This window comes from Microbacterium sp. Y832 (assembly GCF_057669765.1).
In genome coordinates this window covers 1-57,671 of record NZ_JBYHFM010000005.1, presented here as the reverse complement: position 1 = coordinate 57,671, position 57,671 = coordinate 1, and the positions used below count along the sequence as shown (strand labels likewise).

49 protein-coding genes (1 of these 49 running past the window's edge) are annotated in these 57,671 nt (G+C 70.0%); 20 read left to right on the top strand and 29 right to left on the bottom strand.

Features of this window, described 5'->3' with window-relative positions; genetic code table 11:
• On the top strand, positions 1-583 hold the final stretch of the coding sequence (locus AC25YV_RS10860) for an MFS transporter (RefSeq protein ID WP_488123864.1). 689 nt of this gene lie to the left of the window's left edge; the window shows 583 of its 1,272 coding nt (coding positions 690-1,272); its start codon lies beyond the left edge, outside the window; its stop codon occupies positions 581-583.
• Here the strand turns inward: AC25YV_RS10860 and AC25YV_RS10855 are convergent.
• From AC25YV_RS10855 to rsmI, 3 genes are read right to left on the bottom strand one after another with little or no spacing between them, the layout of a single operon-like run.
• On the bottom strand, positions 562-1,452 hold the full coding sequence (locus AC25YV_RS10855) for a TatD family hydrolase (RefSeq protein WP_488123863.1): 891 nt from the start codon (positions 1,450-1,452) through the stop codon (positions 562-564). The two genes, AC25YV_RS10860 and AC25YV_RS10855, sit on opposite strands and share 22 nt — an antisense overlap.
• Before the next feature lie 22 nt (positions 1,453-1,474).
• The gene (metG, locus tag AC25YV_RS10850; RefSeq protein ID WP_488123862.1) at positions 1,475-3,070 is read right to left on the bottom strand and encodes a methionine--tRNA ligase; all 1,596 of its coding nucleotides are present in this window, start codon (positions 3,068-3,070) and stop codon (positions 1,475-1,477) included.
• 38 nt (positions 3,071-3,108) lie between these two features.
• Entirely contained in the window at positions 3,109-3,936 is an 828-nt protein-coding gene (gene rsmI / locus AC25YV_RS10845; RefSeq protein WP_488123861.1) for a 16S rRNA (cytidine(1402)-2'-O)-methyltransferase, read from the bottom strand.
• 26 nt (positions 3,937-3,962) lie between these two features.
• Here rsmI and AC25YV_RS10840 point away from each other — a divergent pair, with 26 nt between their 5' ends.
• The gene (locus AC25YV_RS10840; protein WP_488124037.1) at positions 3,963-5,510 is read left to right on the top strand and encodes a dolichyl-phosphate-mannose--protein mannosyltransferase; all 1,548 of its coding nucleotides are present in this window, start codon (positions 3,963-3,965) and stop codon (positions 5,508-5,510) included.
• 25 nt (positions 5,511-5,535) lie between these two features.
• Here the strand turns inward: AC25YV_RS10840 and hemL are convergent, their stop codons facing one another.
• Genes hemL through hemE form a run of 6 tightly spaced genes read right to left on the bottom strand, consistent with a single transcriptional unit; the run spans position 5,536 to position 11,767 of the window.
• The gene (hemL, locus tag AC25YV_RS10835) at positions 5,536-6,858 is read right to left on the bottom strand and encodes a glutamate-1-semialdehyde 2,1-aminomutase (protein WP_488123860.1); all 1,323 of its coding nucleotides are present in this window, start codon (positions 6,856-6,858) and stop codon (positions 5,536-5,538) included.
• The gene (hemB, locus tag AC25YV_RS10830; protein ID WP_488123859.1) at positions 6,855-7,835 is read right to left on the bottom strand and encodes a porphobilinogen synthase; all 981 of its coding nucleotides are present in this window, start codon (positions 7,833-7,835) and stop codon (positions 6,855-6,857) included. The genes hemL and hemB overlap by 4 nt, the downstream gene beginning before the upstream one ends.
• The gene (gene hemC / locus AC25YV_RS10825; protein WP_488124036.1) at positions 7,832-8,740 is read right to left on the bottom strand and encodes a hydroxymethylbilane synthase; all 909 of its coding nucleotides are present in this window, start codon (positions 8,738-8,740) and stop codon (positions 7,832-7,834) included. The genes hemB and hemC overlap by 4 nt, the downstream gene beginning before the upstream one ends.
• A 16-nt stretch (positions 8,741-8,756) precedes the next feature.
• Positions 8,757-9,443: a hydrogen peroxide-dependent heme synthase gene (gene hemQ / locus AC25YV_RS10820; RefSeq protein ID WP_488123858.1), complete on the bottom strand. Its 687-nt coding sequence runs from the start codon at positions 9,441-9,443 to the stop codon at positions 8,757-8,759.
• Positions 9,444-9,480: 37 nt separating this feature from the next.
• Positions 9,481-10,707: a protoporphyrinogen/coproporphyrinogen oxidase gene (locus AC25YV_RS10815; protein WP_488123857.1), complete on the bottom strand. Its 1,227-nt coding sequence runs from the start codon at positions 10,705-10,707 to the stop codon at positions 9,481-9,483.
• Complete coding sequence (gene hemE, locus AC25YV_RS10810) at positions 10,697-11,767, bottom strand: uroporphyrinogen decarboxylase (RefSeq protein WP_488123856.1); 1,071 nt, start codon at positions 11,765-11,767, stop codon at positions 10,697-10,699. The genes AC25YV_RS10815 and hemE overlap by 11 nt, the downstream gene beginning before the upstream one ends.
• A gap of 38 nt (positions 11,768-11,805) precedes the next feature.
• Here hemE and AC25YV_RS10805 point away from each other — a divergent pair, with 38 nt between their 5' ends.
• The gene (locus AC25YV_RS10805) at positions 11,806-13,038 is read left to right on the top strand and encodes a glutamyl-tRNA reductase (protein ID WP_488123855.1); all 1,233 of its coding nucleotides are present in this window, start codon (positions 11,806-11,808) and stop codon (positions 13,036-13,038) included.
• A 99-nt stretch (positions 13,039-13,137) separates the two neighbouring features.
• Here the strand turns inward: AC25YV_RS10805 and AC25YV_RS10800 are convergent, their stop codons facing one another.
• The 3 genes from AC25YV_RS10800 to AC25YV_RS10790 all read right to left on the bottom strand — a co-directional run bounded on the left by AC25YV_RS10800 (position 13,138) and on the right by AC25YV_RS10790 (position 18,598).
• Entirely contained in the window at positions 13,138-15,720 is a 2,583-nt protein-coding gene (locus AC25YV_RS10800) for an LPXTG cell wall anchor domain-containing protein (protein WP_488123854.1), read from the bottom strand.
• Between the two features lie 150 nt (positions 15,721-15,870).
• Positions 15,871-17,706, bottom strand: a complete 1,836-nt coding sequence (locus tag AC25YV_RS10795; RefSeq protein WP_488123853.1) for a thioredoxin domain-containing protein — start codon at positions 17,704-17,706, stop codon at positions 15,871-15,873.
• A gap of 4 nt (positions 17,707-17,710) precedes the next feature.
• Entirely contained in the window at positions 17,711-18,598 is an 888-nt protein-coding gene (locus AC25YV_RS10790; protein WP_488123852.1) for an aldo/keto reductase, read from the bottom strand.
• Positions 18,599-18,748: 150 nt separating this feature from the next.
• On the opposite strand from AC25YV_RS10790, the gene hrpA reads away from it, so the two are divergent.
• The 12 genes from hrpA (at position 18,749) to AC25YV_RS10730 (ending at position 35,135) form a co-directional block, all read left to right on the top strand.
• Complete coding sequence (gene hrpA, locus AC25YV_RS10785) at positions 18,749-22,690, top strand: ATP-dependent RNA helicase HrpA (RefSeq protein ID WP_488124035.1); 3,942 nt, start codon at positions 18,749-18,751, stop codon at positions 22,688-22,690.
• 29 nt (positions 22,691-22,719) lie between these two features.
• Positions 22,720-23,667 carry a quinone oxidoreductase family protein gene (locus AC25YV_RS10780; protein WP_488123851.1) on the top strand — a complete coding sequence of 316 codons (948 nt, stop codon included), beginning with the start codon at positions 22,720-22,722 and terminating at the stop codon, positions 23,665-23,667.
• A gap of 47 nt (positions 23,668-23,714) precedes the next feature.
• Positions 23,715-24,698, top strand: coding sequence for a Gfo/Idh/MocA family protein (locus AC25YV_RS10775; RefSeq protein WP_488123850.1), 984 nt, complete (start codon positions 23,715-23,717; stop codon positions 24,696-24,698).
• Between the two features lie 2 nt (positions 24,699-24,700).
• Positions 24,701-25,558 carry an NYN domain-containing protein gene (locus AC25YV_RS10770; RefSeq protein ID WP_488123849.1) on the top strand — a complete coding sequence of 286 codons (858 nt, stop codon included), beginning with the start codon at positions 24,701-24,703 and terminating at the stop codon, positions 25,556-25,558.
• 33 nt (positions 25,559-25,591) lie between these two features.
• Positions 25,592-26,779, top strand: coding sequence for an ROK family transcriptional regulator (locus AC25YV_RS10765; RefSeq protein ID WP_488123848.1), 1,188 nt, complete (start codon positions 25,592-25,594; stop codon positions 26,777-26,779).
• 19 nt (positions 26,780-26,798) lie between these two features.
• Positions 26,799-27,848 (top strand): sugar ABC transporter substrate-binding protein, encoded by a 1,050-nt coding sequence (locus tag AC25YV_RS10760; RefSeq protein WP_488123847.1) that lies wholly within the window; start codon positions 26,799-26,801, stop codon positions 27,846-27,848.
• A gap of 53 nt (positions 27,849-27,901) precedes the next feature.
• On the top strand, positions 27,902-28,786 hold the full coding sequence (locus tag AC25YV_RS10755; protein WP_488123846.1) for an ATP-binding cassette domain-containing protein: 885 nt from the start codon (positions 27,902-27,904) through the stop codon (positions 28,784-28,786).
• Positions 28,783-30,021 carry a sugar ABC transporter permease gene (locus tag AC25YV_RS10750; RefSeq protein ID WP_488123845.1) on the top strand — a complete coding sequence of 413 codons (1,239 nt, stop codon included), beginning with the start codon at positions 28,783-28,785 and terminating at the stop codon, positions 30,019-30,021. The genes AC25YV_RS10755 and AC25YV_RS10750 overlap by 4 nt, the downstream gene beginning before the upstream one ends.
• Positions 30,022-30,166: 145 nt before the next feature.
• Entirely contained in the window at positions 30,167-31,258 is a 1,092-nt protein-coding gene (locus tag AC25YV_RS10745; RefSeq protein WP_488123844.1) for a sugar ABC transporter substrate-binding protein, read from the top strand.
• A gap of 69 nt (positions 31,259-31,327) precedes the next feature.
• The gene (locus AC25YV_RS10740; RefSeq protein WP_488123843.1) at positions 31,328-32,131 is read left to right on the top strand and encodes an ATP-binding cassette domain-containing protein; all 804 of its coding nucleotides are present in this window, start codon (positions 31,328-31,330) and stop codon (positions 32,129-32,131) included.
• The gene (locus AC25YV_RS10735; protein ID WP_488123842.1) at positions 32,128-33,402 is read left to right on the top strand and encodes a sugar ABC transporter permease; all 1,275 of its coding nucleotides are present in this window, start codon (positions 32,128-32,130) and stop codon (positions 33,400-33,402) included. Before AC25YV_RS10740 ends, AC25YV_RS10735 begins: the two co-directional genes overlap by 4 nt.
• Positions 33,403-33,551: 149 nt before the next feature.
• Complete coding sequence (locus AC25YV_RS10730) at positions 33,552-35,135, top strand: aspartate:alanine exchanger family transporter (RefSeq protein ID WP_488123841.1); 1,584 nt, start codon at positions 33,552-33,554, stop codon at positions 35,133-35,135.
• Between the two features lie 94 nt (positions 35,136-35,229).
• Here AC25YV_RS10730 and AC25YV_RS10725 read toward each other — a convergent pair whose 3' ends face one another.
• The 3 genes from AC25YV_RS10725 to AC25YV_RS10715 all read right to left on the bottom strand — a co-directional run bounded on the left by AC25YV_RS10725 (position 35,230) and on the right by AC25YV_RS10715 (position 39,503).
• Positions 35,230-35,994: an LLM class flavin-dependent oxidoreductase gene (locus AC25YV_RS10725; RefSeq protein WP_488123840.1), complete on the bottom strand. Its 765-nt coding sequence runs from the start codon at positions 35,992-35,994 to the stop codon at positions 35,230-35,232.
• On the bottom strand, positions 35,991-36,863 hold the full coding sequence (locus AC25YV_RS10720) for an LLM class flavin-dependent oxidoreductase (protein WP_488123839.1): 873 nt from the start codon (positions 36,861-36,863) through the stop codon (positions 35,991-35,993). The genes AC25YV_RS10725 and AC25YV_RS10720 overlap by 4 nt, the downstream gene beginning before the upstream one ends.
• Positions 36,864-36,935: 72 nt before the next feature.
• Positions 36,936-39,503, bottom strand: coding sequence for an ATP-dependent Clp protease ATP-binding subunit (locus tag AC25YV_RS10715; RefSeq protein ID WP_488123838.1), 2,568 nt, complete (start codon positions 39,501-39,503; stop codon positions 36,936-36,938).
• A gap of 207 nt (positions 39,504-39,710) precedes the next feature.
• Between AC25YV_RS10715 and AC25YV_RS10710 the strand changes: the two genes are divergently transcribed.
• Both AC25YV_RS10710 and AC25YV_RS10705 read left to right on the top strand, forming a co-directional pair.
• On the top strand, positions 39,711-40,547 hold the full coding sequence (locus AC25YV_RS10710; RefSeq protein WP_488123837.1) for a class I SAM-dependent methyltransferase: 837 nt from the start codon (positions 39,711-39,713) through the stop codon (positions 40,545-40,547).
• A 47-nt stretch (positions 40,548-40,594) separates the two neighbouring features.
• Entirely contained in the window at positions 40,595-42,895 is a 2,301-nt protein-coding gene (locus tag AC25YV_RS10705) for an ATP-binding protein (protein WP_488123836.1), read from the top strand.
• Here AC25YV_RS10705 and AC25YV_RS10700 read toward each other — a convergent pair.
• Entirely contained in the window at positions 42,867-43,331 is a 465-nt protein-coding gene (locus AC25YV_RS10700) for a DUF3817 domain-containing protein (RefSeq protein WP_488123835.1), read from the bottom strand. The genes AC25YV_RS10705 and AC25YV_RS10700 overlap by 29 nt on opposite strands.
• Before the next feature lie 91 nt (positions 43,332-43,422).
• Here AC25YV_RS10700 and AC25YV_RS10695 point away from each other — a divergent pair, with 91 nt between their 5' ends.
• Together AC25YV_RS10695 and AC25YV_RS10690 are read left to right on the top strand one after the other, a co-directional pair.
• On the top strand, positions 43,423-44,523 hold the full coding sequence (locus tag AC25YV_RS10695) for a class I SAM-dependent methyltransferase (protein ID WP_488124034.1): 1,101 nt from the start codon (positions 43,423-43,425) through the stop codon (positions 44,521-44,523).
• A 92-nt stretch (positions 44,524-44,615) separates the two neighbouring features.
• A complete protein-coding gene (locus AC25YV_RS10690) occupies positions 44,616-45,470 on the top strand; it encodes an oxygenase MpaB family protein (RefSeq protein ID WP_488123834.1) in 855 nt (284 codons plus the stop codon).
• Positions 45,471-45,473: 3 nt separating this feature from the next.
• Here the strand turns inward: AC25YV_RS10690 and AC25YV_RS10685 are convergent, their stop codons facing one another.
• Both AC25YV_RS10685 and AC25YV_RS10680 read right to left on the bottom strand, forming a co-directional pair.
• Positions 45,474-45,839, bottom strand: a complete 366-nt coding sequence (locus AC25YV_RS10685; protein WP_488123833.1) for a PLDc N-terminal domain-containing protein — start codon at positions 45,837-45,839, stop codon at positions 45,474-45,476.
• A 13-nt stretch (positions 45,840-45,852) separates the two neighbouring features.
• Positions 45,853-46,872: a hypothetical protein gene (locus AC25YV_RS10680; protein ID WP_488123832.1), complete on the bottom strand. Its 1,020-nt coding sequence runs from the start codon at positions 46,870-46,872 to the stop codon at positions 45,853-45,855.
• Between the two features lie 155 nt (positions 46,873-47,027).
• Here AC25YV_RS10680 and AC25YV_RS10675 point away from each other — a divergent pair, with 155 nt between their 5' ends.
• Positions 47,028-48,179 carry a polysaccharide deacetylase family protein gene (locus AC25YV_RS10675; RefSeq protein ID WP_488123831.1) on the top strand — a complete coding sequence of 384 codons (1,152 nt, stop codon included), beginning with the start codon at positions 47,028-47,030 and terminating at the stop codon, positions 48,177-48,179.
• Here AC25YV_RS10675 and AC25YV_RS10670 read toward each other — a convergent pair.
• The 11 genes from AC25YV_RS10670 to AC25YV_RS10620 all read right to left on the bottom strand — a co-directional run bounded on the left by AC25YV_RS10670 (position 48,169) and on the right by AC25YV_RS10620 (position 57,281).
• Positions 48,169-48,555 carry a DoxX family protein gene (locus tag AC25YV_RS10670; RefSeq protein ID WP_488123830.1) on the bottom strand — a complete coding sequence of 129 codons (387 nt, stop codon included), beginning with the start codon at positions 48,553-48,555 and terminating at the stop codon, positions 48,169-48,171. The two genes, AC25YV_RS10675 and AC25YV_RS10670, sit on opposite strands and share 11 nt — an antisense overlap.
• A 47-nt stretch (positions 48,556-48,602) precedes the next feature.
• Positions 48,603-49,076, bottom strand: a complete 474-nt coding sequence (locus AC25YV_RS10665) for a hypothetical protein (protein WP_488123829.1) — start codon at positions 49,074-49,076, stop codon at positions 48,603-48,605.
• The gene (locus tag AC25YV_RS10660; protein WP_488123828.1) at positions 49,073-50,194 is read right to left on the bottom strand and encodes an acyltransferase family protein; all 1,122 of its coding nucleotides are present in this window, start codon (positions 50,192-50,194) and stop codon (positions 49,073-49,075) included. The genes AC25YV_RS10665 and AC25YV_RS10660 overlap by 4 nt, the downstream gene beginning before the upstream one ends.
• A gap of 134 nt (positions 50,195-50,328) precedes the next feature.
• Complete coding sequence (locus AC25YV_RS10655; protein WP_488123827.1) at positions 50,329-51,558, bottom strand: Dyp-type peroxidase; 1,230 nt, start codon at positions 51,556-51,558, stop codon at positions 50,329-50,331.
• Positions 51,555-52,100: a copper chaperone PCu(A)C gene (locus AC25YV_RS10650; protein ID WP_488123826.1), complete on the bottom strand. Its 546-nt coding sequence runs from the start codon at positions 52,098-52,100 to the stop codon at positions 51,555-51,557. The genes AC25YV_RS10655 and AC25YV_RS10650 overlap by 4 nt, the downstream gene beginning before the upstream one ends.
• A gap of 32 nt (positions 52,101-52,132) precedes the next feature.
• Positions 52,133-52,741 (bottom strand): copper resistance CopC family protein, encoded by a 609-nt coding sequence (locus AC25YV_RS10645; protein ID WP_488123825.1) that lies wholly within the window; start codon positions 52,739-52,741, stop codon positions 52,133-52,135.
• Positions 52,742-52,847: 106 nt separating this feature from the next.
• Positions 52,848-53,516, bottom strand: coding sequence for a hypothetical protein (locus AC25YV_RS10640; protein ID WP_488123824.1), 669 nt, complete (start codon positions 53,514-53,516; stop codon positions 52,848-52,850).
• Positions 53,517-54,143: 627 nt separating this feature from the next.
• On the bottom strand, positions 54,144-55,121 hold the full coding sequence (locus AC25YV_RS10635; protein WP_488123823.1) for an acetylxylan esterase: 978 nt from the start codon (positions 55,119-55,121) through the stop codon (positions 54,144-54,146).
• A gap of 211 nt (positions 55,122-55,332) precedes the next feature.
• Positions 55,333-55,458, bottom strand: coding sequence for a hypothetical protein (locus tag AC25YV_RS10630; protein ID WP_488124054.1), 126 nt, complete (start codon positions 55,456-55,458; stop codon positions 55,333-55,335).
• 114 nt (positions 55,459-55,572) lie between these two features.
• Positions 55,573-56,487 carry a L,D-transpeptidase gene (locus tag AC25YV_RS10625; protein WP_488123822.1) on the bottom strand — a complete coding sequence of 305 codons (915 nt, stop codon included), beginning with the start codon at positions 56,485-56,487 and terminating at the stop codon, positions 55,573-55,575.
• An 8-nt stretch (positions 56,488-56,495) separates the two neighbouring features.
• Entirely contained in the window at positions 56,496-57,281 is a 786-nt protein-coding gene (locus AC25YV_RS10620) for a DUF6801 domain-containing protein (protein ID WP_488123821.1), read from the bottom strand.
• Between the last annotated feature and the right edge of the window lie 390 nt (positions 57,282-57,671).

The following is a 57,671-nucleotide window of genomic DNA, read 5'->3' as shown; positions in this document are numbered from 1 at the left end:
CGTCCTCATCATCCTCGTCTTCAACGTGACGTGGGCAGCCCCGTGGGGCGTCCTCGTGCTCTATGCGACCGAGTATCTCGACATGGGCGCGGTCGGCTACGGCGCCCTCACGACGGCGTCGGCGCTCGGCGGACTCATCGCCACCGTGTGCTTCGGGTGGCTGGAGCGGCATGTCTCGTTCGCGACGCTCATGCGCGTGTGCCTCACGCTCGAAGTGCTCATGCACCTCGCTTTCGCGCTCACGACATCGCCGATCGTCGCGTTCGCCCTCATGTTCGGATTCGGCGCGTACGCGTTCGTGTGGGGAACGATCTCGACGACCGTGCGCCAGCGGCTCGTGCCGATGCACCTGCAGGGCCGCATCGCATCGGTCAACATGGTCGGCGTCTTCGGAGGGCTCGTCATCGGGCAGCTGATCGGCGGCCTGCTCGCTCAGGGCTGGGGGCTCACCGCGCCGTGGTGGTTCGCGTTCGTCGGCTCGGCGATCACGCTGCTCGTCGTGTGGCGGTCGATCTCGCACATCGCGGCGTCACGCCCCGTGCTGGGCGACGACGCGACGGATCAGTCCTCGAACGCCCCGTAGACCTCGAGCGTGTTGGCCGCCAGCTGCGCGCACAGTTCGTCGAGCTCGACGCCCAGCTCGACGGCGAGGAAACGCACCGTCACGGGGATCAGGTACGGCGCGTTGGGGCGACCGCGGTGCGGCACGGGGGTGAGGAACGGCGCATCCGTTTCGACGAGGATCCGCTCGCGCGGGGTCACCTTGAGGGCATCCCGCAGGTTCTGGGCGTTCTTGAACGTGACGTTGCCCGCGAACGACAGGTAGTAGCCCCGTTCGGCGGCGATCTCGGCCATCGCCGCGTCGCCCGAGAAGCAGTGGAAGACCGTGCGCTCGGGGGCTCCGACCCGCTCGAGGGTCTCAAGGACGGCGTCGTGGGCCTCGCGGTCGTGGATCTGCATCGCGATGCCGTGCTTCTTCGCGAGGGCGATGTGCGCCTCGAAGCTCTCGAACTGCGCGGGCAGGCCCTCTTCGCCCGTACGGAAGAAGTCGAGCCCCGTCTCACCGATCGCGCGCACGCGCGGCTGGGCGGCGAGCTCATCGATGACGCCGATCGCTTCGTCCAGCCGCCCGGCGCTCTGGTACGCGGGCGCCTCGTTGGGGTGGATCGCGACGGCCGCGAGCACGCGGGGATGCGATGCCGCCGCCCACGCCGACCAACGGCTCGAGTCGATGTCGCCACCGGCCTGCACGACCCCCACGACGCCGACCGCCGCAGCGCGCTCGAGCTGCTCGTCGAGGCTCAGCGACGCATCGCCGTCGTCGATCTCGAGGTGCGCATGGTTGTCGTACACCGGCACGGGCAGGGGCTCGGGAGCTTCGGGCCACCGCACGTCGCCGCGGCCCTCCTGCGAACGGGTACGGACGTACTGCGACGGGTCGCTGTCTGTCACGAGGAGCGCCGTTCCCGCACGCTCACGCGCCCTGCTCGACGCGCGGGAACAGCGGCGCGAGGCCGTTGACGCTCGTGCCGGGACGCAGGACACCCCACTGCCCCGCCTCGCGGATGGGCTGATCGACCAGTCGACCGAGCGACTCGGCCGCGCCGAGCGCGACCCACAGCTTCTCGGTCGCCTCGGGCATGACGGGAGACAGCAGCACGGCCAGGGCGCGCAGCCCTTCGGCGGCGGTGTAGAGCACGGTGCCCAGTCGCACGCGCTGCGTCTCGTCCTTCGCGAGCGCCCAGGGCTCGTTCTCGGTGATGTACAGGTTGAGGTCGTCGACGATCGTCCAGATGGCGTGGATCGCCTCGTCGATGCGGAATCGCTCGATCGCGGCATCGGCGCTGGCGGCGGCATCGGCCACGATCTGCTGCACGCGCAGGTCACGCTCGGTGTATTCGCCGGGGGGCGGCACGATGCCCTCGAAGTAGCGCTCGACCATCGCCGTCGTGCGCGAGGCGAGGTTGCCGAAGCCGTTGGCGAGCTCGGCCTGGTAGCGCGCGGCGAGGTCCTCCCACGAGAACGAGCCGTCCTGTCCGAATGCGATCGCCGAAAGGAAGTAGAACCGGTACGCATCCGACCCGAAGACGTCGGTGATCTCGGTCGGAGCGATGCCGGTGAGCTTGGACTTCGACATCTTCTCGCCGCCGACGAGCAGCCAGCCGTGCGCGAAGACACCCGCGGGCACATCGACGCCGGCGGCCATCAGCATGGCGGGCCAGATGACGGCGTGGAAGCGCAGGATGTCCTTGCCCACGACGTGGTACGCCGGCCAGCGGCGCGCGAATTCGCTTTCCTCGCCGGAGCCCGGCGCAGGGTCGTCGCCGTATCCCACGGCCGTGACGTAATTGAGCAGGGCATCGACCCACACGTAGATGACGTGGGATTCGTCCCAGGGCACCGTGATGCCCCAGTCGAACGTCGAGCGTGAGATCGACAGGTCTTTGAGCCCGCTCTTGACGAACGAGACGACCTCGTTGCGCGCGGACTCGGGTCGGATGAAGTCACTGCTCGCGTAGAGCTCGAGAAGCTTGTCCTGGAACTCGCTGAGCTTGAAGAAGTAGTTCTTCTCCTGCAGCAGCTCGAGCGGCTTCGAGTGGATCGCGCAGACCTTGAGCCCCTCGAACGCCCCCTCGCCCTGGACGATCTCGGCCTCGGTCTTGAACTCTTCGCAGCCGACGCAGTAGAGCGCCTCGAACTCGCCGGCGTAGATGTACCCACGGTCGTAGATGGCCTGCACGAACCGCTTGACCCGCTCCTCGTGGCGCGGCTGGGTCGTGCGGATGAAGTCGTCGTTGGCGACATCGAGGGTCTCCAGCAGCGGGAACCACGACTCGCTCACGAGCTTGTCGACCCATTCCTGCGGCGTCGACCCGTTCGCGGCGGCGGCGCGCATCATCTTCTGGCCGTGCTCGTCGGTGCCCGTCAGCATCCACGTGTCATCGCCGGCCTGGCGATGCCAGCGGGCGAGCGCGTCGACGGCCACGGTCGTGTAGCCGTGGCCGATGTGGGGCACGTCGCTCGGGTAGTAGATCGGCGTCGTGATGTAGAAGCTGCGGCCAGAAGTCACCCTTGAGATTCTAGGCCGGATGGATGCCGCTTCTGGCGCTATGACGGCCGCGCTCGCCGCGCGAGTGCTTCCTGGTAGAGATCCCGCGACGAGTGACCCGTGTGCGAGGCGACCTCGGTGGCGGCAACTTTGAGGCGCGTCCCCGCCGCGACGAGGTCGAGCACATGCGTCACGGCATCGGTGAAGGGAAGTTCACGCGCCGCGGCCCCGGCCACGACGATGACGAGCTCGCCCCGCACGCCCTGCTCGGCCCAGGCGACCAGTTCGGCCAGGGTGCCCCGCGCGACCTCTTCGTGCAGCTTCGTCAGCTCGCGGCAGACGGCTGCGCGCCGATCGGCGCCGAACGCCGCGGCCATGTCCGCCAGCGTCGCGGCGGCGCGCGAGGGGGCGTCGAAGAACACCATGGTGCGCTGCTCGCCCGCCAGCGCGGTGAACTCGGCCATCCGCTCGCCGTGCTTGCGCGCGACGAAGCCCTCGAACGTGAAGCGGTCGGTCGGCAAGCCCGCAACGGCGAGCGCCGTCACGACAGCGCTCGGACCGGGGATCGCCGTGACCGCGACGCCGGCCTCGGCGGCGGCCGCGACGAGCCCGTAGCCGGGGTCGGAGACCGTGGGCATGCCGGCATCGGACAGCACGAGCACGTCATTGTCGCGAGCGAGCTCGACGATCTCGGGCGCACGCTCCTTCTCGTTGTGGTCGTGCAGCGCGATGAGCCTCGGCCGGTTGGCGATGCCGAGCCCCGCGAGCAGCCGCTGCGTCGTGCGGGTGTCTTCGGCGGCGACGATCCTGGCCTCCTCGAGTGCTTCGACGAGGCGGCGCGACGCGTCGCCCAGATTGCCGATGGGGGTCGCCGCGAGGATGATCACGCCGCCAGCATAGGCTGGTCGCCGTGATGCCGATCGCCGAGCCGCTGCTGCCGCCCGCGCGACCGACCCTGTACGACCGGTGGATGCTGCGCCTGGCCGGCGAGCCGCGTCTGGCCCGGCTGTGGCGCTGGCTCGCCCCGACCCTCGTCACCGTCGTCGCCGCCGTCCTGCGGCTGTGGAACCTGGGGCATCCGAGCACCCTGGCGTTCGACGAGACCTACTACGTCAAAGATGCCTGGACGCAGTGGAACCTCGGCTATGCCGCGAGCTGGCCCGATGACGCCGATGCGAGCTTCATCGCGGGCGACACCGACATCTTCCTCACGTCCGGCAGCTTCGTGGTGCATCCGCCCCTCGGCAAGTTCTTCATCGGCCTCGGCATGGCGCTGTTCGGGCCGGATTCGGCCTGGGGCTGGCGCATCGCGGTGGCTGTGTTCGGCATCGCGACCGTGCTCGTGCTGTACCTCGTGGCGAAGTCGCTCACGGGTTCGATCGCCTTCGCCACCGTGGCATCCGGTCTGCTGGCCGTCGACGGTCTCGCGATCGCGATGAGTCGCGTGGCACTGCTGGACGGCATCCTCACGTTCTTCGTGCTGCTCGCGTTCTGGTTCGTGGTGCTGGATCATCGCCGCACGGCGACCCGGTTCGCCGCGGCGCTCGCCGCGCGCGACCACGGCGATGATCCGCCCGCGTGGGGACCCGTGCTGTGGAACCGCCCGTGGGTGATCGCGGCAGGTGCCGCGGTCGGAGCCGCGACCGCGGTCAAATGGTCGGGGCTGTACGTGGCTGCGGGCCTGGGGATCTACCTCGTCGTGGTCGATGCTCTCGCGCGACGCCGCGCGGGCGTCATCTTCTGGCCGACCGACGCCGCCTTCCGCCAGGGCGTCGTGACGTTCGTCCTGTTCATCCCGGTCGCCGCCGCGGTCTATGTGGCGTCGTGGGCGAGCTGGCTCCTGACAGACGGCGGCTACGGGCGCCGCGCACTCGAGGGCTCGGACGGCGGTGGCATCGGCTCGGCCCTGGCGAATCTGTGGGCGTACCACGAGCAGATCTACGGCTTCCACGTCGGACTCGTGAGCGCCCACGGCTACGCGAGCCCCGCCTGGCAGTGGCCCCTGCTCATGCGCCCGACGTCGATGTACTTCCAGAACGACGACGGCATCGTGCAGAACATCTACAGCATGCCGAATCCGCTTGTCTGGTACGCCGCCGTCGCCGCTGCGGTCTACCTCGTGTGGCGCTTCGTCGTGTCGCGGGATTGGCGTATCGCGCTCGTGCTGACCGGCATCGCGGTGACGTACGTCCCGTGGCTGCTCTACCCCGAGCGCACGATCTTCCAGTTCTACACCGTCGCGATCCTCCCGTTCCTGATCCTCGCGCTCACGTTCGCGCTGCGCGACGTCGCCGGCGCGGCGAGCACCGACGGCTACCGGCGCCAGTCAGGGCAGCGGGTCGTCTGGGTCTTCCTCGCCGTCGTGCTCGTGCTGGCGGCGTTCTGGTACCCGATCGTCACCGCGACCGGTGTGCCGTACGACTTCTGGCGCATGCACAACTGGCTGCCCAGCTGGATCTGACGGGCTGCGCGGGGTCTGTCCGCTCTCAGCCGCGCGAAGCCGCTGCCGCGGCGCGCGCCGCGATCGGAAGCGCGTCCAGGATCTGCTCGATCGCGGCATCGTCGTGCGCCGCCGTGAGGAACCACGCCTCGAAGACGCTCGGCGGCAGCGATACACCGGCATCGAGCATGGCGTGGAAGAACGGCGGGTAGCGCCAGGCCTCTTGCGCGCGGGCGTCGTCGTAGTCGCGCACGGGCTCTGGGCGGAACGCGAGCGAGAAGAGGTTGCCCGCGTGCGAGACGACGTGGGAGACGCCCTGGGCGGAGAGCGCCTCGCCGAGCGCCGTCGAGACCGCGCGGGCGGCGCGGTCGACGCGGTCGTAGACGTCGGCATCCGCCAGCCGCAGCGTCGCGATGCCCGCCGCGACGGCGAGCGGGTTGCCGCTCAGGGTGCCCGCCTGATAGACGGGGCCGAGGGGTGCGAGCAGCTCCATGAGGTCGGTGCGACCGCCGATCGCCGCCAGCGGCATCCCCCCGCCGATGACCTTGCCGAACGTCACGAGGTCGGGGCGCCATCGCCCGCCTGCGGCTTGTTCGAGACCCCACCAGCCGGCCGGTCCGACGCGGAAGCCCGTGAGGACTTCATCGAGGATGAGCAGCGCACCGTTCGCGTGCGCCGTCTCGGCGAGGAACGCGTTGAACCCCGGATCGGGCACGAGGATGCCGGCATTCGCACCGGCGGCCTCGGTGATGACGGCCGCGATGCGCCCGGGGTGCGCGGCGAAGGCCGCGCGCACGGCATCGCGGTCGTTGTAGGGCAGCACGAGGGTGAGCGCCGCGACGTCGGCGGGCACCCCCGCCGAGCCCGGCAGTCCGAGGGTGGCGATTCCCGAACCGGCTTCGGCGAGCAGACCGTCGGAGTGCCCGTGGTAGTGCCCGGCGAACTTGACGACGATGTCGCGCCCCGTCGCTCCTCGTGCGATGCGGATCGCGGTCATGGTCGCCTCGGTGCCCGTCGACACCAGCCGCAGGCGGTCGATTCCCCGCACGTCGTCGATGCGCAGCCGGTCGATGACGAGTTCGGCCAGCTCGGTCTCGCCCGGCGTCGATGCGCCGAACGACAGGCCGCGGGAGGCGGCCTCCTGCACGGCCGCGACGACCTCGGGGTGAGCGTGGCCGAGGAGCGCGGGGCCCCACGAAGCGACGAGGTCGATGTAGTCGCGGCCGGCGACGTCGCGCACGGTCGCTCCCGTCGCCGAGACGATCGAGAGGGGCGTGCCGCCCACCGATCCGAAGGCGCGCACGGGAGAGTTCACGCCACCGGGGATCACGGCGCGTGCGCGGACAGCGGCGTCGTCGTTCGTCGTCATGCGCTCAGCCTTTCGGCGGCCTCGATGGCCCAGTAGGTCAAGACGGCGTCGGCACCGGCGCGCACGATCCCGACGAGCGATTCGTCGATCGCGCGGGTGCGGTCGATCCAGCCCTGCGCGGCGGCGGCCTCGATCATGGCGTGCTCCCCCGACACCTGATACGCCCAGACGGGCACGGGTGAGGATGCCGCTGTGTCGGCGAGCACGTCGAGGTAGCTCATAGCGGGTTTGACCATGACGATGTCGGCCCCCTCGGCGATGTCGAGGTCGACTTCGCGCAGCCCCTCGCGACGGTTCGCGGGGTCGAGCTGATACGTGCGGCGGTCGCCCACGAGCGAGGACTGCACGGCTTCGCGGAAGGGTCCGTAGAGGGCCGAAGCGTACTTCGCGGCGTACGCGAGAATCGCCGTCGCGCCGTGCCCGGCACCGTCGAGCGCCGCCCGCACGGCTGCGACCTGGCCGTCCATCATCCCGGACAGTCCCAGCAGCCGCGATCCGGCGGCCGCCTGCGCGAGAGCCATGTCGCGATACCTCTGGAGGGTCTCGTCGTTGTCGACGCGACCCTGGTCATCGAGCACGCCGCAGTGACCGTGGTCGGTGAACTCGTCGAGGCACAGGTCGGTCTGCACGACGAGCGTGTCGCCGACTTCGGCGGCGGCGACGCGTGTCGCGACGTTGAGGATGCCGTCGTCGTCGGTTGCTCCCGACCCGATGGCGTCTTTGTGCTCGGGCACGCCGAAGAGCATCACCCCGCCGATGCCCGCCGTCGCGGCGCGATGAAGCTCGGACTTCAGAGAGTCGAGCGAATGCTGCACGACGCCGGGCATCGAGCTGATCGGGCGGGGTTCAGTCGCTCCTTCCCGCACGAACAGCGGCAGCACGAGCTGTGCCGGGCTCACCCGGGTCTCTCGCACGAGTCGGCGCCAGGCGGCCGTCGCGCGCAGTCGGCGAGGGCGGACAGCGGGAAATGCGGTCATTGGGGATCCTCATAGGGCCGTGCACGCAGCGGGGCCAGGTCGGCGGCTCCCGCGGCGAGCAGTTCGTCGGCGACACGCTCAGCCATCTCGAGCGCCGTCACGTCGCCCAGGTAGGCGGCGTGCGAACTCGTGAGCTGGTCTCCGCCGTCGGGCCGGTAGACCCGCGCCGAGAGGAACAGCATCCCGTCCTCGACGAACGCGTGGGCTCCGACAGGGGCAGCGCACCCCGCTTCGAGCCGGGCCAGCACGCCCCGCTCGGCTTCAGCCGCGACGCGCGACGGGCGATGGTCGACGCGCGCCGCCAGGCGCTCATCTCCCACGCGGGTCTCGACCGCGAGCGCTCCCTGCGCGGGGGCGGTTGGCCATCGGTCGAGCTCGAACAGCTCGGTGACGACGCCGAGCCGGCCGAGCCGCGTCAGACCCGCCGCGGCGAGCACGACGGCGTCGAGGTCGGTGCCGACGCGGCTCAGACGCGTGTCGATGTTGCCGCGGATGTCGATGAGGTCGAGATCGGGCCGGTGCCTCGCGAGCTGGGCGCGGCGGCGAGGTGACCCCGTGCCGATCTTCGCGCCCTCGGGCAGCGTGTCCAACGTCAGAGCGTCACGCGCGCACAGTGCGTCACGTGCGTCCTCCCGCTTCGGCACCGCGGCGATCGACAATCCCTCGAGCGGGCTGGTGGGCAGGTCTTTGAAGGAGTGGACGACGGCATCGATCTCACCGGCCAGGAGCGCCTCTCGAAGCGCCGCAGCGAAGACGCCCGTGCCGCCGAGGGTCGACAGCGACGCCGTGGAGCGGTCGCCCTCGGACACGATCGGCACGAGTTCACCGCCGAGGGCGTCGGCGACGGTGGCGGCCTGGGTCATCGCGAGGGCGCTCGCGCGCGTGCCGATCCGCAGGGCGCTCATGACGTCGCCGGCGCGGTCATGCAAGCACCTCGCCCAGTTCGTCGGGTGTGATGAGGCGACCGGTGAAGAACGGCACCTCTTCGCGCACGTGGCGGCGCGCTTCGGTGAACCGCAGGTAGCGCATGAGATCGACGAGTTCGATGGGATCGTCGGCTTCGAGGCCGAGCAGCCACTCGTAGTCGCCCAGCGCGAAGCTCGCGACGGTGTTCGACTGCACGCTCGGGTACTCCCGCCCCTTGCGGCCGTGGTCGGCGAGCATCGCCCCGCGTTCGGCGGAGGGCAGCAGGTACCACTCGTAGCTGCGCACGAACGGGTACACCGTGAGCCAGCCCTTGGGCGGCAGGCCACGGGCGAAGGCCGGTGAGTGGTCGCGGCTGAACTCGGCATCGCGGTGCACGCCGAGCGCGTTCCACGTCGGCAGCAGGGGCGACAGCTCGAGCGAGCGGCGCAGCGTGCGCAGATCTGCCTGCAGACCCTCAGCGGTGTCGCCCGTGAGCCACAGCATCACATCGGCGTCGGCGCGCAGGCCCGAGACGTCATAGACGCCGCGCAGGCTGGACACGCCCGCCGAGACCTCGGCGAAGCCGGAGCCCGTCGCCGGCGCGGGGTGCGGGTCGCGACGGAAGACAGCCCACAGAGTGTAGAACGTCGCCGTGGAGGTCGTGTCGGTGGTCGGATCGGTGCCATCGTTCGAAGAACTCACCCGTCCATCCTCCCCCTTTTCCGAGGGGATGCGCCAGTCATGCCGAGGTCGTCATCGCCGCGGCCGTCCGTTCGGCATGCGCGATGACACCGGCAAGGCCTGTGCCGGCGACTCCCTCCCCCACCGAGATGACCTCGTCGGGATACGGCTGCGCCCCGCGGTCCCAGGCCTGCACGGCGGCATCCGTCACCGCCTGAAGCGGCGCGCCGAGCAGCTTCTGCGCGTCGGCGACGGCGCGCGCGACGGCGTCGCCGGCGAGGTCTCCGTCGTAGGACAGCCGGACGGCGTGTCGAGCGCCGAGCGCCTCGGCGGCCCACGCCCACTTCGCGGTGATGTGGGTCAGGGCCCGCGCCCCCACGCCCGGAGCGTCAGCTGCCACGAGCAGTCCCGTGCCGCGCGGTGCGGCATCCCATCCCGGAGCGTCCACGACGAGCGTGACGAGCGTGAGCCGCCGCCGCGCAGCGGGTGCCGAGAAAGCACGCACGACGGTGCCGTCGAGGCGCTGCCCCCCGGCGACGACCCCGTGGGCATCGAGCGCGGTGACGTCGACGCCCGTGCGCACATCGACGCCCAGCCGGGCGGCGTCGGCGGCGAGCGCCGTGACGAGTCGGTGCATCCCGCCGCGCAGGCCTGCGACCTGCGTGCCGGCGGGGGCCTGCGCGCGGAGAGCCTGCACGGCCGCCGCGAGCGAACCCCGGGCCGTGAGTTCGGCGCGCAGCCGCGGCGCCACCGCTTCGACGGGCAGCGCGTCGGGTTCTTTCGAGTGCACGCCGCGCACGACAGGGGCGACGAGTCCGTCGACGACGCGAGACCCCATGCGAGCGCGCACGAGGGCGCCGAGGGATGCCGCGTCCCGGCCGATCCGCGCCGGCAGAGCCCGATCGAGTGCGGCGCGCCAGGCTCCGACGCGTCCGATCGCGCGAACGACGTCGGGCGCGAGCGGTGTCCCCGGAATGCCCAGGACGCCGACCGCCGGCAACGGCACGGCGGTTCCGTCGGCGCGGTGCAGCCACGCCGATACCGGAGCGGGCGGCACGACCTCGAGGCCGAGTTCGGCGGCGAGCGTCGTGACGGCACCGCCGCGCGTCGCGAACGACTCGGCGGCGGCGTCCAGCGTCACTCCGGCCAGCGGTAGCGGCTGCACCTGACCGCCGAGCCGGTCACTGCGCTCGAGCAGCACGACGTTGCGGCCCGCGAGGGCGAGGCGGCGCGCGGCGACGAGGCCCGCGACGCCGCCTCCGACGACGATGACCTCAGAGCTCATGCACCAGGTCGACGATGCGCGTCAGCACGGTGGGGTCGGTCTCGGGCGGCACGCCGTGCCCGAGGTTCACGATGTGCGCCGGGGCCCCCGAGCCGCGCTCGACGACGTCGCGCACGTGGCGCTCGAGGAGGTTCCAGGGCGCCGTGAGCAGAGCGGGGTCGATGTTGCCCTGCAGCGGCATCGTGCCGCCCAGACGCCGGTTCGCCTCGTCGAGCGGCAGGCGCCAGTCGACGCCGATGACGTCGGCACCGACCGCAGGGGTCGCGTCGAGCGCTTCGGAGAGTCCGAGGCCGAAGTGGATGCGCGGCACGTCGAGTCCGCGCAGCCAGTCCATCGCGCGACGCGAATGCGGCATCGCGCGGCGCACGTAGTCATCGCGCGAGAGGGACCCCGCCCATGAGTCGAAGAGCTGCACGACGCTGGCCCCGGCGAGCACCTGCGCGCGCAAGAAGGCGCCCGTCACGTCGGCGCACCAGTTCAGCAGCGTCGCCCACGTGTGCGGGTCGCTGCGCATGAGCGCGCGCGTGCGCAGCTGATCCTTCGAGGGCCCACCCTCGATGAGGTAGCTCGCGACGGTGTACGGCGCTCCACCGAACCCGATGAGCGGCGTGCTGCCGAGTTCGGCGACGGTACGGGCGACGGCCTCCGAGATGGGCGCGAGTGCGTCGGGTTCGAGGGGACGCAGAGCCAGGACATCGGATGCGGACCGCACGGGGTTCGCGAGCACGGGACCGCGTCCGGGCACGATGGTGACATCGACGCCCGCGAGGAGGACCGGAACGACGATGTCGCTGAAGAAGACGGCGGCATCGACACCGTGGCGCCGGACGGGCTGCAGCGTGATCTCGGACGCGAGCGCCGGAGTGAGGCACGACTCGAGCATCTCGGTGCCGGCCCGCAGCTCGCGGTACTCCGGCAGCGAGCGGCCCGCCTGACGCATGAACCAGACCGGCAGGGTCTCGGGCCGGTCGCCCCGTGCGGCGCGGACGAGCCGGGCACCGGTCGTCCTGCCGTCGCGCAGGGGGTGGGTATCGGGCAGGACCGTCACGTCGGAAAGCACACAGCCAGGCTACGACCTCACGCCGTTAGAATCTCTGCGTGCTGTTCTGTCTGACGGCGAATCACCGCAACACCGAGTTCGAGGTCTTGGACCGTATCTCGCGTGTGGCTGAAACGACCGCCGCCGACCTCACCGAAGCGCATGACTTCGTGCGCGGAGCCGTCGTGCTGGCCACGTGCAACCGCTTCGAGACATACCTCGACATCGACGAGCCGCTCACGGGCGCCGTCGCCGTCGCGCGCGAGGCCGTGCTCGAGCAGCTGGCGCTCGCCGACACCGACATCACGGCGCTGCGCGCGTCGGCGGTGACCGTTGCAGGTGACGACGTCGTTCGCCACCTCTTCAAGGTCAGCTCGGGCCTGGAGTCGATGGTCGTCGGCGAAGAGGAGATCAGCGGTCAGGTGCAGCGCGCGCTCACGGCGGCACGCCGCGACGGCACGACGAGCCCGACCCTCGAGCGGGTCTTCCAGCGCGCGGCGCACGCGACCCGCGCCGTGCGCGCGCAGGCAGACGTCGCCGCGGGCGGCCGCTCCCTCGCCCGGCTCGCGCTCGAACTGGCCGACACGCGCGTGTCCGATTGGCAGAGCACGCCGGTCCTCATCGTGGGCACGGGCCAGTACGCCGCGACGACGATCGCCGCCCTGCGGGCCCGCGGCGCAGCCGACGTTCGCGTGTACTCCGCGACCGGCCGCGCGCAGCAGTTCGCCGCGCGCTACGGCATCCGTGCCGAGCACGACCTGCGCACCGCGATCGGGGGCGCCCGCATCGTGCTCACCTGCACGACCCGCTACACGATCGTCGGCGACGATGTGCCCACCGGTGCCCCGCGCCTCATCATCGACCTCGGCCTGCCGCGCAACGTCGATGCCGCCGTCGCCGACCTCGACGGGGTCGAACTGCTCGACCTCGAGCTGCTGGGCCGGCATGCCGCGCTTCCCGAGCTCGGCGCGGGGGCGCACGAGATCGTCGGGTCGGCAGCGGCGGCCTTCACCGCCGAAGCCGCGGCGGCTCCCGCCGTCGTCGCGGTGCGCTCGCACATCCAGGCGGCCCTCGACGACGAGCTCGCCCGCGCCGCCGCGCGCGGCGGTGATGCGGCTACCGAAACGGCGCTGCGTCACCTCGCCGGGGTCATTTCGCACATCCCGTCGGTGCGGGCCCGCGAGCACGCCGAACAAGGACGCCTCGACGAGTACGAGCGCGCGCTCGGGATCGTCTTCGGCATCGACGTACCCGCCGCGGCCCGATGCCCCCGCGGGCTCGAAGCGGTCTGACCGTCGCCGCACCGGCATCCCCTCGACGCCAGACGCAGCACGTTGCCGAGACGGCGGACCGGCACCCCCGAGAAAGCTCGAGGGCACCGGTCCGGTACGTCACGCGGAGGCCTGCCTCCGGGTGCGGAGCACGAGGATCGTGGCCCCGCCCAGCAGCGCCAGACCCGCCAGGCCGGCGATCCACGGCGTGCCGATGGATCCGGTGAGCGGAAGCTCACCGCGCACGAGCGTCACTTCGTCCTCTTCGCCGCAGTCGCCCTTCGCGAGCACGACCGGCGCATCCGACCCCTCCGGCGTGTGCTGCAGGGTCGCGACCCACAGCTGACGTCCTTCCCTGGTCGCCGTGAGGGCAGGTGAGGCGAAGACTCCCGAGCCGACGATCGCGGTGCGACGCGTCTCGACGAGGGTCTCGGCCGTGCACGTCGGAGACTGGTCGTGCGCGTTGTGGAACACCTCGAAGACGATCTCGGCCGCGACGTCGTCGCCGAGCCCTTCGACGAACGCCTCGTCGCGGTAGGTGTCACCGATCCCGACCGAGGGCGTCGCCTGCGTGCGCAGTGACGCTTCGCTCACGAGCGTCGTCTCGTGCGGCAGACCGCACTCGCCCTGGTCGAGCACGATCGGATCACCGTCGGCGTCAGCTCGCCACGACAGGCGCTCGACGCTGTAGTGCGTGCCCGCCTCCGTGACGCGGATGCCGGGCGAGGTGTACTCCCCCGCCTGCGTGATGACGACGGGCCGGTCGCTCGTGTCCCCTACGAGGGAGTCCGCCGTGCAGGAGTCGATCGGGGCGACGCCGTCGACGGCGCGGTAGAGCTCGAACGTGATGTATGTCTCGCCGTCGGCCGGTACCAGTCCGTCGACGATCGCGACATCGCGCACGAGACCGGCATAGCCGATCGTCTCGGGTGCAAGCGAGCCGATCGTCGGCACGGGCGCCGAGGTCATCTCGCTCTCGAGGCCGCACTCGCTGACCATGATCTCGCGCCCGTCGACATCGTCTGCGCGGTGCTGCCACGCATAGTCGCCGAACGACGGCACGACAGGAGCCGTGAACGTGTACCGGCCGACGGCGTCGACGTGCAGCGTCTCGCTCTGCCAGACGAGGTTCTCCGCGACGCACGCGCCGAAGGCCTCGGTGTCGTCGGGCACCCGGTAGAGCGCCGTCGCGATGTCGGCGCCGCCGGCGGGAAGCACGTCGGCGACGATGACGGTGTCGAACGCCGTGCCGCCCTTCTGCGCCGCGGGCTGGGCCTCGGAGGTGATGTTGGGCACCATCGTCATCTGCGTCTTCTCTCCGAAACGCTCGTGCCGTTCGTAGGCGGACCCGTTCTGCAGGTACGCCCGCGTCTGGTCGGACTGGTCGGTGCCGATGATGCTCCATACCGCGGTGTAATGGCCGGGACCGGGGAGTTCCCAATCCGACTCGACCCGGTACGGCTGTGACGGACCTGTCGCCGGATCCGTGACCAGCACGAGCTCGCCCACCTCGACGGCGTCGGCGGGGATGTCCGCCGTGGCCTCGATCGGCTGCGCGGGGGTGCTGTACACCCGGGCCGTGGCTGCCACGGTCACGAACCGACCCCCCGCGACCCGCGGCCACTCGTTGAGCGACGTGCCGAATGTCACGTGGTCGACGAAGGTGCCTCCCGGCGCGTAGACCTGCTCGACCTGCGTCGTGATGTGCGGCGCGAAGGTCACACTGCGGGCGGTCGAGTCCTTGCCGGCGACGCGGAAGGTTCCGGCGCCGCCAGGACCGACAGCCGCCTGCTGACCGGGCGTCGTCCACAGGTGCAGCGCCGCGGCATGCCCCGACCCGAAGGTGCCCGAACCCGAGATCCGATAGGACGCGCCGTTGTGGGTCGGCGGCACTCCGCGCACGGGATAGGCGACACCCTGTCGCATGCCGGCGAGCGACGCGCTCCCCGTCGAGGCGAAGATGCCGTTCGTGAGCGAAACGGTTCCCGTTGCGGGCGTCCCCACCATCTTGACCGTGCCGGCGTAGTTGTTCGCGGCGTCGGTGGTGAAGACGAGCTCGCCCGCACCGTTGACGGCTCCCGCGGTGACGCCTTCGACGGCCGCGAGCAGTTGCGCGGCGCGGGCCTGGATCGCGCCGACGGTCGCGGGGCCGACGAGCCCGACGAGCTTGTAGTTGATGAAGCCGTTGAGATCGTGGGAGCCGTTCCAACCGCTGGAGTTGTACATCGCATCGGGGTTGGCGAGATGCTTGACGACGAACGAGACCGCCGAGGCGTTCACGTTGTCCCAGCTCTGGCCGTACTGCGTGACGATCGTGTTGATCTTCGCCGCGGTGTCCCCGCTGATGGTCGACGTGCCGAACGGGCTGTCCGAGATGATCGACGAGTGGATGCCGGCCGAGCTCGTCGCCCCGGTGGGGTTGGCGGCGCCCGGCACGATGCAGTAGATGAGGCTGCCGTCGGGCGCGATGAAGGCGCCCTCCCAGCCGATATGGCTGCTCGGCCACGTGCCGAAGCCGGGACCTTGCGACGCCGCCGACGCGCTCTGCACGCCGACGATCGCACCGGCGGCGACGATCGCCGTCGCCAGCACCGTCGCGACGAGTCGCACGGTGCGACGCGCGAACGTGCGCCGGATGCGCAGCATCCGGCGGGTGATGGTCGTGGAGTCGGCCCGCTCGCGAGCTGCTTTCCGGATAGACATGATTCTGCCCTTCGTTCGTTTCGGAACGACGGTAGGAATCTGTGGATGTGCGAGGGCCCGTGCGAGCCCCCGTGCCGTGCCGCCACAGCGGATCTGCGTGCCGGGTTGCGGGATTGCCGTGTCGGTCGGACGATACGCGTGACCGCGAGCTCAGCCGGCGGCGAGCTGCGCGGGGTCGGTGACGGGAAGGCGGCAGGCGAAGCCGTGGCAGTCGTATGCGGTCGCACGGGCGCCGACGATCGCCGGTTTATCGGCGAACAGCTCGAAACTCGCGTCGACCCACTCTCTGGCCTGGTCGGGGCTGATGACCGCGACGACATCGGCATCGAGACCACGTGCCTCGCGCGCGAGCGGATCGTCGGAGTCGCCGATGACGACGACCTGCCGCGGGGGCGCCGCGATGATCGTCGCGACGCGCAGCAGCGCGCCGTGCGCGAGCGGCTGGGAAAGCGCGGCAGCGGCGTGTCGGGCGACGAGGTGCTCGGCCCGAGCCCTCAGCTCATCACCCCCGCCGAGCAACCAGAGCTGCGCGGCCGCGTCGGCCAGCGCCGCGACCCCCGAGGGCTCGTCTCCGTCGGATGCCGCGTCGGGTGCGCCGATGCCCTGCACCGTGAGCACGGGGTCGCCGCCGCCGGGCACGGCGGGCTCGTCGTCGGCGAGACAGGCCTCGACGAGCTCACGGGCGCGCACGGCCGCTGCCGGCTCGCCCGTCGCGATGGCGAGCGCGACGAGCCCGGCGGCGAGCTGACCGTAGTCGGAGAGCGTCGCGGCGGCGCGTGAGGGGATCTCGTCCAAGGACGCACGCACGAGGCCGCCGTCGGGCAGCGTGTTGGCCCCGAGCACGGCGTCCGCCGCCCACGCGGCCGCCTCGATCCAGGAGGGTTCGCCGAAGCGCGCGCCGGCACGGGCGAGCGCACCGATCGCGAGACCGTTCCACCCCGTCACGACCTTGCCGTCGACGGCTGGCGGCTCGAGTCCCGAACGGTCTTCGAGCAGGTAGTACCCGCCCTCGCTGCGGACGCCGTCGATCCACGACTCGGAGTCCTGCGCCGCACCGAATCCCCCCGATGGCTGCTGCAGCACCGAGGTGAGGAACGAGGCGATGCCGCGTGCGGTGCGCTCGTCGTCGGCCTCGCGGGCGGCCTCGAGCAGCAGCGCGTTATCGGTCAGCATGCGCTCGTAGTGCGGCACGGTCCAGTCGCGCCGCGTCGCATAGCGGAAGAAGCCGCCCTCGGCCCGGTCGCGCAGCGGCGACGCAGCCATCGTCTGCAACGCCCGGTAGGCGACGGCCGCCGCCTCGGGCTCGGCCGTGCGCACGAAGCGGCTCAGCAAGAAGCCCAGTCCCGTCGCGACGGGGAACTTCGGCGCAGCCGGGTCGCCGCCCCAGAACCCGGCGTACTCGGGATCCTCCTGTGCCGCGAGAGCGCGTGCAGCGGCGCGCAGCTCTTCTGCGTCGGGCAGCGAGCCGGCCTCGCGGGTCTTCGTCCGCACCTCGGTGAGCGCGTCGACGATCGCCTCGGCGGTGCTGTCGACCTGGTCGCGACGCTCGGTCCACGCCTCGTGCACGGCCGCGAGCACCTGACGAAACGCCGGCAGACCGCCGCGCGGTTCGGGCGGGAAGTACGTCCCCGCGAAGAACGGGCGCCCCTCGGGCGTCGTGAAGACCGTGAGCGGCCAGCCGAGGCTCGGCGTGAACGCCGCGGCGGCGGCCATGTACGCCGCGTCGACCTCGGGATGCTCCTCCCGGTCGACCTTGATCGCGACGAAGCCCGCGTCGAGATCCGCCGCGGTGGCGGCGTCGGCGAAGGACTCCCGTGCCATGACATGGCACCAATGGCACGTCGAGTAGCCGATCGACACGAGCACGGGCACGTCACGCCGACGCGCCTCAGCGAAAGCCGCCTCTCCCCACGGATACCACGCGACGGGATTCTCGGCGTGGGCCCGCAGGTAGGGGCTGGCCGAACGAGAGAGGCGGTCGTTCATCTCCTCAGTTCAGCTCATTCGGGTGCGCGCCGACGCGCCCCGTGCCATCACCCGGATCGAGAGCGTCGATCGCCGCCATCTCGGCGTCCGAGAGCGCAAAGTCGAAGATGCGCAGGTTCTCGCGCAGTCGTTCGGGGTTGACCGACTTCGGAAAGACGATATTGCCCTTCTGGATGTGCCAGCGCAGCACCACCTGCGCGGGCGTGCGGCCATGAGCTGCCGCGGCGTCGTGCACGGCGGGTGTGCCGAACAGGTCGTACTTGCCCTGTCCGAGCGGACCCCACGCCTCGATGCGGATGCCCCGTTCGGCGCACCACGCGACGACGTCGCGCTGCTGATGGGCGGGGTGCAGCTCGATCTGGTTGACGGCGGGCAGCACTCCCGTCGCATCGACGATGCGCTCGAGGTGCTCCACGAGGAAGTTCGACACGCCGACCGAGCGCACGAGACCCGTGTCGCCGAAGGTCGTGAGCGACTTCCACGCGTTGACGTAGTTGTCGTTCGCCGGTGCGGGCCAGTGCACGAGATAGAGGTCGACGTACTCCAGCCCGAGTGTGGTCAGGCTCTGCTCGAGCGCAGCGCGCGGCTCTTCCCCGGCTTGCCGGTCGTTCCACAGCTTCGTCGTGATGAACAGCTCCTTGCGCGGGATGCCGCTCCGCGCGATCGCCGCACCGACACCCGCTTCGTTGCCGTAGATCGCTGCGGTGTCGATGTGGCGGTAGCCGAGCGCGAGCGCCTCACTGACGACCTTCTCGGTTTCCGCGGGCGGCACCTTGAACACGCCGTACCCGAACTGCGGAATGTCGTACCCCGAGTTGAGCGGAATCCGCGGCACATCGGCGGGGGGCTGAGCCTCGGGGCCGGCGTGGTGGTGTGCGTGGTGGTCTGCCATGCGAACAGACTACGACCGCAGAGCCTGCCCGTCTCGGGTGGATGTGAAGAAACCGGGTGACAGACGTACGCCCCCGACCGCCGCGGGCACGACGGGCGACCCTTCCTACGCCGGATCGCACGCCGACGCCCGCCGGGGAGCCTGCGACAGATACGATCGAGGGCTGTGTCCGCGCCAGAACCTGTCATCTCATACCCGCCGGAGCTGCCCGTCAGCGCCGCACGGGACGACATCGCGCGCGCCATCCGCGATCACCAGGTCGTCATCGTCGCCGGCGCCACGGGGTCGGGCAAGACGACGCAGCTGCCGAAGATCTGCCTCGAGCTCGGCCGCACCCGCATCGCCCACACCCAGCCGCGCCGGATCGCGGCGCGCACGATCGCCGAACGCGTCGCCGAAGAGCTCGAGGTTCCCCTCGGCACGACGGTCGGCTACAAGGTGCGATTCACCGACAAGGTCACCGAGGACACCCGCATCGCCGTCATGACCGACGGGATCCTCCTCAACGAGATCCACCGCGACCGGCTGCTGCGGCGATACGACACGATCATCATCGACGAGGCGCACGAACGCTCTCTCAACGTCGACTTCCTGATCGGGTACCTCACCCGCATCCTGCCCCAGCGCCCCGACCTCAAGGTCATCATCACGAGCGCGACGATCGACCCCGAGAGCTTCGCGAAGCACTTCGCAGGTCCGTCCGGGCCCGCGCCCGTCATCGAGGTGTCCGGCCGCACGCACCCCGTCGAGATCCGGTACCGGCCACGGACGGATGCCGCCGAGAGCGACGGCGACGACGTCGACGGAATCACCGCGGCGCTGCGCGAACTCGATCGCGAACCCGCGGGCGACGTACTGGTCTTCCTTCCCGGCGAGGCAGAGATCCGCGACGCGATGGATGCCGTTCGCGGCATGTACGCCAAGGATGCCGCGCCGACCGAGGTGCTCCCCCTGTACGGGCGCCTCTCCTCGGCCGAGCAGCACCGCGTGTTCGAACGCTCACGCGTCGCGGGCGTGCGCCGCCGTGTCGTCCTGGCGACGAACGTCGCCGAGACGAGCCTCACGGTCCCCGGCATCCGGTACGTCATCGACACGGGCACCGCCCGCATTTCGCGGTACAGCAACCGCACGAAGATCCAGCAGCTGCCGATCGAACCGATCTCGCAGGCCTCGGCGCAGCAGCGCTCCGGCCGCGCAGGACGCACGGCGCCGGGCATCGCGATCCGGCTCTACGCCGAAGACGACTTCGCGACGCGGGACGAGTTCACCGAGCCCGAGATCCTGCGCACGAGCCTCGCCTCGGTCATCCTGCAGATGCTCGCGCTCGGATTCGGCGAGATCGAGCGGTTCCCCTTCCTCACACCGCCCGACTCGCGCGGTGTGAAGGCGGCCGTCGACCTCCTGACAGAGCTGGGCGCCGTCGAGACGGCGCGCTCAGGGGGCGGCAGGGGCGCGTCAGAGACAGGACGGCTCACCGAGATCGGCCGGGAGATCGCACGGCTGCCGATCGACCCGCGGTTCGCCCGGATGATCGTCGAGGCCCGCCGCACGGGCGTGATGCCCGACGTGCTCGCGATCGTCGCCGGGATGTCGATCCAGGATGTCCGCGAACGACCCGAGGAACGGCGCGAAGAGGCCGACCGCCTGCACGCCCGGTTCACCGATCCGACCAGCGACTTCATCACGCTCCTCAACCTCTGGAACCACCTGCTCGAGAAGCAGAGCGAGCTGGGCTCGAGCGCGTTTCGCCGCATGTGCCGCGCCGAGCACCTCAACTACGTGCGCGTGCGGGAGTGGTTCGACGTCCACCGTCAGCTCAAGGCTCTGCTGGGTCGTTCCCCGCGAAACCGCACGGCCGACGCGCACTCCTCCCGTGACGGCGAAGCTGCGGGCTCGGATGCGGACGCCATGCACAAGGCGATCCTGTCGGGCCTGCTCTCGCACATCGGCATCCTCGACGACCGCGCCCCCGCCCGTCAGACCGGCGCGAAGGGCGCCCAGGGCAAGAGCGCCGCTCCGGCAACCTACATCGGCGCGCGCGGCACCCGGTTCTCGATCTTCCCCGGGTCTGGGCTGAAGAAGAAGCGGCCCACCGCCGTCATGGCCGCCGAGCTCGTCGAGACGAGCCGCCTCTTCGCCCGGACCGTCGCAGCGATCGACCCCGCCTGGGCCGAGCCGCTCGCGGGCGACCTCGCCAAACGGCAGCTGAGCGAACCGCACTGGTCGAAGGCCGCGGGCGCGGCATCCGCGTATGAGAAGGTCACTCTCTTCGGGGTCGAGATCGTGCCGCGCCGCCGCGTGCAGCTCGCCCGGTTCGACCGGCCGTTCGCCCGCGAGCTGTTCGTGCGCCACGCGCTCGTCGAAGGTGACTGGGATTCGTCGCACCTGGACAAGCGGCTCACGGCCTTCGAACGGCGCAACCTCGAGCTGCGTCGCCGGCTCGAGAAGATCGAGGAGCGCGAGCGGCGACGCGACATCCTCGTGGGCGACGAGGCCGTCTACCGCTTCTACGACGCGCGCATCCCCCGGGACGTCTTCGACGCGCGCTCTTTCGAAGCGTGGTGGCAGGATGCCGCGGCCACGACGCCGCGCCTGCTCGACATGGCCGAGGCCGACCTCCTCGACGACGCGGCGCGCGGCGACGAGCGGGACTTTCCGGCGCGCTGGCGTCAGGGCGATCAGGTGCTCTCGCTCGCCTATCGCTTCGAGCCGGGCGCACCCGATGACGGTGTCACGGTCATCGTGCCCCTCGCTCTGCTGGCGCAGCTGCGTCCGGACGGGTTCGACTGGCAGGTGCCGGGTATGCGCGACGAGCTCATCACGGCACTCCTGCGCGCGCTGCCGAAAGCGATCCGCCGGCATGTCGTGCCCGCCGCGGACTGGGCCGCGCGGCTGTCCGAAGACCTCGCGGGCCTCGGGCCCGAATCCCACGACGGTCTGCCTCCCACGCCGCTGCTCGACGCCCTCGCGACCCGCATCCAGCGGATCGCCAACCAGCCCGTCACCCCCGCGGACTTCGAGCTGGCTCGCGTGCCGTCGCACCTGCTCGTTTCGTTCCGCGCCGTCGACGAGCGGGGACGCACGGCCGGATCGGCGCGCGACCTCGGCGACCTGCAGCGACGGCTCGCCGATCGTGCGCGCACGGCCGTCTCGCGCTCGCTGACCCCGCGTGCCGCGGCGCCCGGGCCCGCAGCACCGCCGAGCGCGGCAGCATCCGCCGCCGTCACAGAACGGTCCGGCCTCACCGACTGGGAAGTCGGCGACCTGGCCGACGTCGTCGACACGAAGGTGGCCGGCGGCGTCGTACGCGGGTATCCCGCGCTCATCGATGAGGGTGCCAGCGTCGCACTCCGCATCGAGACGACTCCGGAGGCCGCCGCCGCCGCAACACGCGCGGGCGTGCGCAGACTCGTGCTCCTGACGGCCCCATCGCCCGCCGCCTATGTGCTGGAGCACCTCACGTCGGCCGAGAAGCTCGCACTGGCGGCATCCCCGTATTCGTCGGCGAAGGCGCTCATCGAAGACGCGCGCCTCGCTCTCGCCGACGCTGTCATCGCGCGCACGGTTCCCGACGGTGTCGTGCGCACGCGCGCCAGATTCGAGGCCGTGCGGGATGCGTTCTCAGCGGTCGTCGTCGATGAGCTGTTCCAGACCGTTTCGCTCGTGGCCCGCATCTTGACGGCGGCGCGCGATGTCGAGCGGGCCGTCCGCGACCAGAACTCGCTGACGCTGCTGGCGGCCCTGAACGACGTCAAGGCGCAGGTCGCGGGGCTGGTCTTTCCCGGCTTCATCGCGCGGACAGGCCCCGAGCGGCTCGCGCACCTGCCGCGGTATCTGCGCGGTGCGCTCGAGCGGGTGCGCAGCCTCACCGACAGCCCCGGGCGCGACCGTCAGCGGCAGAACGAGTTCGAGCGCGCTGCCGCGCTGTACATCGAGGCGGGCGGCACGCTCCCCCTCGCGCCCGATGCATCGCCGTCCCTCAACCGCGTGCGCTGGCTGCTCGAGGAGTACCGCGTGAGCCTTTTCGCGCAGGGGCTCGGCACGGCCGAGCAGGTCTCACTGCAGCGCATCCAGAAGGCGCTGCGGGAATAGTCCTTAGCCGCGGACGGGTTGGCCCCGACATGGCACACGCGATCGTCTACACCGAGTTCGGCGGACCCGAGGTCCTGCACCAGATCGACTTCGATCCGTCCGAGCCCGGGCCGGGCGAGGTCGCCGTGCGGGTCGAGGCGGCCGGCGTCAACCCGATCGATGGCAAGCTGCGGTCCGGACGCCGGGCATCCGCTCCCCTGGACGGGCCACGGCGCGTCGGCGCCGACGGGGCCGGCGTCGTGACCGCCGTGGGCACCGACGTCGAGGGACTCCGCGTCGGTGACGCCGTCGTCTTCTCGGGCGTCATGGGGGCCTACGCGACCGCCATCGTGGTCGACGCCCGGCGCGTCGTGCCGCGACCGGCGTCGGTGAGCGCCGAACTCGGTGCGGCCCTGGGCATCCCCTTCGGCACCGCCTACCAGGCTCTGCGCTCGCTCGCCGTCGGGCCGCGCGACGCGCTGCTCATCCACGGCGGATCGGGTGCCGTCGGCCAGGCGGCGATCCAGTTCGCCGTGCTCGCCGGCGCGACCGTCGTCGCGACGGCGTCCGAGCGCCGGTTCGACCGCGTCCGCGCGCTCGGGGCGATTCCCGTGGCGTACGGCGAGGGACTCGTCGATCGGGTCCGTGCCGCGACCGCGAACGCGAACGCGATCACGGTCGCCCTCGACGCGGCGGGAACCGACGAGGCGCTGCAGGCGTCACTCGATCTGGTCGCCGACCGCGCCCGCATCGCGACGATCGTTCGTGGGGCGGATGCCGCTGGCCTGGGCATCCGCGCCTTCTCGGGCGGCAGCCCCGACCCGCTCACCGCGCAGCAGCAGGCCTGGCGTGCCGAGGCCGTGCCGGTGACCCTCGCGCTGCTGGCCGCGGGCCGCTTCTCGGTCGAACTCGGCCCGTCGCTGCCCCTCGCGGAAGCATCCGAGGCCCAGCGCCTCGTCGACTCCGGCACGGACGGCAAGGTCACCCTCCGCCCGTGAACTGCGACCTTGCCCCCGGACCGCGAGAGGCTCGGTACGCTCGGAGAATGACTGCATTGCGCTGGGGCATCCTCGGACCTGGCGGGATCGCCCGTGCGTTCGCCCGCGACCTGAAGACGGCCGGGCTCGACCTCGCCGCGGTGGGCTCCCGCCGACTCGAGAACGCCCGCGCGTTCGCCGACGAGCTCGGCGTGCCGCGCGCCCACGGGTCGTACGAAGACCTGGTCGCCGACCCCGGCATCGACATCGTCTACATCGCGACACCGCACCCGTTCCATGCGGCGCAGGCCATCCTCGCCCTCGAAGCGGGCAAGCACGTTCTCGTCGAGAAGCCCTTCACGATCAACGCGGCCGAGGCCGCCCTCGTGCGCGACGTCGCCCGGGCGAAGGGCCTCCTCGCGATGGAGGCGATGTGGACGCGCTACCTGCCGCACATGGTCCGCATCCGCGAGCTGCTCGCGCAGGGCGCGCTGGGCGCCGTGCGCGCCCTGACGGCCGACCACACGCAGCGAATCAGCTCGGACCCCGCGCATCGTCTCAATGCCCTCGAACTCGGGGGCGGTGCACTGCTCGATCTGGGCATCTACCCCGTCTCGTTCGCATGGGATGTGCTCGGCGCGCCCGCGACGATCGCGGCTGCGGGGACTCTCGGTCCGACCGGAGCCGACGCCGAGATCGCAACGATCTTCACCTACCCGTCGGGAGCGATCGCGACGACCCTGTCGGCGGCGCACTCGGCGGGCCCGAACACGGCGCACATCATCGGCACGGATGCCCGCATCGAGATCGACCCCGTCTGGTACACGCCGACGTCCTTCCGTCTTCTCGGTCCCGACGGCGCGGTCCGTGAGGCGTTCGCGTCGCAGGTCGAGGGCCGGGGCATGCAGTATCAGGCACTCGCGGCCGAGCGCTTCATCGCGCAGGGAGTCACCGACAGCGATGTTCTGCCGATCGATGAAACCGTCCAGATAATGGGCAGTCTCGACGCTGTCCGTGAGATCATCGGTCTTCACTACCCCGGAGAGAACTGAACATGCCAGACCTGCTCCAGCCCCGCGTCGCCGTCTACCTCGACTTCGACAACATCGTGATGTCCTGGTACGACCGCGTGCACGGGCGCAACGCCTATTCACGTGATCGTCAGCGCATCGCCGAGAACGCCACGGCGCCCGAGATCGCCGAACGGCTCGCCGCGGCACGCATCGACGTCGGGGCGATCATCGACTACGCCGCATCCTTCGGAACCCTCGTGCTCACGCGCGCCTACGCCGACTGGTCAGCGCCGGTCAACGCCGACTACCGCTCGCAGCTCGTCGCGCGCGCCGTCGACCTCGTGCAGCTGTTCCCCGCCGCCGCCTACGCCAAGAACGGCGCCGACATCCGTCTCGCCGTCGACACGGTCGAGGACATGTTCCGCCTTCCCGACCTGACGCACGTCGTCATCGTCGCCGGAGACTCGGACTACGTGCCCCTCGCCCAGCGCTGCAAGCGGCTCGGCCGGTTCGTCGTCGGCGTCGGCGTCGCCGGCTCGACCGCGAAGTCGCTCGCCGCGGCATGCGACCAGTTCGACGCCTACGACGCGCTGCCGGGCGTGACCCCGCCGGCGACCGGCAAGTCCGACGGCGGCACCCGCCGCTCGCGCCAGAAGGCCAAGGACCCGGCCGCCGATCTGCTCGAGCGGGCGCTGCGCCTCGAGAACGACAAGGACGACGACAAGTGGCAGCACGCGTCCGAGGTGAAGAGTCTCATCAAGCGGCTCGACCCCGCGTTCAGTGAGAAGGCGGTCGGACACAAGAGCTTCACCGACTTCGTCAAGGCCCATCCCACGGTGGCCGAGGTCGACGAGTCGTCGAACATCGTGCTCATCCGTCTCGCGGGTGAGCGCCGCTGAGGCCGTGAACACTGTCGGGTACAGTGTGGGACTGTGGCACGACGCAGCGCCCAGCCGGGCTCGCAGTCCTCGCTCCGCGAGGCCAATCGCGCGCGCCTGCTCGAGTCTCTGAAGCGGCACGGGCGCCTCACTCAGGTCGAGCTTGCCGGGATCACCGGCCTCTCACCGGCGACCGTGTCGAACATCGTCAAAGAGCTCACGGCATCGGGTGTGCTGCACACGTCGTCCACCTCGCGCAGCGGTCGCCGCGCGACCCTCGTCTCGCTCGCCCGACGGCTCGGACTCGTCGCGGGCGTGCATTTCAGCTCTCGGCACCTGCGCATCGCGATCGCCGACCCGATGCGCACGATCGTGGCCGAGACGGCGCTGCCGGTCCCCCTGGATCACCGCCACGACGCCGAACTGGACCGCGTGAGCATCCTGCTCGGCGACATGATGGAGTCCCTCGGCGGGAACGTCTCCGACCTCCTCTCGGTGGGGCTGGCCCTTCCCGCGCCGATCGATCCGCGAACGGGCATGATCTCCACCCCCGGGCTCCTGCGCGGGTGGGAGAGCGTCGATGTCGGCGAGAGCCTGCGAGCGCGTATCGGGCGACCCGTGCACGTCGACAGCGAAGCGAATCTCGGCGGCCTCGCCGAAGCACGTGAGGGCAGCTCGCGCACGGCCGCGTCGTCGGTGTTCATCCGGGTCGGCCACTCGATCAGCTCGGGCCTCGTCATCGGCGGCGACCTCTTCCGCGGCGCGAACGGCAAGGCCGGCCAGATCGGCCATGTGACGCTCGACGAGAACGGCCCCATCTGCCGGTGCAGCAACCGCGGCTGCCTCGAAACGTTCGCCGGCGGTCCCGCGCTGCTGTCGCTGTTCCCCCCGGGCGAGGGCATGCAACGACTGGGCGATCTCTTGCAGGCTGCCGAGGACGGCGACGGCAGCGCCCGCCGCGTCATCGCCGACGCGGGCCGTCATATCGGTATCGCCGCGGCGAGCGTGTCGAACCTCTTCGACCCCGAGATGATCGTCGTCGGGGGTGAGCTGGGCCTCGCGGGTGAGATCCTCATGGCACCGATGCGGCACGCGCTCGAGCGCTCGGCGCTACCCGCCGCGGCGGGGTTGCCCGAGGTGGTCGGGGCATCGTTCGGAGAGTGGGCCGAGACGCGCGGAGCAATCGCGATCGCCCTCGACAACGTCGCCGTCGAATCCGATGTTGTGGCCATCACGGCGTAGCGTGCTCGGATCCGCGCAAGTGCGCCGCGTCATCGCCGCCTTCGCGGCAGTGTGCCTGAGCGCGATGCTGCTCGTGGCGTGCAGGGATGACGGGGGCTCGGCGGGAACGATCGCCCTCCTGCTTCCCGATGCCAAGACGGCGCGCTATGAGACTTTCGACCGGCCCTTCTTCGAGGCGCGGGTCGCCGAGCTCGGCGACTACCGCGTGCTCTACGCCAATGCCGACCAGGATGCCGCGAAGCAGCAGCAGCAGGCCGAATCCGCGCTCGCGTCGGGGGCCGGTGTGCTCGTCCTGGACCCCGTCGACGGGCGCGCCGCGGTGAGCATCGTGACAGCGGCGAATGCGCAGGGCGTGCCTGTCGTGTCGTACGACCGGCTCGTCGAAGGCGGGGATCTGGCCTACTACGTGTCGTTCGACAACGAGAAGGTCGGGATGCTCCAGGCGACGGCCTTCGTCGACGCGCTGCGCGACCGCGGCGAGGGCACCGGCGGCATCCTCATCGTGAACGGATCGCCCACCGACGGCAACGCAGCCGCTTTCAGCGCCGGTGCCCACAAGGTCATCGACCGGACGGGCCTGGACGTGCTCGCCGAGTACGACACGCCCGATTGGAGCCCCGACAAGGCACAGGACTGGGTCGCCGGACAGATCACCCAGTACGGCGACCGCATCGCCGGGGTCTACGCGGCCAACGACGGGATCGCGAGCGGCGCGGTGGGGGCCCTACGCGCGGCCGGGGTCTCGCCGATGCCGGTCGTGACGGGTCAGGATGCCGAACTGTCCGCGCTGCAGCGCATCGTGCGCGGCGACCAGTACATGACCGTCTACAAGGCGATGAAGCCGCAGGCAGAGCTTGCCGCCGAGGTGGCCGTCGCGCTCCTGCGCGGCGATACCGTGGCGGCGCCGATGACGATCGACGGCACACCGACGACACTGCTCGAGCCGGTCGCGGTGACCGTCGACGACATCGTCGACACCGTCATCGCCGACGGCTTCTGGCGGCTCGAGGACATCTGCACGCCGGACTACCGCGCGGACTGCGTGGCAGCGGGGCTCGTCGTGGAGTGAGCGCGGGGCGCGAGTAGGGTCGTTGCCAACGACCCCGATGACGAGGAGTGACGATGGCGCCGACTCGGCCAGGGCGCTCCCGCGAGCGCGTGCTGACGATGCGCGGGATCGGCAAGCGCTTCGGTTCGGTGAGGGCCCTCACCGGTGTCGACTTCTGGGTCAATGAGGGCGAGGTCGTCGCGCTCGTCGGCGATAACGGTGCGGGGAAGTCCACCCTGATCAAGGTGCTCGCGGGTGTGCACGCTCCGGATACCGGCACGATCGAGTTCGACGGCGAATCGGTCCAGATCCACTCCCCCGCCGACGCGCAGCGCTTGGGCATCGCGACGGTGTTCCAGGACCTCGCGCTGTGCGACAACCTCGACGTCGTGGCGAACCTGTGGCTCGGACGGGAGCTCGTCGCCGACGGCCTTCTCGACGAGGTCGGGATGGAGAAGCGCACCTGGTCGCTGCTGCGCGAGCTCTCGGCCAAGGTGCCGTCGGTGCGCGTTCCTGTCGCGTCGCTGTCGGGCGGTCAGCGTCAGACGGTCGCGATCGCACGCTCGCTGGTGGGCGATCCGAGGGTCATCATGCTCGACGAGCCGACGGCGGCGCTCGGTGTCGCGCAGACGGCGGAAGTGCTCAACCTCGTCGAGCGACTGCGCGAACGAGGGCACGGCGTGGTGCTCATCAGCCACAACATGGCTGACGTCCTTGCCGTCGCAGACCGCGTCGTGGTGCTGCGGCTGGGCAGGAACAACGGGGTGTACAGCGCCGCCGAGCTCACGAGCGAGACACTCATCACCGCCATCACGGGCGCCACAGACGTGTCCACACGCCCGGCTGCGGCCCCACCGCCTGAAGCGGCCGGCCTGGACGAAGAGCGCACGGGGGCGCAGGTCATCCCGCTCCCGCGCCCCCACGAGCGGCGCAGCGGACGCCGGGGCGGGGACGCATGAACGGGCGGGACACCGGTTCGGCCGCTGTCGAGGACGAGCTCGGACGATCCGCCGGCATCCGATCCTCGCTCGACCTGCTGACGGCCCGGATCCGCGGCGGTGACCTCGGCGCACTCCCCGTCATCGGCGGCCTCCTCGTCATCGCGATCGTCTTCCAATCCCTGAACCCCGTGTTCCTCTCCTCGACCAACCTCGTCAACCTCACGATGCAATGCGCGGCGATCGGCACGATCGCACTCGGTGTCGTGATCGTGCTGCTCGTGGGCGAGATCGATCTGTCGGTCGGCTCGGTCTCGGGTGTCGCCGCGGCGGTGCTGGCGGTAACGTTCGTGCAGCTGTCGTGGCATCCGATCCTCGCTCTCCTGGCGGCCGTCGCGATCGGCGTCGCGGCGGGGCTGCTGTACGGGTTCCTCTTCACGCGGTTCGGTGTGCCGAGCTTCGTCATCACCCTCGCCGGACTCCTCGGGTTCCTCGGGCTGCAGCTGTGGGTCCTCGGCCCCAACGGCTCGCTCAATCTGCCGCCCGACTCGTGGCTCGTGACGTTCGCGCAGCGGCTGTTCCTTCCCGCGTGGGCCTCGTACGCCCTCGCGGTGCTGGCTGCAGCAGGCTACGCATGGACGCGCGTGCGCCACGCCCGCCGCCGTGCAGGGGCCGACCTCGTGCACCGCGGGTACCTCGAGATCGGCCTGCGGGCGGGCGGGCTGCTCGCCTTCCTCGTCGTCGTCGCCTGGTATCTGCATCTTTCCCGCGGTGTGGGCGTCATGTTCCTGCTGTTCGTCGTGCTCGTCGTCGCGGTCAACGTCCTGCTCACGCGCACGCGGTGGGGTCGGGCGGTCTACGCCGTCGGCGGATCGGTCGAGGGTGCCAGACGTGCGGGAATCCGCGTCGAGCGCATCTACGTGTCTGCGTTCGTCCTGTGTTCGACGCTCGCCGCCCTCGGGGGCATTCTCGCGGCGGCGCGGCTCGCCGCGGCGAACCAGAGCTCCGGCGGCGGAGATACGAACCTCGTCGCCATCGCCGCCGCGGTGATCGGCGGGGCGAGCCTGTTCGGCGGCCGAGGCACGGCATACGCCGCACTGCTCGGGATCATCGTGATCCAGTCGATCTCGTCGGGGCTGACGCTGCTGAACCTGGATTCATCGATCCAGTTCATCGTCACAGGCGTCGTCCTCGTGCTCGCCGTCATCGTCGACTCCGTCTCTCGTCGCTCGCGCGCGGCGAGCGGACGGGCATGATCTCTGGATTCACTTCACGAACGAGTTGCCAAAGCGTTACGTTCACTACTTGACGTCAAGGATGCTGCGGCCCCAAGATCGACCTGAGAACGATGCGCCTCGGGCGCCGCCCGGGATTCGCACCTTCAATGACGAAAGGCGAACGATGAAGAAGTCATCTCTGTTCGCGGTCGCCGCACTCTCAGGCGCCGCCGCGATGATTCTGGCCGGCTGTGCCGGCGGCGGCGGCGCCACGCCGTCCGAGAGTGGCGCCGACAGCGGAGCCGGCGGCGACGCGACCGGCCGAGCCTGCGTCATCCTGCCCGACGCCGCATCATCTCCTCGCTGGGAGAACTTCGACCGCAAGTACCTGCAGGAGGGCCTGGAGGGCGCCGGCTTCGAGGTCGACATCCAAAACGCCCAGGGCGATGTGAACAAGTTCTCCACGATCGCCGATCAGCAGCTTACGCAGGGCTGCGGTGTCATGCTGCTCGTCGATTACCAGGGCGCCGCCGAGACGGTCGCCGCCAAGGCGCGGGCCGAGGGCATCCCTGTCATCGCCTACGACCGGCCGTTCGCCGGTGCCGACTACTACGTCTCGTTCGACAACGTCGAGGTCGGTCGCCTGCAGGGCCAGACGGTTCTCGACGGCCTGGAGACCGCCGGTGTCGCCCCCGCCGATGCGACGGTGGTCTACATCGGGGGCGACCCCACCGACGGTAACGCCGCGATGTTCCACGAGGGCGCCGTCGAGGTCATGGAGGGCGCCGGAGTCGTCGCAGCTGCAGAACCTCCCGGCGCATGGGACCAGGCGAAGTCGCAGACGAACTTCGAGCAGGCGCTGACCTCTCTGGGCGGCGAGGTCGACGGCGTGTGGGCGGCCAACGACACCAACGCCGCCGGCGTCATCAAGGTGCTGCAGGACAACAACCTCGAGGGCGTGGCGGTGTCCGGCCAGGACGCCAACGTGGCGGGGCTGCAGAACATCCTCCTCGGCTGGCAGACCGCTACGGTCTACAAGCCGGTGGCCGATGAGGCCGCCGCGGCTGTAGAGGTCGCCATCGCCCTGCTCAACGGCGACACGGTCGAGACCGACGCAGAGCTCGACGACGGGACGCCGTACATCCAGGTCACTCCGGTGCTCGTCGGACCGAACGAAGTCAAGGATGTCGTCGCCGCCGGCGACGCTGCCTTCGACGATGTCTGCACGCCCGATGTCATGGCCGCGTGCGAGGAGTTCGGCGTCGTCGCCGGCTGACCTCCTCATAAGGGGGCGCCGCGTCCGCACGGGCGCGGCGCCCTTCCCCACCATCGCAAGGAAGCGAGCATGCCAGAGACCATCCCCGCCCCCCAGCCGATCATCGAGCTCATCGGCGTCAAGAAGGCCTTCGGGCCGGTCAGCGTCCTCAAGGGCGTCGATCTCACCATCCGCGCCGGCCGGGTCACGGCCCTGGTCGGTGACAACGGCGCGGGAAAGTCGACGCTCATCAAGGGGCTCGCCGGCGTCCAGCCCTACGACGAAGGCCAGGTGCTCGTCGACGGGGCGCACCGGGACCTGCACGCTCCGCGCGACGCGGGTGCCCTCGGCATCGAGGTCGTCTACCAGGACCTCGCGCTGTGCGACAACCTCGACATCGTGCAGAACATGTTCCTCGGCCGCGAAGAGCTCGCGAACGGCACGTTCGACGAAGGGCGCATGGAACGAGAGGCCTCCGACACTCTGCGCTCGCTCTCGGTGCGCACGGTGAAGTCGGTGCGCCAGAAGGTGTCCTCCCTCTCGGGCGGGCAGCGCCAGACCGTGGCCATCGCGCGCGCCGTGCTGAAGAAGGCGCGCGTGGTCATTCTCGACGAACCCACCGCGGCGCTCGGCGTCGCCCAGACCGAGCAGGTGCTCAACCTCGTCGAGCGGCTGAGGGACCAGGGCGTCGCGGTCGTCCTCATCAGCCATAATCTCGCCGACGTGTTCGCCGTCGCCGACGACATCGCCGTTCTCTACCTCGGACAGATGGTCGCCCAGATCGACACCGACGAGACCACCCGGGACGACGTCGTGGGGTACATCACCGGCACCAAGACGAGAGGCGTCACGCTCATCGACAGCACCACGATCCCCACCGGAGGCGTCGAATGACCACGCACGCGCCACGCACCGAGGCCTCGCCCGACCCGCTCGCGAGCGACATGATCGGCAGCGGCGTCGAGGGGGGTCTGCGAGATCAGGTCACCGCGTGGTGGCAGCGCGTGCGCGGCGGCGACATGGGAGCCCTCCCCGCCGTGGGCGGGCTGGTCGTCCTGGGCATCATGTTCAGCGCCCTCAGCCCGTTCTTCCTCACCGAGCGCAACTTCGCGAACCTGCTCAATCAGGCGGCGTCACTGGTCGTCCTGGGGATGGCACTCGTCTTCGTCCTGCTGCTCGGCGAGATCGATCTGTCAGCCGGCGTCACGGGAGGCGTCGGCATGGCGTTGTTCGTCGTGCTGAACGCCGTCGTTGGAGTTCCCTGGCCCCTCGCCCTGCTCATCGGATTCGGATTCGGCCTGCTCACGGGCGCCCTCATAGGTTTTCTCGTGGCGAGAATCGGCATACCGTCGTTCGTCGTCACGCTCGGCCTGTTCCTCGGGTTCCAGGGTCTCGCGCTGGTCATCATCGGTCCTGGCGGGCTCTACCGCATCCAGGTGCCCGAACTCATCGCGCTGCAGAACGGCAATCTGCCGGTGTGGGGCGGCTGGGTCATGCTCGCCGTCATGCTGGCTGTCTCCGGCGGCACGGCGATCTGGGACCGCGCACGGCGGACGCGGGCCGGCGTACCGAACCGCGCGATGCCGCTCGTGTGGATCAAGCTCGCCGTCATCGCGGTCATCGGCGGTGCTGTCGTGTACGTGCTCAACCAGAACCGCGGACAATCCGTCGTCGAGGTCGCGGGTGTGCCCGTCATCGTGCCGATCGTGCTGGTCATCCTCTGGATCGGCACGTTCGTGCTGGACCGCACGAAGTTCGGCCGGTACATCTATGCGATCGGCGGAAACGCCGAAGCGGCACGCCGCTCGGGAGTGAAGGTGCGGTGGGTGAAGTGGTGGGCATTCGTCATCTGCTCGTCGCTCGCCGTAGCCGCGGCGCTCTTCTCGGTCTCGCGCGTGGGCTCAGTCGACGCGACGGTGGGCCGTGACATCGTGCTGTCCGGCGTCGCGGCGGCCGTCGTCGGCGGGGTGAGCCTCTTCGGCGGCAAGGGCCGGCTCGTGAACGCCGCGATCGGCGCGCTCGTCATCGCGATCATCACGAACGGCCTCGGGCTGCTCAATCTGCCCGCCGGCGTCAATCTGCTCGTCACGGGCGGCGTGCTGATCCTCGCGGCGACCGTCGATGCGCTGTCGCGACTGCGTTCCGGGGGCGGGATGCGCACGTAGCGCCCCTCTGGCGTCATCGCAGCAGAGAGCGCAACGCCTGATTCGGTCAGCACGCCTGGAGGACGGCAACGGGGAGCACCCCTCTCACCAGGGCGACCCCGGACACCGAGGCCTATCGCGGCGGTGCGCCCCGGGGCCATACTCGGGGCATGCGAGCGGTGTTCGATTTCCTCGCCACGCAACCGGTCCTGACCGCGTTCCTCCTGGTGGGGCTGGGCTCTGCGCTCGGTCGCGTGCGGGTGGGCGGGGTGTCGCTGGGTGCGATCGGCGTCCTGTTCGCCGCGATGGGCCTGACCGCGTGGGGTGTGGCCACCGGGGTCACCATTGAGCTTCCGGCGCTCATCGGCGACACCGGTCTGGTGGCCTTCGCCTTCTGCGTCGGCCTGATCGCCGGACCCAGCTTCGGACATACCCTCCGCACCGCCTACCCCCTCCTCCTCCTGGTCACCGGGCTTCTCTTGGCCACCGCGGCCACCGGCCTACTGCTCGGTCGCGCTCTGGGCTTCTCGACGGTGACGATCGCCGGCACGTTCGCGGGTGCGGTGACGAACACACCGGCACTGGCGGCGAGCGGAGGCAGCCCGGAGGCCACGGTGGGGTACGCGAGCGCCTACGTCTTCGGCGTGATCGCGCCCATCGTGGCCGTCAGTCTGGCGCTGCGTCATCGCGCTTCGCGCGACGAGGCTGCCACGCAGTTGGAGAACAAGGCTGTGCGGATCGACACCACCGATCGCCCGACGGCAGGGGCGCTCAGCCGTCGCTATGGAGGGCGCATCACGTTTTCGCGGCTCCGCTCGAAAGGCGGCGGCGACTACGTCGTCGTCGGGCCCGACACCGAGCTCCCGCCCGGCGGAGTGGTCAACGTCGTCGGTCCGCGCGAGGCGGTCGACGCGGTAGCCGCCGAACTGGGGCACACCTCATCCCTCGACATCATCCAGGACAGGTCCCGGCTGGAGTATCGCCGCCTCATCCTCTCCAACCCCGAGCTCGCCGGCCGCGCACTCGGCGCTCTCGGGCTGCGCGAACGCTTCGGGGCGACCGTGCCGCGTGTGCGCCGCGGCGATGCGGAGATGCTCGGTGCGGACGATGTGATCCTGCAGCAGGGCGACCGGCTGCAGGTCGTGGCTCCCCGGGACGAGATGCCCGCCCTGACGGCGCTGATCGGCGACTCCGAACGGGGCATGACCGATATCAACCCTGTGGCGCTGGGCATCGGAATCGCGCTCGGGCTCGCGCTCGGTGTCGTCACGGTGCCGTTGCCGGGTGGCGGCGGATTCGCCCTCGGCCCGGCGGCGGGCGCGCTCATCGCCGGTCTCGTTTTCGGTCGCGTCCGCCGCGTGGGCCCGGTCGTGACGACGCTGCCCACCAGTTCCGCAAACGTGCTGGCCGAGCTGGGGCTCGTGCTCTTCCTCGCCTACGCCGGAACCAAGGCAGGGTCGCTGATCGTCTCAGCCATCACGTCGGGCGAGATCGTCGGCCTCCTGGTGCTGGGCGCCGCAATGACGGCGCTCCTCGCCGTCGGGACGTACGTCGTCGCGCGTCTCGCGCTGCGCACCGAGGGCACGCGCCTGGGCGGGGTGTTGGCGGGCACCTTCACCAACCCGGCGCTGCTGGGCTTTGCCAACACGCGCACCGGCTACGACATGCGTGTCACGGTGGGCTACACGCTGGTCTACCCCGCCGCCATGGTGGTGAAGATCCTCATCGCACAGGTCCTCGTCGTGGCGTTCTGACAGTCAGGCGCCCCGGCCGAGGCGATGTTGAGGAGGCGCTTGGGCGCCGCGACCAGCAGAGCGGCGAGCACCCAACAGGCCAGGCTGCGCCACATCATGCGGCGGCCGCTCGCACGTCGTCGATGAACCGCACGTACTCGTCGGCCGTGTTCTCCGCCGTCATGACGCGCAGCACGACCTCGTCGACGGCGTCGCGATACTGCGGGATGCTTCCCGCCAGCGCCGCCGGTTCGATCGTCGTGTCCAGCGCGGCGATGCCGAGCCGCGCGAAATGCGCGCGGTACGCCGGGTACCCCGCGTAAGCGTCGGCCTCGGCGCGCAGCCGCCCGACGGCGGCCGGATCCGACGTGGCGCGGACATAGAGGGCGATCCGCGTGCTCGGCGCGGCTTCGTGCGCCTGGGCGCGCTGCGTCCGCGCGACGTCGGGCGTGAGCCAGCTCAGGACGAGACCGTCGGATGCCGCGGTACCGAGCCGCCGCATCCGTGGGCCGAGTGCCCCGACGACGATCCGCGCCGATGTGCCGGCGCGGATCTCAGCCACGGCGCTCCGCACCCGATCGAGTGCCCCCGTGCGCGCCTGGCCGGAGCCGATGCCGAGCACGAGGCGGTCTGCCGGAAGCCCGGCGGCGCGCTCGAGGATCTCGCGGGGCGAGCGCCGGTCGACCGGCAGCACGCCGGTGGCCAGCACAAGGCGCTCCGTCGCTGCAGCGGCGGCGGCGATGACGTCGAGCGCGTCATGGCCGACCGTGTCGTTGACCCACAGCGCGTGCAGGCCAGCCTGTTCGGCCGCCCGTGCGACGGCGCTGCCGACGGCCGGGCCCGCGGCGGCCGCGATGCCGATCGACAGATCGCCTGTCACGGTGCCACCCCGACGTGCCGTGCCACCGCGCCGGTGTGCGCATAGAAGGCCGCCAGATCGGACTCGCCGTCAGCAGGAAGCAGGATGACGGCGTCGACCCCGGCCTCGAAGAATCGTGCGGCGCCGGCGGCGACATCGTCGGCCGATCCCCACAGCACGCGCCCCTCGGCGGGACGGTCCGGGAACTCCCCGCGGGCGCGTTCCTCGGCGGCGTCGCCGAACGCGGCATGCACGTACGCGACGATCTCGTGCGCGCCGGTGCGCCCCGAGGCCTCGCGCCCCTCGCGCACGATCGCGATCCGATCGGCGACCTCGTCGGGAGTGTATCCACCGACGAGCACCGTTCCGTCGGCGACCTCGCCGCTCAGGCGCAGCGTCTTCGGACCGTCGGCCGCGGCGTACACCGGCGGTGCGACGGCGACCGGCCACTCCAGGCGCACGGCGTCGAGTGTGACGTAGCGGCCCGAGACCGTGACCTCGTCGCCGGCGAGAAGAGCGCGCACACTCGGGATGTACTCGCGCATGAGGGTGAGCGGCGAGGCGACGCGGGCGCCTGCCTGCCCCATCCAGTCGAGCACTCCGTGACCGAGTCCGGGCAGGAACCGACCGGGGAACATCCGCTCGATCGTCGCGATCTCCATCGCCGTGAGGGCGGCGTTGCGCAGCGGCATGGGTGCGATGCCGAGGCCCACCCGCAGGTTCTCACTGCACGCGAGCGCGACGGCCGCGGTCGCGAAGCCGGACTCGCGGAAGCAGTCCTCCCACACCCACAGCTCGGGAACGCCTCCGGCCTCCGCGGCCTCGACGGCTGCGCGAAGCGCCTCGGGAGGGTTCTGGTACGGGCTGAAGATCGTGCCGATGCGTGCCATGCCTCCACTCTGGCACCACCGACAGACACCCGCACCGGATGACCGGTGCGGGTGTCGGATCGGTTGTCGGGCTCAGGCGGCGACGGCCAGCGGCACCCCCGCCGTCGCGACGATGCCGTCGGCGGCGGCATCCACCGTCACGGCACCGCCATCGGTGAGCGCGCCCGTCACGAACAGCTCTGCGAGCCGGTCATCGACCTCACGCTGGATGAGCCGACGCAGCGGCCGCGCCCCGTACTCGGGTTCGTAGCCGTGCTCGGCCAGCCACTCGATCGCCGCGTCCGTCACGGTCACGGTGACCTCGCGCTGCGCCAGCCGTGCCTCGGTCGCGCCGAGCATCAGGTGCACGATCTCGCGCAGCTGCGTCTTGTCGAGCTTGCGGAACAGCACGATGTCGTCGATCCGGTTGAGGAACTCCGGTCGCATCGCTTCGCGGAGCTTGCCCATGACCCGGTCGCGCAGGTCCTTCTCAGACCCGAACCCCGTGGAGCCGCCGCTGTCGGCGAGGAAGCCGATCGCTCCACCGCGCGACGCGAGGAACTCCGAGCCGAGGTTCGAGGTCATCACGATAACGGTGTTGCGGAAGTCCACCGTCCGGCCCTGACCGTCGGTGAGCCGCCCGTCCTCGAGCACCTGCAGGAGCAGGTTGAAGACATCCGGATGCGCCTTCTCGATCTCGTCGAACAGCACGATCGAGTACGGGTCGCGGCGCACGCGCTCGGTGAGCTGACCCGCCTCGTCGTAGCCGACGTAGCCCGGAGGGGCGCCGACGAGTCGCGACACCGTGTGGCGTTCGCCGAACTCGCTCATGTCGAAGCGGATGATGCTCTCGGAGTCGAACAGCGAGGTCGCCAGGGCCTTCGCGAGCTCGGTCTTGCCGACGCCGGTCGGTCCGAGGAAGAGGAACGATCCGACGGGGCGACGCGGGTCTGCCATGCCGGTGCGGCTGCGGCGCACCGCCTTGGCCACAGCGGCGACGGCGTCGTCCTGCCCGATGACGCGAGCGTGCAGTTCGGACTCGAGGTGCGCGAGACGGTCGCGTTCGGACTCGGTGAGCCGCGCGACCGGGATGCCGGTGGCCCGGCTGATGACACTCGCGATCTCGGGTTCGTCCACGACGTGGCTCGCCTCACCCGGCTCGCTGTGGGCCATCTTCTCGGACACGCTCTCGAGCCGGCCCTGCACGGCGGCGATCTCGTCGCGCAGACGGGAGGCCTCTTCGTAGTGCTCGGCCGACACCGCGGCGTTCTTGTCCGCTTCGAGGGTCGCCAGCTGAGCCATGAGCGCACTGATGTCGACCTTGGCGCCCAGGCGCAGTCGCAGTCGCGCACCGGCCTGGTCGATGAGGTCGATCGCCTTGTCCGGAAGCACGCGCTCCGTGAGGTAGCGGTCGCTCAGTTCGACGGCGGCGCGCAGCGCCTCGTCGGTGTAGACGATGCCGTGGTGCTGCTCGTACACGGATTTGAGCCCGTGCAGAATGCGGACGGCGTCTTCGATCGAAGGCTCGCCGACGCGGACCGGCTGGAAGCGACGCTCGAGCGCGGGGTCCTTCTCGATGACGCGGTACTCGGTGAGTGTCGTCGCCCCGATCAGGTGCAGATCACCGCGTGCCAGGCGCGGCTTGAGGATGTTGCCGGCATCCATCGAGCCGTCGCCGCCGCCTCCGGCGCCCACGACGGTGTGCACTTCATCGATGAAGACGATGAGCTCGCCCTTGCGTGCGGCGATCTCGTCCATCGTGCCGGTGAGGCGCTCTTCGAAGTCACCGCGGTAGCGGGTCCCGGCGAGCATGGCGGGCAGATCGAGCGCGATGACGCGCTTGTCGCGCAGCTGCTCGGGAACCTCGGCTGCCACGATCGCCTGCGCGAGGCCCTCGACGACGGCGGTCTTGCCGACGCCGGCCTCGCCCACCAAGACGGGGTTGTTCTTCGTGCGGCGGCTCAGGATCTCGATCGTCTGCTCGATCTCGGCGGCGCGGCCGATGACGGGGTCCAGCTCGCCCGCTGCGGCACGGGCCGTCAGATCGGTGCCGAACCTGTCGAGCATCGGCGTGTCGGATGCCGTGGCCTCGGGCTGCTGCTCAGGACCGCCGACGCCGCCCGGCGTGACGGTCTCGCGCGCGCCCTGCGTGAGGGCTTCGGCGGTCACGCCGGCCTGTGCCAGTACCTGGCCCGCCGGGGTGTCCTGCGCGAGCACCAGAGCGAAGAAGAGGTGCTCCGGGTCGACATAGGTCGAGCCCGAGGAACGGGCGACCTGGAACGCGTGGAAAAGCGCGCGCTGCACCGAAGGAGTGACGACGGCACCGTCGATACCGGCAGCACCGGATGCCGCGGGCAGACGCTCCTCGGTCGCGCGGGCGATCGCCGCCGGATCGGCGCCGATCCGCTCGACGGCGTCCTTCGCGGGCGATTCCGTCACCAGGACGCGCAGCACGTGAAGTGCGTCGAGCTCGTGCTGACCGCGTTCGAGCGCGAACCGGCCGGCGCGCTGCAGGATCTCCTGCGTGCGCGAGCCGAGGAACCGGGTGAGGTCGATCGAACGGCCCGCGCGAGCGCGCTCGCCGGCGAGGTACCGCGCGAGGAACTCATCGAACGAGCTGTTCTCGCCGGCACCGTAGGGGGGCGTGAAGTCTTCGGGCATGCATTTCTCCTGGTCAAACCTGAGTAGAGCGCTATCAACTTACAAAGTTGAGCAGAGTCGTATCAAGTTCAACGAATGGCGTGCCGACATATTCCCCGCGTTGATCGCTCACACCGAACGCTCCGAAATGTCCGTGCGGAGCACGGATGTGCCGATCCGGCGACGGGACGATGCTGGATCGGTGTCACCGAGACGAAGGAGAAGGACATGACCGATCTGCAGACCACCACGATCAGCGAGGCCGACAGGGCACTCAAGGCCAAGCACCGCGCGATGTGGGCATCCGGGGACTACCCCCGCGTCGCATCCGACCTCGTCTGGCCTCTCGGCAGACGCGTCGTCGAGGCCGTCGACATCCGCCCCGGCGAGCGCGTGCTGGACATCGCCGCCGGATGCGGCAACGCTGCCATCCCCGCTGCGCTGCGCGGCGCGACGGTCGTCGCGAGCGACCTGACCCCGGAGCTGTTCGACGAGGGTCACCGCCTGGCACAGGCGGCGGGCGCGGAGCTCGAATGGATCCCCGCTGACGCCGAGGCCCTGCCGTTCGAAGACGACGCTTTCGACGTCGCGCTCTCGACGGTCGGCATCATGTTCGCCCCGCACCATGACCGCAGCGCCGCCGAGATCGTCCGCGTGACCCGACCGGGTGGGCGCATCGGGTTGCTCAACTGGACGCCCGAGGGGTTCATCGGGCGGATGTTCGCCGTCATGAAGCCGTTCGCGGCGCCCCTGCCCGAAGGAGCGCAGCCCGCTCCTCTCTGGGGCGACGAGGAGTATGTGCGTGCGCTGCTCGGCGACCGGGTCGACGACGTGCAGGTGTCACGCGACACGGTGCGAATCGACCACTTCTCGGACGGAGAGCAGTTCCGCGCGTACTTCGCGTCGAACTACGGCCCGACGATCGCCGTGTACAACCGCAACGCCGACGATGCGGCACAGAGCTCAGCCCTCGATGCCGCGCTCGTCGCCCACGCCGACGGCGCTCTGGGCGAGAGCGGATCCATGGAATGGGAGTACCTGCTGGTCACCGCCCGCGTCTGCTGAGCATCGCCCCCCTTCCGCTGACGTCAGGCGTGACTACACTGAGCGGCGTGCTGGGCCCGCCCCTCACTCCGCGCGAAAGCGCGGTGCTGGCAGCCGTAGAGCGGCGTTTGAACAACTCCGAGATCGCCGCGGAGTTGTTCATCTCGGTGCGCACGGTCGAGAGTCACATCGCGAGTCTGCGCCGCAAGCTCGACGCCCATGCGCGGACGGAGCTGCTCGAAGCGGCCCGCGAGCGCCGAGCGGCCGCGGTGCATGTCCCGACGAACACGCTGCGCGGCAGGGGTCGCGATCTCGCGCGGCTCGAGCAGCTTCTTCGCCAGGGCAGGTGGGTGACGATCGTCGGGCCCGGCGGCGTGGGCAAGACCAGGCTCGCGCTCGAGATCGCGAAGTCCCCAGGGCCCCGCATCCCCCTCGTCGTCGACCTCGAGCACGCCGAACCCGACGATGTCGTCTCGAGGGTCACGTACGCCCTCGGCCTCGAGGGCTCACTTCGCGGCGATCTCTGCGCCCAGCTCGGCGTCGCCCTGTCCGCCCGGCCGTACATGCTCGTGCTCGACAACGCTGATCGGGTCGGCGCGACGACCGCACGAGCCGTGCGGCGGCTGTGCGATGCTGCCCCCGACCTGCACGTCCTCGTCACATCGCGCACCCCGCTGGGCGACGAGGACGAAGTCGTCCACGTTGTCGCTCCCCTGTCCACCGAAGGCCCCGATGCCCCGGCCGTCGCGCTCGTCGTCGATCGGCTCGAGTCCGCGGGCTACACGTTGACCCCCGAGGACCTCGCAGCCGTCCAGCGCATCGGCCAGCGGCTGGACGGCCTACCGCTCGCCCTCGAGCTCGCGGCATCCGCCGCCCGCCATCTTCCGATCGCGCAGCTCGACGCCCGGCTCTCGCGCGGTTTCGCGACCCTTGACCGGGCGGCACCGCACGGTCGCCATCGCACGCTCGAGACGACCTTCGACTGGACGTGGGATCTGCTGGCAGCCGACGAGCAGGAAGTGCTGCGGCGGCTGGCCGCCCTTCCCCGCACGTTCGACGTCGACCTCGCCGAGGCCGTCACCCACCCCGGCGTCGAGAGCGTCATCATGCGCCTGCTCGATCGCTCGCTCCTCGTGCCGCACTCGCAGGAGCCGCTGCGCTTTCGCTTGCTGGCGGTCATGCGCGAGTTCGTGCATGCGCGCACGGATCCCTCGCTCATCCGCGAGGTGCTCGAGCGCCACGCCGACCACACGATGCGGATCGCGAGCGACTTCGCCTCACGAGCACGCACCGACGGCACCCCCGCCGCTGCCCGCACCTCGGCTGCCCTGTGCCCCGAGATCCACGCGGCGCTTCGCTGGTCGCTCGCGGCGCGGCATCCGAGCGCCGTCGCCCTCGCGTCATCGCTCGCGGTCGGGGTCGAGCAGTACGGAGCCGACGTCGAGAGTATGAGCCTGATCGCGGCCGCGTCGACTCAGGACTGGTTCCTCGACGCGATGCGGCCGCAAGACCTTCTCGTCCTCGGAAACGCCCTCGCCTTCTCGGACATCGACCGGGTCGCCCTCCTCGCCGAACGCTCCCTCGCGATCGCCGCTGACGACGAAGCACGCGCCGCGCATCAGCTGGCAGGCCTTGCGGCGGCCTACCGGTCTGACTCGCCGGAAGCGCTGCGACACCTCGCCGAGGCCGAGCGGCTCGCCGAAGCCCCCGGCGACGACTGGGAGCTGGGGGCGATCCGCCAGTTCCGCGGAATCGCGCAGCGGGCATCCGACCCGTCCGACCTGCAGGCGGCGCTTTCGTCGTTCGAGTCCGCCATGCGCGCCTTCGCGCGAGCGGGCGACGACACACACGTGAACAACGTGCGCTACATGATGGCGCTGACCTCAGCCGAAAGCGGCCACGACCCCGAGCGCGCCGCGCGCTGGGCTGCGGAGTGCGTCGAGCATGCCGCGATCACCGTGAACGAGCATGAACTCGCGCACGCTCGGCTGGTGCAGGCATGCCTCGGACTGGAGGTGGCCGGCGACCCGGCGGAGCTCGCAGAGACCTTCCGGCATCTGGGTGACCTGCGCTGCACGAACCGGATGCTGCTGCTGTGCGCCGCGCGCACGCCCGAGCCGCGGCGACGCATTCCGATCCTCCGGGACGCGCTGGCGATCGCGGTTTCGGCGGGCGATCATGCGCGCGAAGTCGACACGCTCGGCAGCCTCGTGAGCGCCTACGACGCCGCAGGCGACGAGGCAGAGGCCCTGGCCGCGCTCGATCGGATCGCCCGACTCTCGAGTCAGGAAGCAGCCGAAGCGGCGTGCCCGCCCGGCCTGCGCGCGAGGTTCGCCGAGATCAGTGCCGTCCGCCCGGAGGGCCGATGATGAGCAGCGCGACGAACACCAGGATCACCGCGAGCGCCAAGAGGATCGCCAGCACCCACGGCCGGCGCAGGAACCACCGCATGAGCCGGTCGTGCCACGCGGCATCTCGGGGGTCGTTCGTCTGCTCCAGCCGCCACGCTCCGCGGAGTCGGCCCGTGCGGTGCAGCCAGATCTCCATCGGGATCGTCGCGTAGGGCACGATGGCGCTCACCACGGCGCTGATCGTCGGCCCCAGACGCCAGCGCTGGTTCTTCGCGACGAGGATCGCCGTCGCCCCGTACGACAGGAACACGAAGCCGTGGATGCCGCCGCCGATCGTCGTCGCGATGGTCAGGTCGAGCGTCGCCCGCAGGATCAGACCGGTGATGAGCAGCGTCCACGAGATCGCCTCGGCGATCGCCAGCGTGCGGAACAGGGTCTGGGGCGTGCGGAACACGGGTCTCCTCGGGTGGGCGCTTGCCTTCCACCCTACGTTCGTGCGTGACACGCGAACGACACCGGATGCCGCGGGTTAGCGTGGAGCGGTGATGTTCTCGCTCGACGACCTGCGGCGCTGGCCCGACCTCGAAGCACCCGGACTCGTCGCGGTCGACGCGGCCGACCGACTGCTGCTGGACGAGTCCGCCGCCGCACGCTCTGACCTCGGTCCCGGTGAACTCGTCGTGATCGGCGACGCTTACGGCGCCCTCACCCTCGGCGCGGCCGCGCAGGGAGCCCAGGCCATCCGCGTCCATCAGGATGCGCTGACGGGCGAGCGCGCGCTCGGGGCCAACGCCGAGCGCGCGGGGCTGCGGGACGCATTCGCCTCGCACACCCTCGACGCGTCCCTCGTGAACGGCGCCCGCGTCGTGCTCGTCCGCCTCCCCCGCTCGCTCGACGCATTGCGCGACATCGCCGCGCTCATCGCCGCCCACGCGGCATCCGATGTCGTCGTCTTCGCCGGCGGGCGCATCAAGCACATGACGCTCGCGATGAACGATGTACTGCGGGTGAACTTCGACCGGCTCGACGTGACGCACGCACGGCAGAAGTCACGGGTCCTGGTGGCTCGCGGGCCGCGTGACGGGCACGACCCCACGCCTCGCCGACAGGAGCACGACGGCCTCATCGTCTGCGCGTTCGGTGGCGCGTTCGCCGGAACGTCGATCGACATCGGCACGAGGCTGCTGCTGGAGCACCTGCCCGAACGCGTGACGGCTCCGGCGATCGACCTCGCCTGCGGTACAGGCATCGTCGCGACCGCGCTCGCGCTGCGTCACCCCGACCTGACCGTGTACGCGTCGGACGAATCGGCGGCTGCGGTCGCCTCGGCCCGCGCGACGGCCGACGCGAACGGCGTGGCAGACCGCGTGCGGGTCGAGCGCGACGATCTGCTCGGGTCGCTTGCCGCGGGAAGCGCCGGCTTCATCGCGCTCAATCCGCCGTTCCACAGCGGAAGCGCCGTGACGGAAGACCTCGCACGGCGGTTCTTTCAGGATGCCGCACGGGTGCTCCGCCCCGGCGGCGAGCTGTGGACCGTGTTCAACTCGGGCCTTCGCTACCGCGCCGCACTCGAGAAGATCGTCGGTCCGACCCGTCAGGTCGCGCGCAACGCGAAGTTCACGGTCACCGCGTCCACGCGTCGGTGACACGCCGTCCGAGGCGGTGGCGGAGCTCGCATCCCGCGCGCCGATAAAGTCGGAAATGCTGTCCATTTTCCGCCTTTGGAGGCCCCATGACGATGACCGCTGCACCCCGTGACGCCGAGCGCGCCGACGACGGCTATTTCGGCCCCGAGAGCATCTCGTGGCGGATCTTCTCGGACCCGACGTCGAAGCTGGGGGGAATGGCGGCTCTCATCATGCAGGCCCTCAACCCGAGCATGATGCGCCTGTTCTACGCCGCGACCGAGTCGCACGGCGACGCGGCCGGACGCGACGAGCGCACCGGGCGGTACTTCGACACCGTCGTGTTCGGCGACAAGGCGCATGCTGACGCCGCCGCGGCCTCGGTGCGCCGCATGCACGCCCACGCGACGTGGACCTCGCCGGACACCGGTGAGGTGCTGCGGGCCGACAAGCCCGAGTGGCTCGCGTGGACCCACAACACCTTCGTTTACGCGCTCCTGCGCGTCTCAGAGGAGTTCGGGCTCGAACTGACCCCGGCCGAGCAGGAGCAGTTCATCGTCGAGCAGCTGATCGCAGCGCGTCTTGTCGGCATCGAAGACGAGGCGCTGCTGCCCCGCACCCGCGCCGACCTCGAGTCGTACATCAACGCGCAGACCGGCTGGCTCGCGCTGACCCTGCCGGCCGCCGAGGTGACCCGGGCGCTCCGCGCGCCGTCACTGCGGGGGAACCCCATCACGGTGTGGACGACGATCATCGTGCAGGACGGCGTGCTGTCGGTGCTGCCGGAGTGGGCTCTGCTGCTGTACGGCATCGAAGGGCGACCGATGAACCTGCGCGCCGCGGCCCGCACGACGAAGCGCCTGATGGGCATCGCCCGGCGTTCACGTTCCTACGCCGACACGATCGCCGACGCCACGAAGCGCGTCACGACCCACCCGTACCGCAAGGTGCGTCCCGCGCGTCGCTGACGGTCAGGCGTTCTCGCCGGACTGCTCGCGCCGACGCCGCGCGAGTTCGGCTCGCAGCCGGTCCTCTTCGATCTCCCTCTCGAGCGCGGCGAGCTGCTCCTCGGTCGTGCGCACATCGTGACGGATGGGCGCGGGTGCGGGAGCGGGCTGCGCCCGGGGACGCGGCGCGGTGCGCGGCATCCGCGGGCCGTCTTCGGGATACACGCGACCGAGCGTGAACCACAGCATGCTGCCGATGATCGGCAGCAGGATCACGATGATGATCCACATCGTCTTGGGCAGGTGCTTCACCTGGAAGTCGTCACGACGGATGATGTCGACGAGCGAGAACACCATCACTCCGACGACGAGAACCGAGATAAAAGGCATAAGGTTCCACAGCCTAGCGCTGTGCCGACAACCGGTTGCCTACGGCCCCCGAGCGGAACGTCGGGTCGGGATCGTTCCACGTCTCGACGGTCTGTGCGATCCAGAAAGCGGCGAACAGGACAAGGGCGAGGGCTTCGCCGAGGAAGACCGGCGAGACACCCCACAGCTCAGGCACCCCTCCGCCGAGAGAGCCGACGATGACGACCGCGAGCAGGGCCAGCAGCACGGCGATGATCGCGACCGTGATCGCGAGATAGACGGCTCGATAGCCGAACGCACGCGCACGGCCGGCGTCGATCGCGGACGCGAGCGCGGCGAGCGCGATGAACCCGAAGAACGAGGCCGCCGCGATGACGTGACCGACCCGCAGAAAGCCGTCGGGGGCCACGAACCACCACACCGCCGTGGCGGCGATGAGCGCCCCCGAGACGACGAGCGTGGGGAGCCGTCGGGACACCGTGCGCTCGGTGATCGCCAGCACGAGCACACTCCCCCAGCCCACGGCCCCGATGACCAGCAACGCCGTCATGCCGTTGCCGACCGCCTGCGCGAAGGCCTCGGGCACGCACGGCTCGACGCCGCCGGGGCACTCCACGGCGAGCCCGGGCACATCCCCCGCGAAGACCGGTGTGGGCACGATCGCGATCAGGGGCGCGACGACCGCCGCCAGGTCGAGAGACACCTGGCCGAAGCTGCGTCCGGACAGCACGAGCAGCGCGAGCGCGACGGCGAACACCCCGCCGACGAAGACCGGTCCGGCGGCGGTGTAGTACGCCGCGCTCACCGAGCCCAGCGGACCGCTGTCGATCCACAGCGCCGTGAGCGAGGCGGCCAGCAGCACCACGATGCCGACGAGCGAAAGCCGGACGTAGCGATACGTGCGCTGCAGCGACGTGCTCGCGACGGGTATCGCCGGGCCCGCGATGAACGATCCGTCTGCTCCGGCGACCCTTGATCGGGCGGGCTTTCGAACACGTTCCGCGCTGGCTTCCATCTCGTCGCCCAGCGTGCCCTGCCACGCCCGATGGGTCAAGCGATCTTTGCTCGAGCGGCGGGTGCTCAGGGCCGATGCACGCGCGTCGCGCGGCGCGCCTCGAACTCCGGTACAACTGGTGCTGACGCACAGTCATCTGCGGGATGCCTCCCGACAGGGCGGCGCCGGAGTACATTGCCGCTGAAGGGACCGCGTTGAGCAGCACCGCCCACCCCCCTCGCCCTGACCGCCGCCGACCGATCACGGTCGCCGTGCTGGGGGCGGCGGCCATCCTCGTGGGTGCGACCGTGGCCGTCGCGATGATGGCCACCGCGACCGACGCCGGCCGTTCGTCGACAGCCTCTCCCTCAGCACCCTCGCTCAGCCCTCCCCCCACCCCGACGCCCACACCCACCCCACTCACGCCGCAGGAGCAGCTGCTCGCGTCGAGCGACGACCCGAACGCGTGCTCCGTCGCTTTCGCAGGCCCCGGGATCGCTGATCCCCCGATGCTGCAGACCCAGGGGGCGCTCTACACCGGGCTGCCGATTCCCACGCAGGACGGCGCCGTCTTCGCCGGCTGGTACGCGACACCGGCCGATGCCGCGGCCTACGCGGTGCCCGGGCGAGTCAACGGGTCGGAGGCCGTCGTCTGCGCCGACCAGCAGGTCACGCTGCACGGCTCGTGGACGACCCCCGAACTCAACGCCGCAGAGAGCGCTCGAATCCCGATCCTCATGTACCACCAGTTCACCGCGAAGCCCGAGGGCGAAGCAGGCTGGCTGCGCGGCAACTACGCGTACATCGGGGATTTCGAGGCGCACATGGCCTACATCGCGTCCACCGGCTTCTACCTGCCGACCTGGGATGAGCTTTCCGCATTCATCGACGGGCGACTCTTCCTGCCCAACCGCTCGGTCATCGTGACCGACGACGACGCCGACCAGTCGTGGTTCGATCTCGCCGTGCCCGTCATCGACGCCCACCAGGTGCTCGCCACCTCGTTCATGGTCACGGCCTACCGGCAGGATCCTGCGCCGTCGTCCTACGTGCTGCGCCGATCCCACACGCACGACATGCACCAGGCAGGCGCGAACGGCGACGGACGCATCGTGAACTGGTCAGTGCCCGAGATCGTCGCCGACATGGAGATGTCGGGCGCGACCCTCGGGGTGAAGGAGGTCATGGCCTATCCCTTCGGGCACTACAACGACACCTCGAAAGAAGCACTGCGGCAAGCCGGCTGGGAGTTGGCCCGCACGATCGAACCGGGCTCTGTGACGATCGGAACCGACAAGCTCGCCCTGCCGACGGTGCGCATCAACTACGGGATGGGCCTCGACACGCTCATCGGCCTCATCGGCTGACGCTGTCGCGCGTCGACCAGAACGCCCACGCGACGAGCAGGGGCTGGAAGAACAGCCGGACGAGGCGCTTGCGGTCGGTATCGAGTCCGAAACCGTCACGCCGCATGCGCCACTGCTCGATGTTGCCAGGGAACACCGCGATGAAGAACGCGGCGAGGATCACCCCGAGCGTGCGACGCGAGCGCGGCAGTGCGACCAGAGACGCACCGAGCATCACCTCGACGACACCGGATGCCACGACGACGGCATCCTTGTCCATGACTCGGGTCGTGAAGTCAGGCACCTGCGCTTGGAACTCTTTCCGCGCCCAGAACAGGTGACTGATGCCGGCGAAAACCATGGATCCGGCCAGCAGCCAGCGTGCGATCGCCCTCATCGGCTCACTCTCATCTCATCTCTGAAGATCCGTGGCGCGGATCATCGTCACATCGCGGTGCAGGCGTCACCCGACGAGGGGTGTCCATAGAGAACGAGCGCCGCGCCGGTGTCATCGAGGACCGAGACGGAGGTCGCTCCGAGGCGAACCGCTTCTTCGCAGAGCGCGAGAGCCGCCTGCGCTTCGGGGCTGCCCGGCTCGCCGCGCGGCGTGGGGATGCTGGTGGAGATCTCCCACCGCCCCGGTTCGGTCTCCCGCACGCCCGTGGCTTCCGGGGCGACGATGCTCAAAGACGCCAGCGTGTCCCCCTCTGCCGGCGCGTCGGCCGGCGGCGCTGTCTCAGTGGGTGCATCCGCTGCCGGCGTCTCGGCGGCAGGTGTCTCGGTAGCCGGTGTCGGAGTCGGAGTGGCGGACACCGTCGCGGTTCCGCTCGGCGTGGCCGTCGGCGAGGGATCAGACGCTGCACAGCCGGTGAGCACGAAGACGAGGGCGACCGCGGCGAGAGACAGGGGGCGCTTCATGCCTGCCACGTTATCGCGCTCCCGCGCGGGTCGGCGCGGAGGCTCATCGGTGCTCGGGTTCGGCGGCGAAGACCGGCTCGGGGGTCGCCAGTCGAGCGACGATCGAGTCCCGCCTTCAGATTGTCGAACGGTTTCTCGACCAGGAACCACGAGGCCGTCGCCGCGAGGATCGTCAGCACGAAAGCGCCGATCCGCCAGTACTCCCAGCCCGCGTCGCGAAGCCACCAGGTCAGGGGGTAGTTCCAGAGGTAGGCGGCGTACGAGATCGCTCCGAGCCCCAGGAGGGGCTTCACGGCCAGGGGCACGACGGGAACATCGCGAAGCTTCCACAGCACCACAACGGTCAGAAGACCGATCACGATTCCTCCGACGTAGTAGGTCGCGGGGAGCTCCTTCGCGCCCGGAACGACGGCATAGACGATCAGCGCCAGCCCACCCAGGCAGGCGCCGGCGGTCGCACGGCGCCCGTACACGTAACGCGAGATGTGATGCTGCCCGAGCTGCGCCGCCGCTCCGATGACCATCGCGATCGTCCAGGTGGTGACAGCGTTGTAGGTCAGCCAGTAATCGGGGGCGACGAGCGTGAGCCAGAGACAGTTGCCGGCGAAGATGAGCACGGCCGTCACAGCGACAACGAGCCGAAGGCGCTTCCACCGCAGTCCGATCGCCAAGACGAGAGGCCACACCAGGTAGAACTGCTCTTCGTTGGCGAGGGTCCACAGGTGACTCATATTGCCGCTGCCGTGACTGAAGAACGGCACGTTCATCGTGTACGTGAGAGCGACCATGACCGTGCGGACCACCTGTGGGCGGGTGTCGGAGATGTTGAGCACCCCCTCGACGATGACGAACCCGATGAGCAGGAAGACCAGTGCAGGAACGAGGCGGATCGCGCGGTTCCGATAGAACCGCCCGTAGCGCACTTTTCCGTACCGCCGCAGGTCCGACATCAGGAGCCCCGTGATGAGATAGCCGCTCAGGGTGAAGAACACCACGACGCCGATCAATCCCCCCGCGCTTGTCACCTCCGGATACGAATGCCGGATGAGCACGAGCAAGATGGCGATGCCGCGCAGGACGTCGAGTCCTTCGATGCGCGCGCCTTTAAGAAACGGCACTGTTCCCCCAGATGAGCGGCAGCCGCAATCCCCATGCGCGGCCGACGTGCGCTCACAATAGCGGTGCGCGTTCCGCGAGAACAAGCATCATGTGCGGGCATCCGGGAGAACCCGACCGACCGGGGGCCGAGCGGTCACGTCAGGAGGCCCTCCCCGATGTAGCCGCCCGCCGCGCAGCCCGGTGGTACGGCGAAGACGGCCGAGCCGATCGGCGTCGTCCACTCGTTGAGCAGGTCGAGCTCATCGAGTCGCCGCTGGATCGGGGTGAACTGACGATCGACGTCGGCCTGGAAGGAGACGAAGATCAGTCCGGCCCTCGAGATCTCCCCCGCGACGGGCATGTCGTCGTAGTTGTATGCCCGACGGAAGATCCGTTCGGTGGGGTTGTCACTGCGTGCACGCCGCAGGTGCGAGAACTCCGGAATCACAGGGAAGCCGATCGCGTCGGTTGCCGTGAAGTCGGGCTCGTCGAACTCGTCTGTTCCGGTCAGCGGCGCGCCGGTGGATTGGAAGCGGCCCACCGACTGGTCTCGGCCGCTTCGGTCGAGGCGGTCCCACGTGTCGAGGTTCATGTCGATGCGACGGATCACGAGGCTTGTTCCGCCGGCCATCCACCCGTCGGTGTTCCACACGACCTGGTCGAAGTCCGGCGTGCCGGGGCTGACGTTCGAAGTGCCGTCGACCTGGCCGAACAGATTCCGCATCGTGGTGCCGGGCTTCACGGTCCCGTGCGCGCGACGGAACCCCTGCTGCGACCAGCGCAGGGTCGCGAAGCTGCGGGCATCCTTCAGCAGCATCCGCGACGCGTGTGCGACCGTGAGCGGGTCGTCGGCGGCGACCTGGATCAGCAGGTCGCCGTCGCTGTACTCCGGCTGCAGCCGGTCGATCGTGAAGGCCGGCAGGGGGCGCAGCCAGGAAGGCGCCTTTCCCTGGGCGCGGCTCACGAGTTCCGGGCCGAAGCCGAACGTGACCGTCAGCCGCGCGGGCGAGACGGCGAGTTCGGGCTCCGTGTCAGCCAGTGCGCCCTGACCCTGTGTGAGGCGGGCGGCGTCATCGGTGAGGATCCGCATCATCCGCCGCAGTCCGTCCCGATCGGTCCCGGGCAGCAGATCGAGGGCGAGGAAGACCCCGTGCGCTTGCGCGTCGGTGTCGATGCCGGCCTGGTGGGCGCCGTGGAAGGGGACCGTCGTGTCGCCGTTGAGGGGCACGGATGCCGCCGGGGCAGGCGCCGGGTCCTGTGAACGGACGACGAGGTCGATGCCGACCGCCGCTGCTGCGCCGACACCGGCGACAGCGCCTCCGAGGAGGAACTGTCGCCGGGTCGCGCTGCGGCGGCCGGGAATGTCGTCCCGGCCGCGGCTCATTTGTGGTCCATCTCCATGTCCCCGTCGTAGTTCTCGTTCGCTCCGGCGAAGTCCTTCACGGGGGCGACGAACTCGAACGAGGAGCCGTCGGACAGGAGGAGGGTCAGGGCGAGCTCGTCTCCGGCGTGCAGCGGCTGGGTGAGTTGCATCAGCATGATGTGGTTGCCCCCCGGTTCGAGCGTCAGCATTCCGGATGCGGGGATCACGAAGCCGCCGTCGACCGGACGCATCATCATCTCGCCGGTGTCGTTGGCGACCGTCTCGTGCAGCTCGAGCATCGGCGACACTGCCGCCTCGGCTCCGATGACCGTGACGTCGGCGTCACTGCTGTTCGTCAGCTCACCGAACGCGGCGGACATCCCGCCGTCGACCGCTTTCACCCACGCGTCGGCGATCTCGATCGAGTCCGCGGCGGGTGAAACGGTCTCGGCGTAGGCGGGCTCCGGGGCGGGAGCGGCGCTCGACGCGCAGCCGGTGAGAGCGAAGGATGCCGCAGCGAGCAGGATCCCGGCGCGGAGGGCGATGTTTTTCTTGATGATCACGGGGGTGTGCCTTTCACAGATGGTTCGACGACTCATCGATGGGAGCCGCCGGTGTCGACACCGGATCGGTGCCGACGAAGGAATCGGAAGAGCGCGAACAGGGCGACCGCGACGATCGCTCCGCCCGCGCCGATGAGAACCGTCCGCAGCGCGGGGTTCTCCTGTGTGGCCTGACTCTCTTGTGCGCCGGCGTTCTCGGGTGCGCCCGCCTTATCGGGTGCGACCGCCCCGGCCCCTGACCCCGCATCCGTGGCGCGCGCCAACGGCTCGCCATCGCCGACCGTGAACGGGATGATGCCCGAGATCGGGTGGCCGTCGTCCGACACGACCCGCCAGCGCAGTTCGTATCCGGCCTCGGGCATTCCGGGACGCACCTCGGCGGTGACCTCGTTGCCCTCGGGGACGGGCGCCTCGGCGATCCAGTCGGCGCCCTCGGCGTCGACGATCACGACGACCGCGCCGGTGGTGAGCACGTCGCCCGAGAACGTCAGCGACACCGCCGCAGGTGCCTCGGCGAGTGCCTCGCCCGCCGTGGGCGAACTGGCGATGAGCTTGTCGTGCGCGGATGCCGGGTCGGCCGCGGACAAGACCGCGAACATCGCCACAGCCACCCCCGCCGCGAGCATGCGAAAACGGGACATGACAAACCTCTTCGATCACGCGTCACGTCGTGACGCAGCGGACGAGTGTCACCTGCTCACGGAGCAGGCGACGGGGGTCACCCTCCGAAGGATTCCGGAGGAGAGATCAGACCGATACGAAGAGAGGGGGCCCGCGCCGCGCGAGCGAAGAGGGGTGCCATCCGAGCGGAGCCATCGCGCGCCGTTCGATGGCGACGGCGGCGATACGGCGCGGTGCGAGCACGACGCTGACCGACGCGAGGCGCCGGGTCGCCGCATGCAGGACGTCACCTGCCAGGGCGAGAAGCCGGCGGACACCGCGCTCGCCGCGGTACAGCACGGCGAGCGTCACGACTGCGGCGACTGCGTGGCCGAGCCACATCGTCACTCCGTCCGGCGCGACTCCGGGCGCCGACACGGTTGTCGACGCGGTGACGTGATGGGTGAACAGTGCCGGCGACGAGGCACCGGACCCGCGCGACATCCCCAGGACGAAGAGCTCGTGGAACAGGGCCTGGCTCGCGACGACCGCGGCCGACAGTCGCCACAGCGAGAGGGACCGACCGGTCAGCAGCGTGCAGACCATGACCGCGAGCAGCCACGGCACGATGACACCGGCCCAGCCGGGCATCTCGCCGCCCCCCGCGACGTGCGACAAGAGGGCGATGAAGGTCGAGACGGATGCCGCCAGCACACCCCGCAGGACACGGGGGCCTCGTGATGCCCGGGTGGCGCTCCCCGTCGGCACGTGATCGTTCGCCGGAGGGATCAGAGAGACGGAGTCGAGGTCATCCACGCCGGTCGCACAGAAAGGTGGGCGCGAAAGCGCGCTCTCTCTCGTACGACTCTGCATGTCGATCGCTGCTCCGGGTGTGAAGGGTCGCGGTCGACGGGACGCTGCCGGCGCCGAGACTTCACCCGCAACGCTACCAATCGCGTCAGCGCCCACCAACCACGTTCAGAGCGACGAACGCCGGGCACCCATGGTTTGGTGGCTGCGGCCTCGCCGATGACAGACGACGCGGGCGGGTCACCGCGATGTCCTCGCCACCCGAAGTGGCGCTCTTCCGCCTGGCGGCCGTCAGCCCGAGCGAGGTGCGGTGGGCCCGGGCGCTTGGCGTCACCCGGGCCCGCCCTTCCGCTGACTGACCGGTCCTGACCCGGCTCTCGCAGCAGGCAGTGCACCAAGTGAGAGGGAAGCTGGGGACAACCCTCTCTGTACGCCACACGGTAGACGCCGCGGGAAACCAGCGACAAGGGTGAAATCGGAGTTCACCCGCACGTCACCCGCCCGCGGCAGTGACATGCGTCTTTGGCAGCCGCTGTGCGGCGTCGTCGCAGTGGTTGGCACGGTAGGCAGCATCCGGGTGGTCGGGACTCGTCGCTCCGCGACACGGAGATCAGCCGCCTGAGGCCGCGCCGGTCAGCAGCCGAGGGCGGCGAGGAAGGCAGCCTGCGCGGGGAACCGGTAGACCTCGCCGCCCTCGTGCCGGTTGAAGCCATAGACGTCGATGCGGCGGTCTGCGGTGGCGAGGTGGTTGAAGGCGGCGAACACCGTCGACGGCGGGCAGGTGTCGTCGAGGATCGCCGTGGAGTACAGCGCCGGCACGGAGGACCGCCGCGCGAAGTTGACGCCGTCGACGTACGAGAGCGTGTTGAACACCCGCTCGGCATCACCACTGCCGCGGTGTACGGCGAGATAGCGCACGATCTCGGCGTAGGGGTCCGTGTCGGTCATCCCCACCGCCCGCTCGAAGTGGCAGAGAAAGGGCACGTCCGGCATCGCGGCGACCAGCCGCGGGTGAAGGCCACTCACCGCGACGGTGAGCCCGCCACCCTGACTGATGCCCGTGATGGCCACCCGGTCCGGGTCGACGCCGTCGAGACCGAGCGCCGCGTCCACGCAGCGGACGGCGTCGGTGATGAGCCGGCGGTAGTAGTAGTCCTCGGCGTCCTCGATGCCCCGGGTCATGAGTCCCGGCACGCTTGGACCGGTGCCGTGCGGATCGGCGGTGTCCCCGCCGCCGCCCCATGTGGCGCCCTGCCCGCGCGTGTCCATGACGATGTGTGCACGACCGGATGCCGCCCACGCGAGGCGCTCGTGCGGCAGGCCGCGACCGCCGCCGTAGCCGAGGAACTCGACGACCGCGGGCAGGCGTCCCGTGACGCCCGCCGGGCGGAGGTACCAGGCGCGGATCGGGTCGCCGCTGAAGCCAGGGAAGACGAGGTCGTACACCTCGATGTGCCGCAGCGCCGTGGCCACGGGGGTGAGCACGGCGGCGTCGCCGACCGCCCGCGCTTCGGTCAGCGTGCGCTCCCAGAAGTCGTCGAAGTCGGCAGGTTCGCGGACCTCAGGCCGGTAGGTCCGCAACTCGGATTCGGGCAGGTCGAAGCGTGGCACGGCGATCCTTCCGGTGACGCCTCCGGCGGCGTGGGTCGAGCCTAGCTACGGCGGCGTCCGCCGTCACGGCCGAGGTTTGCCTGGGGCTTTCCCAAACCGCGCGCAGTGCCTTGTGCAACTCGGGCCGGCGTAGCCGTCTCGTCCCACGACGGGGCGTCCCGCCACGACTGCGTCAGCGCGCAAACGGCGACTCGCGGCGCCGCGAAGGCTTCTAGAAGTCCCAGTCGTCGTCTTCGGTCGCTTCGGCCTTGCCGATGACGTACGACGAACCGGATCCCGAGAAGAAGTCGCGGTTCTGGACATTGGGTTGTCGTGGCGGCGTCTGCCGCGGAATCACGCGGCATTTCGCCGCACACTCACCCACTCGGTAACCCGCTAACCGCGGACGTTCGTGGGCAAAATGTGGGCACGTGTGACGCCCGATTCACCACGTCGCCATGGCGCCGACGCGTCACGGCAGGATCGTGACGAGCGTCCCCAAAGGAAGAGCGTCGACGGCTTCAATGGCTTCCGCGCCGAGGCGGAGGCATCCGTGGGAAACCGCACCGCGGGCCACTTGTTGATAATGAATGCCGATCAGCCCGCCGACACTCCCTCCGTATGGCTCATCAGCAGCGGTTGCGTGCAAAGACGTCAGCTGGATTCGGTGCGTGTCCTGCTGTTGGGCGGGGTCCAGGTATTGGGCCTGCAGATACCCCAAGACGTTGACCGGCGTCGGGGTTTCTGGAGTGCCTACACCCACTTCGAACACGTGTTGAACGGCGTCACCTTCCAGGATGGTGAGCGTCTCGTCAGACACGACGACAACGATCTGCGACGTGATCGGGCGCGGATTGCGGAGCTTATCGCTACGTACCCATGCTGCGGTCTGCGCCGCGGGCGGAGTCGAAGCGCTGGCGGAGCGCTGTGAGGGTAGCTCGCGACGTGATGGCGTGAGTATCAACGACCAGTCACCTTGTCTCAGAATCTCTACCAGCACTGAGGGCTCGCCGAGAAAGTTCACCGCGGCGAACCGCGCAACAGGTTCAGAGCGATCCGCTCCAAAGAGTGGCACATCGGACTCGACCATGTATGCGGTTGCGGAGGTCCGAGCCGAATCGGAGTAGGTAAGTAGTCCGGGGATCACGGCGTCGTAGGAGGCTTCAGGCAGAAGCGCGATCTGGTCGTCGCTGAGTGGAGCCTTCGGCGCGAGCGTGGGTTGGTCACGAAAGGCGTCCTGGTTCATACGTTCGGCGACGGGCGCCGGGTTCGCGCAGCTGGCAAGCATCATGATCAGGGCGAGCGCAAGAACACCAGACGGTGGGAGCCTCCGCCAGCCTGGGCTTGCATGCCGTGCGCGCAAGCCCAGGCCGCCGAGAGTGTTCATCGCGATTGCTATCCGGAAACCACTGGTAGCGCCGGTCGGCTCGGGCGGTCCGGTGCCGGCGGAGCAGGTTGTGACGGATCCTGCACTTCGATCGCTCCCACTTCGATAATTCCGTCCACGGTGCAACCGAAGTCACCCAACGTGAAGGTGCCGCCGCCGGGCTCGCTCACGGTAACCCCCGTGATGGTCACCGCCGACCCCTGTACGTGAATCAGGTAGCTACCCGACGGGCCGAACGTGTACGCCGGAAAGGATGGCGAGGCCACGATCGGAAATGGTGCTGCCGGGTCAGGGACGGTGGTGAGAGGCAACGGAAAGTTCGTTGCTGTCAGCGGGCTTGACGTGTTGTCCGGCGCGGTGATGTCCACCGTGACATTGACGAAGCCTTCCATGGTTTGGTAACCGTTGTCGAGGATGGCTTCGGTGACCTCGGCAGGCAGCTCGAGGTCTACGGTGACCTCGGGATAGACAGTGTCTCCAGCATGGATCGTGTCCGGCAGAATCACGTCGACCTCGACACCAACCGCGAATGGGTTCCCCTCATTGACATACCCCTGAGTACAGGAGACGTCGAACGTTGCGTGCACAGTCTGCGCGCTCGCAGGTGCCGCCAACCAGAAGCCGCCGCTAACGACGAGAGCCGCAACAGCGATAACTCCCATTCGGCGTGTCTTGTGCGCGCATTTATCCTTGATCTCCACGTTCGCTCCCTGTGTGTTCGGTCGTCCGCCAATGAAAAGCCGGTCCGTGTTGGCCGAAGGTATCTGCACGCTGGGTGAAATGGAAGTGGCCACCTCCCCCTTGTTAATTCGCAATCACAGACCCGGATGGATGCCGATCATGTCAGAGCGGCGATAGCTGAAGCGGGCCGGCACATGCACGTCTGGTTTCGCGTCGTCCGCAGAATCACGTGCATATTTGCAGCATTTCGCGCGTGCATGCAAGAAAGCAAATAGCAGCGAAATACCACACTCAGCCTTCTGACAACTAGGCATATCGGGCAGTGCAGAGATCACCCGGGTGACAATGAAGATCACCCTCGGGTGAAGACGCTCTCAGCCACACTTACGGAAGTACTCTGCTGCCCTAAATAGCGGGTATGCGCTGACCAACTCGCTCATATGTGACACTTTGCTCACCGGTCAAGCCCCAATGCGTGGTGTAGCCGTTGGTAATCCTTCTGC

Bases quoted from the DNA above. Each gene is read 5' to 3' on its own strand.
- AC25YV_RS10840 (WP_488124037.1), top strand. From the start codon at position 3,963: ATGCCGATCGCCGAGCCGCTGCTGCCGCCCGCGCGACCGACCCTGTAC.
- hemL (WP_488123860.1), bottom strand. From the start codon at position 6,858: ATGACGACGAACGACGACGCCGCTGTCCGCGCACGCGCCGTGATCCCC.
- hemB (WP_488123859.1), bottom strand. From the start codon at position 7,835: ATGACCGCATTTCCCGCTGTCCGCCCTCGCCGACTGCGCGCGACGGCC.
- hemC (WP_488124036.1), bottom strand. From the start codon at position 8,740: ATGAGCGCCCTGCGGATCGGCACGCGCGCGAGCGCCCTCGCGATGACC.
- AC25YV_RS10815 (WP_488123857.1), bottom strand. From the start codon at position 10,707: ATGAGCTCTGAGGTCATCGTCGTCGGAGGCGGCGTCGCGGGCCTCGTC.
- AC25YV_RS10800 (WP_488123854.1), bottom strand. From the start codon at position 15,720: ATGTCTATCCGGAAAGCAGCTCGCGAGCGGGCCGACTCCACGACCATC.
- AC25YV_RS10795 (WP_488123853.1), bottom strand. From the start codon at position 17,706: ATGAACGACCGCCTCTCTCGTTCGGCCAGCCCCTACCTGCGGGCCCAC.
- AC25YV_RS10790 (WP_488123852.1), bottom strand. From the start codon at position 18,598: ATGGCAGACCACCACGCACACCACCACGCCGGCCCCGAGGCTCAGCCC.
- AC25YV_RS10780 (WP_488123851.1), top strand. From the start codon at position 22,720: ATGGCACACGCGATCGTCTACACCGAGTTCGGCGGACCCGAGGTCCTG.
- AC25YV_RS10775 (WP_488123850.1), top strand. From the start codon at position 23,715: ATGACTGCATTGCGCTGGGGCATCCTCGGACCTGGCGGGATCGCCCGT.
- AC25YV_RS10770 (WP_488123849.1), top strand. From the start codon at position 24,701: ATGCCAGACCTGCTCCAGCCCCGCGTCGCCGTCTACCTCGACTTCGAC.
- AC25YV_RS10755 (WP_488123846.1), top strand. From the start codon at position 27,902: ATGGCGCCGACTCGGCCAGGGCGCTCCCGCGAGCGCGTGCTGACGATG.
- AC25YV_RS10750 (WP_488123845.1), top strand. From the start codon at position 28,783: ATGAACGGGCGGGACACCGGTTCGGCCGCTGTCGAGGACGAGCTCGGA.
- AC25YV_RS10745 (WP_488123844.1), top strand. From the start codon at position 30,167: ATGAAGAAGTCATCTCTGTTCGCGGTCGCCGCACTCTCAGGCGCCGCC.
- AC25YV_RS10740 (WP_488123843.1), top strand. From the start codon at position 31,328: ATGCCAGAGACCATCCCCGCCCCCCAGCCGATCATCGAGCTCATCGGC.
- AC25YV_RS10735 (WP_488123842.1), top strand. From the start codon at position 32,128: ATGACCACGCACGCGCCACGCACCGAGGCCTCGCCCGACCCGCTCGCG.
- AC25YV_RS10730 (WP_488123841.1), top strand. From the start codon at position 33,552: ATGCGAGCGGTGTTCGATTTCCTCGCCACGCAACCGGTCCTGACCGCG.
- AC25YV_RS10720 (WP_488123839.1), bottom strand. From the start codon at position 36,863: ATGGCACGCATCGGCACGATCTTCAGCCCGTACCAGAACCCTCCCGAG.
- AC25YV_RS10715 (WP_488123838.1), bottom strand. From the start codon at position 39,503: ATGCCCGAAGACTTCACGCCCCCCTACGGTGCCGGCGAGAACAGCTCG.
- AC25YV_RS10710 (WP_488123837.1), top strand. From the start codon at position 39,711: ATGACCGATCTGCAGACCACCACGATCAGCGAGGCCGACAGGGCACTC.
- AC25YV_RS10695 (WP_488124034.1), top strand. From the start codon at position 43,423: ATGTTCTCGCTCGACGACCTGCGGCGCTGGCCCGACCTCGAAGCACCC.
- AC25YV_RS10690 (WP_488123834.1), top strand. From the start codon at position 44,616: ATGACCGCTGCACCCCGTGACGCCGAGCGCGCCGACGACGGCTATTTC.
- AC25YV_RS10685 (WP_488123833.1), bottom strand. From the start codon at position 45,839: ATGCCTTTTATCTCGGTTCTCGTCGTCGGAGTGATGGTGTTCTCGCTC.
- AC25YV_RS10670 (WP_488123830.1), bottom strand. From the start codon at position 48,555: ATGAGGGCGATCGCACGCTGGCTGCTGGCCGGATCCATGGTTTTCGCC.
- AC25YV_RS10665 (WP_488123829.1), bottom strand. From the start codon at position 49,076: ATGAAGCGCCCCCTGTCTCTCGCCGCGGTCGCCCTCGTCTTCGTGCTC.
- AC25YV_RS10655 (WP_488123827.1), bottom strand. From the start codon at position 51,558: ATGAGCCGCGGCCGGGACGACATTCCCGGCCGCCGCAGCGCGACCCGG.
- AC25YV_RS10645 (WP_488123825.1), bottom strand. From the start codon at position 52,741: ATGTCCCGTTTTCGCATGCTCGCGGCGGGGGTGGCTGTGGCGATGTTC.
- AC25YV_RS10625 (WP_488123822.1), bottom strand. From the start codon at position 56,487: ATGAACACTCTCGGCGGCCTGGGCTTGCGCGCACGGCATGCAAGCCCA.